The sequence below is a fragment of the Virgibacillus sp. M23 genome (assembly GCF_034190895.1).
GTDB classification, from domain to species: Bacteria; Bacillota; Bacilli; order Bacillales; family Amphibacillaceae; genus Virgibacillus; species Virgibacillus salarius.
This window is the reverse complement of sequence record NZ_JAWDHA010000028.1, coordinates 1-49,866: the sequence shown is the minus strand read 5'-3', so window position 1 is coordinate 49,866 and position 49,866 is coordinate 1. Positions and strand designations below refer to the sequence as shown.

Sequence of the window (49,866 nt, the reverse complement as noted above, 5' to 3'; positions counted from 1 at the left end):
CCATTGATGTGTGTATAATCTTAAATATCATACAATGGGAGAGCTATATATTTTACTGGTATATTTGGGTAAATAAGTGTTTCTTCTAATCTAGCGGAAACTGTCTACTTTAGTTTAGCAGTCACAACGATCCAGGGGCCGTTGCTAATCCTCCATCTCCAAAGATCTTTCCCTATTCAACATACGATTTATTTGAAATAATAATCGTTGCGCCATGATCATATCTTCTTATATGATTTGAAAAAGCGTGTTTGCGCTCAGTTCATCGAAGCTAAATAACCTAGTTCATCAATAATTAGTAGTTCTGGGGGACTATACCTTTTTAATAATCCGTTGGATTCACCCTTGTTTTTCTGCCTTCTGGCACTCAGGTATAAAATTATTGGCATTAATAAAAAGGACTTGGTGACTGTTTGTAATAGCCTCGAAAGCCATATAAATGGCTAAATGTGTCTTTCTTAACCCTAGTGGCCCCAGTAGTAAATGTTATATCCATTATGAATATATCTACCGGATAACATTTCTTTAATTCTTCGTTCATCTATACTATGTTAAAAACTAAAATCGAAGTCATAAATGCTTTTGATGTAGGAAAGCTTTGCTTTTTTAAGACGTATATCTAAAGCTGTCTTTTCTCTCTGTTCGATTTCTTGTGATAATAACGTGATTAAGAAGTCCGAATATGATACATTATTTTTAGATGTATTTTAAGTAAACTATCTATTTGATTTTAATGGTTTAGAAAACCTTTGGCTATGTAGGGTCAGAGAGCTTATAGCAAGGTAACAAGAAACTACTAAGGTTATACTTAAAAAAGCTAAAAGCTTTTCGGGGGAATCCGAATGTCTTCTACGAAAATCACAAACTGCATTGGCATTCGAAATCAAAGAAGAAGGATTCCGATTAAAAGATATTTTTCCTACTGTAGGGATTCCTGAAGCAACCCATCATTATCATATGGAACGCTATGACAGAGAAGATACAGAAACAGAATTAAAAGAGCTCATCACAAAACTATTTAGAACCTTTCATGAACATTATGGTTATAAACGAATTACAAAAGATTTAAAGAAATTTGGGCATTGCACCAAGTGCATAATGAAGGAACTAGGATTAAAATGTGTGAAGTTCATGCGGAAATCCCGTAAATACAACTCTTATAATGGGAGAGTTGGAAAGGTAGCGAAAAATCGGTTGTCCCGCCGTTTTAGCACATCTATTCCACTTCAAAAGTTAGTAACAGACATAACGGAATTCAAATGTCTAGGCGAAGAGAAGTTATACTTAAATCCGATTCTTGACCTTTATAACGGAGAAATTATTACGTATGACATCAAAAAAGGCCCAACATTAAATTTTGTCATGCCCCCTTTAATAGAATTAATAGGGATACTGAAGAGTCGGGTAGCCTACTGTACTGGATCCACTCCGATCAAGGCTGGCATTACCAACACAATCAGTAAGTGAGGACACTAAAAGAAAATAAAATATTCCAAAGCATGTCGCGCAAAGTCACTTGCGCAGATAATGCACCTACGAAGAATTTTTTTGGCATTTTAAAGCAAGAAATGTATTATGGTGAAAAATTAGTAAGCTATGAAGAATTAAAAGTCGGATTGAAGAATATATTTACTCGTTCAACCATGCACGATCCAAAGATTAAATTGGCAGGGTTGAGTTCAGTTGAATCTCCCAATCAATTCAGCCAAGCAACTACATAATATAAACTCTAATTTTATTAAATTTGTATAAAATAATTTATGGTTATTTTTATCATTCTGTTTGAGTTTATATCTTCTTCTACAATTCTTTATTGATATCATTCCGTCGTGTTAGAATATATACAGATTTAATTATTTTGATCTGAATTAGTTCAGATTTTAAATAAATAACTTTTAACAATTATAATAAAATTTTTGTAGTACAAAGAAATTTGTAGAATAATGCATTATAATTTTTGTTAAACTAATTAAAACTACTAGAATGCAGGGGATTTAAATGAATATATTTTCATCATCAAAGAAAAAAAAAATAAATAAATTAAAAAGAAATATAAGCTATATCCAAATGGAAAATAAACTTGTAATTACAGGGGCTTTTAATAAAGATAGTTACTGTGCAAAAGAATTATGGCTGGTGTCTAGAGAAACTGATGAAAGTTTTAAAATTGTAGAGATTAAACCGACACATGAGTTTAAGTTTGAGGTGAACCTTGATGAAATAATAAAAAACAATTATTTAATTTCCGGTGTTTCCTATGATTGGTATTTTAAGGTACGTACACCATTATCTGAAGTTAGTAAAGAAAAGTATACAAACGATAATTGTAAAATAATTAATGAAGATAATGAAATATTATGTGAATATTTAATACGATGTGGCAGATTTGCATTAACTGAAATAGTTAAATTACCATTTTACTATTACAACAGTGATTCAGTTATAAATTATCTGACTACAAAGGGGAATTTATCGTTAATTGTAAATGGAGAACCATACTCTCCTACAAAAATTCAAATTGATAAGTTTAAAAAAAGTCATGGTTGTATAAATATAGAAGGTAAACTTTTCACAAAAAATTCTATTATTACCACTGGAAGTATTTTACTATTAGGTAGAAATACTGGGAGTAAGTTGGAAATCAATGGCCTTAAACTAACTCATAGGAATGAGGAAGTTACTTATAGATTTGGTTTAAATCGTTACTATTATAAAGCTACAATCAATATAGCTGAATTGTTTAAAAAAAAGGATATAACAGAAGATATATACGATCTGTTTCTTAAAGTTTCGATGCATGATATGCATGAAGAAAAGTACATTAGAATTGGGAGACCAACATTTAAAGCTAAATTATTTCTAAAGGATTTATATATTAAGCATAAGCACAAGGCAATAGTGGTTAATCCATACTATACATTTAAAAAAGAAAACTTGTCATTTGAAGTTTACAATTATTCAACAGATGTATTTAATTATATGAGAAAATTAATGCGTTGGTCTTGGCTAATTAGAAAAGTAAAATATAACAAAAAAACATGGATTATAGGTGAAAGGACTTATAAAGCTCAAGACACAGGTTATGCTTTTTTTAAGCATATTAGAGAGAATTATCCAGAGAAAAGAGTATACTATGTAATAGATAAAGATTCACCCGAAAGGAAAAACGTGGAAAAATATGGTAATGTTCTTTTGTACAAGTCTAAGGAACATATTTTAAAGACTATAATGGCGGAAAAAATTGTTTCATCTCACCATCCTGATTATCTATATCCTATAAGAACCTATGCATTTAAGAAAAAGGTAAAAGCTGATAAGGTTTTTCTTCAGCATGGCATTATGGGCACTAAAAATATGGTAGCTAATTATGGGAAAAATGCTCCTAATTTTGATACTGATTTTTTTATGGTTAGTTCTGACTTTGAAAAGCAAATGATTGTTAATGATTTTAATTATGATCCAAGACATGTTTTCGTAACGGGTTTATCCAGATTTGATACTCTTTTTGATGGTAAAGGTACAGTGAAAAGACAATTATTAATTATCCCTACTTGGAGAGATTGGATTATTACTGATGATGATTTTCTGGAAAGCGAGTATTTTTGTAATTATAAAGCTTTAATTAATAATAAGGATTTGCATAAAATTTCGCGGGAACATAATTTTGAAATTATTTTTTGCTTACACCCAAACATGCAAAGATTCAGAAAGCACTTTCAAGATAAAAACGTAAGAATAATAAACCAAGGTGAAGTTGATGTACAACAGTTAATTAAAGAAAGTGCACTTATGATTACCGATTATTCAAGCGTTGCTTTTGATTTTAGTTTTCTAGATAAACCGATAATATATTATCAATTTGATCGAAAAAGATTTATTGGAAATAGGCCGTCTCATTTGGACTTAAACAACGATTTACCAGGTGAAATATGTTTTAATGAAAATAATTTATTAAATTTAATTGAAGAATATGCATTAAATAATTTTGTTGTGAAAGATATTTATAAACAGAAAGCTAATAAATTTATTAAGTACAAAGATAAATTATCTTCTGAAAGAATATATAAAGTAATAAGTAAATATAGTGCTAAAAGAAATATAAGCGACAATCCTAAAATTGCTATGTTTTTAAATGCTCTCTTCAAAAAGTATCGTAAGAGTAAATATTATTTTCCTAGCATGAAGCTTTTTTATAATCTGGGAACGAAAATTATCCCAGTTGATAAGAATTTAATTCTTTTTGAAAGCGGACTGGGTAAGCAATATGGAGATAGCCCTAAAAATATATATGAGGAGATATTAAAACAAGAGCTTAGTTATAAAAAAATCTGGGTTTATAATAATAATTACAGATTCGTTGATCAAAACACTGTAAAAATTAAAAGATTAAGCCCGTTATATTATTATTATTTAATAAGAGCAGGTTATTGGGTTAATAATCAGAATTTCCCTTCGTATATAAAGAAAAGGAAATCTACTACCTATCTACAAACATGGCATGGTACCCCATTAAAGAAAATGTTGTTTGATTTAGAGGAAATACATGGTAGAAGCGATGATTACTTAGAAAGAATAGGAAAAGCAGTTCAAAGTTGGGATTATCTTATTTCTCCTAGTAGATATGCTACAAAAGCTTTTAAGAGTGCGTTTAAATATAATAATGAAATTTTAGAAGTGGGCTACCCTAGAAATGATATTTTTTATAAGGACGGCTTACAAGATACAATTAATAAAGTTAAAAATAGACTTAATGTTGATAATAAGAAAGTAATATTGTATGCTCCAACATTTAGGGATGATCAAACGAATAACAAAAATAAATTCTTATTTAATATAAATATGGATTTGTATAAAATGAAAGAACAGTTAGGTAATGAATATATAGTTTTATTAAGAATGCATGTCGTCATTAACAATAAGCTGCAAATAGATGAAGATTTAAAAGATTTCGTTAAAAATGTGTCTAAGTATCCGGACATTCAAGAATTATTATTAGTGACTGATATTTTAATTACAGATTATTCATCAGTCATGTTTGATTTTGCCAATACAGGTAGGCCTATGTTGTTCTTCACTTATGATCTAGAGAAATATAGAGATAATTTAAGAGGGTTTTATTTAGATTTTGAAAAGGAAGCTCCTGGTCCTTTTGTCTTTAATACTCAGGAAATTATACAAAATGTATTGAACATAGATAAAGTTATTTATAATCATAAGGATAACTATAAATCATTTCAGAAAAAGTTCTGTTCATTAGAGGACGGAAAAGCTGCTCAAAGAGTAGTTGATAGGATTTTTAAATAGTTCTTAGTAAAAAGGTCTGTTAAAACAGGCCTTTTTACTAAGAAATGAATTATAATATGAATAGAAAGAGACTTATAAACAAGTAAAGGCATTAACTTTTGAGGAGTAAAAAAGATGAAAAAGAAGCTGTCCAGAATTATACAAAAGTTTTTAAAGTTAGTATTTATTATAATAGCTAGGATTCCTGTGAAAAAAAATTTAATAGTCTTTGAAAGCTTTTTAGGTAAACAATATAGTGATAATCCAAGAGCGATATACGAGAGATTATTAGATAGTGATTTAGACTATAAAATGTATTGGATTTTTGATAGAAGATATAAGGATGCTTTTCAAATAGAGAATATAAAAACTGTAAGAAGGATGTCGTTGAAATGGGTTTACTTGATGGCAAGAGCTGAGTTTTGGGTTTCGAATAGTAGGTTACCATTGTGGATACCAAAACCAAAGCATACAAAGTATTTACAAACATGGCATGGTACCCCCTTAAAAAGATTAGCAGCTGATATGGAAGAAGTTCATATGCCTGGTACAAATACAACTAAATACAAGGAGAATTTCCTTAAGGAATCGAGTAAATGGGACTTTTTAGTATCGGCTAATGCATATTCTACTGAAATATTTAAACGAGCGTTTCAATTTGATAGGGAAATTATAGAATCGGGTTATCCTCGAAATGACTTCTTGATTAATGCGAATAACCAAGAAAGTATTAATAATATAAAAGAAATAGCGAATTTACCATTAGATAAGAAAATAATTTTATATGCACCTACATGGAGAGATAACCAGTTTTATGCAAAGGGAAGGTATAAGTTTGATTTACAAATGGACTTTGATCAATTAAAAAAACGTTTTAGTAAAGATTATATTATTTTGTTAAGACTTCACTATCTAGTTGCTGAAAAATTGGACTTAAAAGGATATGAAGGATTCATTTATGATTTCTCAAAACATGAGGATATTAGAGAGTTGTATTTAATAGCTGATCTATTAATTACCGACTATTCTTCCGTTTTTTTTGACTATGCAAACTTAAAAAGACCTATGTTGTTTTATGTATATGATATAGAAGAATACCGCGATAATTTACGGGGGTTTTACTTTGATTTTGAACTGAAAGCACCAGGACCTTTGGTAAAAACAACGGAAGAAATTATTAAAGAAATATCTCAACTTGAAGAAAATGGCTTTATACCATCTGCTACAACTGAAGAATTCTATCAAAAATTTTGTTATCTAGAAGATGGCGAAGCTAGTAAACGTGTAATAGAGAAAGTTTTTAAAGGATAACTTTTTAAACAGGTTTTTGATTTTCATTGTGTTTTATAATTTTTACTTGTATAATTTAATAACGTAAAAAAGACGATGGTATATTGATACTTGAAAGGATATACGTATGAAATCTGCACTTAAAGTTATTAAAGAACAAATAGATCATTTTTATTTGCTTAGAAGGCTTTCCATTTATGAACTAAAGAGTAAGAATAAAAATAACTATTTAGGCATTCTTTGGGAAATATTAAATCCAGCTATTCAAATTGTTATTTATTGGTTTGTATTTACAACACTTAGAAGTAGAGAAGATGTCCCCTTAAGCGATGGACAAGAGGTTGACTTTTTTAGCTGGCTATTAGCGGCGTTCTTTCTTTGGATCTTTTTTTATCAGGGAACAATACAGGGATCGAAATCTATCTACTCGCGATTGAAGATGTTATCTAAAATGAACTTTCCTATGAGTATTATTCCTGGGTATGTAATTTTTTCGCAGTTTTATGTTCACCTTGTCATGCTCGGAATATCAATTATCTTATTAAACTTTATTGGATATTACGCTTCAATATATTATCTGCAATTGATTTATTATATCTTTGCAGCAATCGCTTTAATATTTGCTCTATCCTTAATAACGTCGACACTATCAACAATTATTAGAGATGTTCATATGTTGCTTAATTCAGTACTTCGAATGTTTCTTTATATATCGGGTGTCTTGTGGCCACTCAGTATGGTAGGAGATGAGTTTGCAGAGGTATTAACTATTTTAAAATTAAATCCACTTTATTATCTCATCGAGGGATATCGAGCTGCTTTATTTGGTACGGAATGGTATTTTATAACTCAATGGGAGTATACTTTAGTGTTCTGGGGAATTGTTATTGTATTGTTCCTATTCGGATCTATGCTCCATGTAAAATTCCGTCGACATTTTATTGATTACTTATAAAGGCTTGTGATGACAATGAAAAAAGCGATTATCGCCAAAAATATTTCAAAGAAATATAAATTATATAACGGTACAAAAGAACGGCTATTAGATTTAATTACCCCAAAAAGTTATGGTGAAGATTTTTATGCGCTTACTGACGTTAATTTTGAAGCTGAAAAAGGGGATATTGTAGGGTTTGTAGGAATTAATGGTTCTGGTAAATCTACATTATCTAATATTATAGCAGGTATTGTCCCTGAGACAAAAGGAAGTGTAGAAATCAATGGTCAGGCTGCATTAATTGCAGTTGCTGCTGGCTTGAAAAATGATCTTACAGGTAGAGATAATATTGAATTGAAGTTGCTTATGTTAGGGTTTACTAAAGAAGAAATAAGGGGACTAGAACCTGAGATTATTGAATTCGCAGAGTTGGAGAAGTTTATTGATCAACCTGTTAAATCATATTCAAGTGGGATGAAGTCTAGGCTTGGCTTTGCTATTTCTGTTAATATTAACCCAGATATCTTAATTATAGATGAGGCATTATCTGTTGGAGATAAGGCTTTTGCTGAAAAAAGTTTGAATAAGATGAAAGAATTTAAAGAAAAAGGGAAGACAATGATTTTTGTTAGTCATTCCATAGGGCAAATGAAACAGTTCTGTGAGAAAATTCTTTGGTTAGAATACGGAATGGTAAAAGACTTTGGTACAGTTGAAGAAGTAATTCCTAAGTATGAAAAGTTTCTAAAGGAATTTAAAAAAATGTCAAAAAAAGAGCGAAAATCATATCGAGAAGAAGCATTTAAGAGGCAGCAAGAAGCACTTCTGTTAGATAGACAGAATAATTAATAGATAAAAGAGGAAAAATTTCCTCTTTTATTTTTTTAAATAAGTTTGTAAATTTAGTGTAAATTTTTAGAATTTAATTTATAATTTAATTATAAAGTGTTTTTTGTTTATTAATGAGGAGGGGAGCCATGAAGCAATTTAGCTTTATCTTGTTATCAGGTGGAGTTGGTAAGAGGATGCAATTAAATACTCCAAAACAATTCTTATTATTAGCAGGTAAGCCAATATTTATCCATGTATTAGAAAAAATCGATAATATTTCGGAAATTAAAGAGATTATTATTCCATGTCCTACTAATTTTATACATAAAACTCAGCAAATAATAAGTGATTATCGATTTACGAAGCCAATATTTTGTGTTGAAGGTGGAGAAAGTAGGCAAGAGTCTGTTTATAAAGGATTAAAGAAAGCTTCATACGAAAATACCATAATTCATGAATCCGTCCGACCATTTGTAACGCCTGATACATTTAAGAAATTAATTCACGCAAATAATGAAAGCGCTATCTTAGGTCTGGATATACCTTTTACGGTGTTAAATGGAAAATCAATTGTGGAAGGTATTTTAAAACGTGAAGAATTAATTAATGTACAACTGCCACATAAATACAATACAAAAAAAATATTATACGCACATGAGTGTGCAAGAGAAGATGAATTACATTTTACAGAGGATGCAGGTTTATATTTCCATTATTTTAATTCAGAAATTTCGATACTAAAAGGCTCTGAATACAACATTAAGATCACAAAACCGATAGATCGAATTATTGCAGAGGCAATTCATAAGGAAACTATTTTATTGGGGGATTATTAATGTCAAAAACATGTATTATAACTGGAGCAAGTAGAGGTATAGGAAGAGCAATTGCAATCGCTTTGAGTTCTCAAAATGATATAAAGAATTTCATTTTATTATCCAGAACAGAAGAAGGTTTGAAAGAAACGGTAAGTCTAATGAGCAGTGGGAAAAATATTGTCTATTATCCAATTGATCTAACTAATTATTATGAGGTTCATAATTTAATTGATAATTTAGGAGAAAAATATAAAACTGTCGATATGTTGATAAATGTTGCAGGATATGCCAATCCTAAATCATTATTAGAAACTTCTGTAGAAGATTGGGAAAAAACATATCAAATAAATGTTCATTCGGTATTTAATATTACTAAGGAAGTCGTTAAGTTTATGAAGAAAACAGGAGGGAAGATATTAAATGTAGCTTCAACTGCAGGCAGTTCTGCACGCCCAGGTTGGCTATCATATGCTTCTTCTAAAGCTGCATTAATAAATATGTCTGATACGTTATCGGCGGAATTATCTGATTATGGCATTCTGGTTTATTGCATATCTCCTGGTAGATGTGCTACTGAACTGAGAAGAGTGTTAGCACCAGATGAGGATCCTAGTACGATAATGCAACCAGAGCATGTTGGAGAAGTTGTCTTTCAATTGTTAGCAGATAATGAAACTTGTCTTGACGGTCAAAATATTGTAGTTAGAAAACAGATTGCAAAGAAAAATGCAAAAGAGACATCGAGAAAACAGATGATATAACTATAAAAAATAGAGGCGAGCTGCATGGAATATAAAGATATATTAATTATTTCTTTATTGCTACTAATCTTGATTTCTATAAATAGCAAAAAAGTTAAGAAGTTAAGACTAATAGGAAAGAGATCCATTATTATTACTATACATTTTATCTCAAGGTTCTTTCCTAAACAGCAAAATTTGGTTGTTTTTGGAGGAGAAAACGGTCAAGGGTTTAGAGGTAACACTAAATATTTATTTTTGGAGATGTCAAAATATCCTAAATTAAAATGTGTCTGGATAACTAGCAACCAAAAAGTTGTAAAAAAACTAGAGAGTTATGGTTATTTAACATATAAAAAACATTCATTAAAAGGAATATTTTATCAACTTCGTGCTAAATTAGTCATTCACTCTCATTCCATAAATGATGATTTTAGTAAATCTTTTTTAGGTGGAGCAATATCCTATAATACCTGGCATGGGGTTGGATTAAAAAAAGTATGGGGAGCAAATAAAAACACGTTTACTTACAAAGTTTTAAACGATAAAAGCTGGTTAAAACGTTTCTTTGGAAAATTTGTAGTGAAAACGAATCAAGCAAGGAAAAATTACATAGTATCGACTAGTGATCACGTATCTTCCTATTATCCGCATACATTTTTAGTGCCAAAGGGAAATATTTTACAACTCGGTCAGGTAAGAAATGATGTTTTTTTTAACGAATCTGAAGAAGATACACAAATTCCAGATTGGATTAAAACTAATAAAATTATCTTGTATATGCCAACTCATCGTAATTTTGGGAAATTAGAGATGGATATTAATATAGTTTTTGACTTTCAAAAGCTTAATAATTTTTGTGAGCAAACGGGATATACTTTTCTTGTAAAACGACATATGTATAGTCATGGACAGCTACCAACAATTTATGACCATATCATTGATATAAGTGAAGAAGATTATGATCCACAATTATTACTTAAGTATACGGATATTCTGCTAACTGATTATTCAAGTTGCTATACTGATTACTTGTTACTAGATCGTCCAGTACTATTTTTCTCTTATGATTTAAACCAATATTTGCAGAAATCTAATCAGATGTATTTTAACTACTTTGATGTAACTCCTGGACCTAAATCACAGACCTTTGAAGAGCTTTTAATAGAATTAGAGAAGGCTGTTTATGAACCAGAACTATATTCTGAAGAGAGGAAAAGGGTTTTAAACATTTTCTATTCGAAAGATAATCAAGTACCTGTATTGCATAAACAGGTAAACTATATTTATTCCAATATACTAAAATTAAAGTAAGGGGTAGGTATCTAATATGAATTTATTAAGACTAGTACCTACTATTATTATAAAGTATTTTATAAGATCGATACATATGTTCTATTGCCTTCTATTTCCACTAAATAAGAATAAAGTTACATTTGCTTCTTATCGATCGAATAAAATTAAGGATAATTTAGCTTTTGTAAATAGAGAAATAAGAGAGAATTATCCATCAATAAAAAGAAAACTTCTTTTCAAGAAATTTGAAAGCACCTTAAAAGGAAAGATTAAATATATCTTCCATATGATAAGAGCCTGTTATCATTTGGCTACTTCAAAATATTTCATTATAGATGACTATTATTATCCTATATATGTGATTAAACCTAGAAAAGGTATTGAGATTATTCAGTTATGGCATAGTGCTGGTGCATTTAAAAAATTTGGTTATAGTACAATTGGTAAATCGTTTGGTCCTAGTAAAGAGTATTTAAAGCACATTCCGATTCACAGTAACTATTCTAAGGTATACGTTAGTTCGACAGAGGTCATTCCCTATTTTGCAGAGGCTTTTAACATGCCAAAAGAAAAAATATATCCTTTTGGAATTCCTCGTACGGATTATTTTTATTCGGATTACGAGCTTAATGGATTAATTAAAAAACTTTATGAAAGTTATCCAGAATTGAAAGGGAAAATATTGCTACTATATGCACCGACTTTTAGGGGGAAAAGTCATTATCAAGAGAAATTTGAGATACCATTTAATATTTCTTTATTACAAGAGTATCTAGGAGATTCTCATGCGCTTTTAATACATTTACACCCGTACATGGTTTATAAGGAATTAGACACAATTCATCAAGATTTTATTTACATGATGAAAAATGAGTTTCCCATCCAAGAATTATTAGTGCTATCAGATATTTTAATAACAGATTATTCCACAGTAGTTTTTGATTATAGTTTATTAAACAAGCCCATGATTTTCTATGCATATGACTTAGAAATCTATACAAAAGAAAGAGATTTTTACTATGAATACCAATCATTAGTGCCGGGGCCAATCGTAGATGAAACGATGTCATTAATAGATATAATAAAACAACGGAAATATAATTATCATCAAATAGAAGTATTCAAAGACCGTTTTTTTAAATATCAAGATGGTAAATCTACAAAACGAATTGTTGGTCATATCTTTCATTCTTAAAAACAAGCAACTGATCCTTTAGAAAGTCAGTTGCTTGTTTTCTTAGATAGAAAATATTTCTGGATTATTTGAAAATACACCGTCTACACCGTAATTTACTAACTCTCGGTAACGCTCCTTGTGATTAACAGTATAAGGGTAGACCTTATAGCCTCTATTATGACAATTTTCTATAAAACTTTTATCCGTATAAACATTATTTGGATGGATACTGGTAATGGTTAATCCGCTTTGTGATGCATAGTCCCAAGGATTAAGAATTCGATAGTAAAATAGCATACCCAAAGGGATGTTTGGAACCATTTCCTGTATCTTCTTTAAGGCAAGGTGATCAAATGATGAGATAAGCACATTATCAAAGCGGTTATGGTGAGAGAGACAACGAATTAATCTTTCTTCAATTCCATTATAAATAACAGGAATGTTTTTAATTTCAATATTTAAAAAAATATCTCTTGGACAATGATTTAATACTTCATCTAGGGTTGGAATCGTAATCCCTGTGTAATTTCCATTAAATGATGAGCCGATATCAATTTGTTTTAGTTCCTCTAACGTTAAATCGATGATTCGTTGATTTGCTGATGAATTGTATTTCGTTAGTTTATGATCATGGCAGACAACAAGATGATGATCCTTGGTGAGCTGGACATCTAATTCAATTGCCCGTGTCCCATGAGCAATTGCTTTCTTAAATGAGGGCACCGTATTCTCGGGCGCCTCTGTCATCGATCCTCTATGTGCAAAATTTAATGTCATTCACCCATCTCCTTTCGCTCAATAATGAAATTATAACATAACATATGGTCTTACTAGTCTATTTGCTATATTTATAAAGGATCGTTTTTATAATCCATCTAATGATCGTCAAGTTATAAATGAAAAATAAAATGAACGCTAAACCACTAAGAATCCATAAACCGAGTGAATCAATAAAAAATGGGGCAAGGATGGAAACAAATAATAGTGGAAATAAGATAGCCATATCTCTGAGGTTCACATGTATCGTAAAATAAGGCTTGCACGTAAAAACCCGAATGATCCAAGTGATAAAAAAAGCAATTAAGGTTGACCAAGCCGCTGCGTACAAACCGATGGAGCTAATGAATAGAATATGTACAAGGATATTTACAAACGCACCGACGATTGACGTCACAAAGATCACCTTGGTCTTTTTTGCTCCATGAAAACCAGCGCTCCAAAACAGCGAAAAAGCACTAAACATGGTTCCTACTAATAATAGGCCCGTATATTGCCATGATTCAAAGAATTTTTCAGAAATAAATATAGAAAAGATTGGCTTTGTAAGTAGTGTAATACAGATAACGGATGTTACTAGTAATCGAAAAAAATGTTGGAATACGTTGCTATAGTAATTATTCTTATCCGTTTCATTGAAGTGGAGAATGGCACTATCTTTCCACGCTAGGTTAAATACAGTGTTTATCATCATAATCATTGCAGGAATTTGATTAGCTATAGCATATAGACCATTAAATTCTAATCCTAAATAACCTACAATAATAAAGCGATCCGAAGCATTCATAATCCACCAACTTATTGCCCCAGGAATAATAGGTATCGCGTAGGTTAAAAATGATTTAATTAACGTATGTGAATAGGAATTGAATGATATATATTGATGAAAGCGCATAACGGTCCATGCTGTAATGATCGCTATCATATTAGCTAGGATATATGCATAGAAGAATGCTTCAATTCGCATTTGGAACCCAAATATTAACCAAATAATTAATAGAATATATATAGTCGTTTGTAATAATCCAATCGAAGCAAATAACGTATTAAATCCTAAGCCTCTCGCGCATTGCTGCATATAGCTGTTAACGATGACCAAATTGATTAGTGTTAACATTAGCAGACCATATGGAATAGGGATTAAAGCTAGGCATATTAAAGCAATGATTGTGAAAACAATTAGATTACGAGCTAATGCAAGGACGCCACTGGTAATAATGATCATTTGCTTCCCTTGTTCCTTTTCTACAATTAACCAACGATAAACAGCTGAAACTAATTCGAAGCTGATAATTGGAGCTAACAAACTGGAAGTAGTTAGAACTAAATCCCATGTACCATATTCATCTGTCGTGAAATAATGTGTATAAACTGGTAGCATGAAAAACACAAGTGCCTTCGAACCAAAAGTAGCAATGCTATATAGTATTGTATCTTTTGCTAGCTTTTCTCCTTTGGCCATTCTCTACAGTCCTTTAGGTTTTTGTTTTTAAATATATATCTAGTTTAAGAAATTGTTTTTCAGACTCGATGATTTGGTTTGTTATATCAACCATATTGCCATGAATACTTTGAAAAACAGTTTCAGCTTTTAAGGTATTCAGTGTATAAAAGGAAGCGTAGTTACCTTGGAAGTTTATATCTTTCATAATATTTGTCATCTTACTGCTATACACAATAGGGAATACGGGTTTTCTAAATATCCACCCTAAAATCATGGAATGGAACCTTGTGGCAACGATAAAAGCTGCAGAGGCAATCCGTTCCAGTGCCTCATCTAGATTATGCTTATAATAAAAAGTATGAATATGGCTTCGAGCACCTACAGATATAGATTGGGTAATTGCTTCTATAGCCTCGTTATCTTTTTCATAACTACAAAAGGACATTAAGGTTACAGTGTATCCTTGTTCAATAAAATAAAGAGCTATTTCGCGTATTTTCTTGTAATAGATTGCGTCATAGTCGCGTAAGGCTTTTCTAATCGATGGCTTAATCACAGAAATTATAACTGACGAAGGATCTGTTTCTGCTCTAATTGTTTCTAATTGAAATGCCATATCAGTAGCAACTCTGACATTGGGCAGGTCTTTAAATAATGTGTATGAGTATTGGTCACGAAAGCATATATCCGTAAACTGTTGAAATAAATGATGATACGCTTTTAAAAAAGCCTGCTCTGAAAAAGGGCCGAAATTGGCACCTAAAAGAAAGAAAGGCTTGCTATTTATATGCATTTCCTGTACATTTTTTAGTTCCTTTTTCCAGCTATCACCTTGAATAAACAAAGATCCACCTACATAAACAATTGCATCGCAGTTACGGCTCAAATAAGTATAAAAAAGCTTTCTCTGGTCTAGCTTTGTTGTCATTAGATTTGTTCCACGAAAAAGTACAGAATCACGTCTAATAATTTTTAGGTTTTTTTGACTTGAGAAGGTTTGACTGTAATTATGGGGTGCTAATAAATGGAAGATAGTATTTGGATACCTTTCACAGAGAATTTTTATGAATAAGTCATCGCCTAAATTATATTGCGAATAGGCATAAAGCATAACGTTCTTCATTTATAACCTTCTCCTTTAACTGTGTATTTCTAAATGGATCAATCTAAAGCGTGGTGATTATTCATGCTTGAACTTCTTCAATAAAGTAGTGAGAATGCGTTGTTGCTCTTGTAAATACGGCTTCATTCGAAAAAAAGCATACAAGCCATAGCTAGCTTTGCACCGCAGTAATGTTCTTACTAATCGTTTTTGATAGGTACCTCTAAAGTGTTGTATGTCTATGTTTTGTTTTGCAGCATTAAGTATGTCATTCATCTTTTCAAATGTTTTACTACGAGGTAAAGGATTATCAGGATGAAAAAGGTTTGTTAATGCATTTATAATACTATTTGCGTATATTTCTCCGAGTTTCTGTTCATTTGTCAGATTTAGAGCATTTCTTTCCCTTAAAAAGCGAGTTACTTCCTCTAGTAAGCGTTGTTGTTCTTCTAGATAGTTATTACGAAATCCTCTTGATAGAGAGTGTTCATTATCTGTAACATATTTATAAAGAGGATCATTATTAATATAGATATGCTTACAATGACGTAAATAACTTAAGTTGAATAATAGATCCTCCCCTATCGAAAGGCTATTTGTAAACGTAATTTGATAACGATTAATTACATCAGCCAAATATAATTTATTGCATGGAGAAGGGATAATAACACGTTTATATAGGTCTCCAAAGTGGGTTAAATAGGTATCTTCTTTAAACATGCCCTCTATGCTAGAAGTATATTTTTTAATTCCCCTTGTAGAAATTGCTTCATATCCACAAATAACAAGCTCACAATTAATGTTAGTATTCATAATGTTTACAAGTTTTTTCGTCATCATAGAGTCGAGATAATCATCAGCATCTACAAATTGAATGTATATTCCGTTTGCCTTTTTGATACCAGCATTTCTTGCTGCTGATACACCGGAATTTTTTTGATGAATAACGTGAATCGCTGGATAAACCTCAGCTAATTTATTGCATAATTCTTTACTGTTATCTGTAGATCCATCGTTTATTAGAATAATTTCAATGGAGTTGTATGTTTGTCCCAGAATGCTCTGCACACATGTGGTAAGGGATTTTTCTGCATTATAAACAGGAATAATAAAGCTTACCAGCTTAGGTACGTTCATAAAGATCGACTCCTAAAAGCATAAGTGGAATTGATAGGTAGGTCATCACCGAGGGTGCAAATAGTACATGACCAGCTAAAAAAGCTATTCCAAGGCTTAGACCTAGTATGGCTAATAAAAAAATATTCTCGATATGTAAGCGGGTGAATGAAGGTAGCAATTGCTTCATTAAACCTATCATTGGTAAAGCTACCAGCATACTTCCAATAATTCCAAAACTAAAAAATAAATCAAAAAAATCCATCTCCACTAATTTTGGTTCTTTCTGGTAATCTCCTGCATAACCCAGTCCAAATAGTTTTCTTAAAATATCTGCGTGTAAATAATTGGTTTTTACATCAGCGAAGAATACATCTCTTGAGCTAAGAACCTTTTTTAAGATAATGGCATACTTTGAGGAATATTCTTTTCCTTCATCTGTTTCCATTTCTGGATTATTTAGTTGTTGTTCGTTTCCAGTAATTGTATTGGAACCCATTGGAGAGTAAGGAATGAGGCAAACGAACAATAATAGAATAAGAAATAGGATAGTCGTGTGTTTATCCTTCCAAATCTGTAATTTAGCCCTCCACAAGCTATAGATAATATGAATGGCAATTAGGATTAAACCACCTAGATAAGCCGTTTTTGTACCTATCATTGGTAACATACTCAAGATGAGAATATATGCAATCCAATTCAAAAGTCGTTTATGTTGCAATAGGTTGATGATCATAATTGTAAAAAGAATAAGGGTAATAACACTTAATTCATTTGCTGAGAAAAACCAGCCAGAATGTCCAGATGAATCGTAGCGATAACTATCCATACTAGTATTGGTTATAATAGCTATCCAATATGTAATTCCCACAATGTAACTAACAATGGTTGTTGCACGATACAATGTATTTTTAGATAACCAATTGTATTGATTAATATAGATAATTGTAAAAAGAATGATTATGAAATAACTTGCCTTTAAATAGAAATTCAATTCGGCGAACCAAATAAAATTATCCTTTAGCATAGCATTCAACAAAAAACTAGTTACTAACCCTAAATAAGAAGCGATTAAAAGCATGAACAATTGCTTATGCTGACGGTAAAAAATAATGAACATTGAAATGAATAATGATGTCATTAGCAATGTCCTAATAAATGCACCGACTGATATTGGAAAGGTCGATGTTAAGGATGTTAACAGATCGATGACTGGCTGTAGGATAATAAAAATAAATAGTAATGTATTGATTTTTTTGGTATCCAATCTCATAGCATTGCTCCTGATCAGAAGTTTCTTTCCGTACAATTATTGACACGTTTTTTGTTTATATTCACGTGTGATAATAAATTTCTACGTTTTTGGATATATTAAAACTAGTAAGGCTATTCAATAGTTATCAAATATGAAAAACGGTAGCTCCTTCTCTGTTATCTATTTGCTTGCCCCTTTCTCTACCTTTTATAAGTAATTCTTAAAAAAGAAGTAGTTTCTACGTAAGATCTCAGCCCAAACGAATAAAATCCGGGCCCGATCGTATCAAATGGTAACGAGCTCTTTTTTACGAAAGGTAAAAAAGTATAGTTAGGGATCTGCTTTCAATTTTGCAACTGTTGAAACGACTAGTGGTATATGTGAAGGTGAATAACAATGAGAATATTGCATTTAAATGCGGGGAATGAGACTGGTGGAGGAATGCATCATATACTAGGATTAATGAACGAATTAAATAAAGAGGAGTTTATCCTTGGAGTTATGGAAGATGGAGAATTATTAAAGCGTGCAAACAATGCCGGTATAAGAACCATTTATTTCCCTTGTCATTCTAGATTTAGTATTCCATTGATGCAAAGGATAAAATCATATATACAGCAGGAGGATATTGGGTGTATACATACACATGGACCGAGGGCAAATGTATATGTAAACATCCTGAAAAAGATAATACCATTTCAATGGGTAGTAACCATTCATAGTAATCCATTTTTAGACTTCATGGAAAAAGGGATGTATGGTAAAGTACTCTGCAAGTTAAATCTTCATGCAGTTAGGAATGCTGATAAAATAATTGCTATTTCACAGCCTTTTAAAGACTGCTTGATGGATGCCAATATAGATTCAGAAAAAATTGTAACTACATTGAATGGAATTGATTTTAAAAAACGTGTCGAATCTTGTTACTGTAAACAAGATTTTGGTATACCTGAGGGCGATATTGTTTTCTTAATGGTGGCTAGGCTTGAGGAAGTAAAAGGTCATCGTATTGCTTTAGAAGCGTTTTGTGAGCTACTAAAGTCGTCTCAGAATTGTCATCTAATGTTAGCTGGGGATGGCAGTCTTCAACACGAATTAGAAAGAATGGTGGCTAATCTCGATTTAGAAAAGCATGTTCATTTTTTAGGTTATCGAAATGATATCGAGTATTTTTACCAATTAGCAGACGTAACGCTACTCACCTCACTAAGTGAAAGCTTTCCACTTGTTTTATTAGAGTCCGCAAAGGTCAAAACTCCAGTTATATCTACAGATGTTGGTGGTGTCGGAGAATTAGTTGTCGATAAATCTTTGGGCTGGAGAATTAAGCCTGGAAATACAAGGGAATTACTTGCTGCAATGAAAGATGCATTATTTTTTTATAATCAGGGTATGTTACCATTAATGGGAAGCAAGTTATATCATCATGCATCAACCAAATTTACATTGGAGATTCTTGCAGAAAACATTTATAATGTATATCAAAGCATGCAAGACATTAAATAATGCTATGATGCAAACAGTATTTTATAAAATGAGGTGGGCTAGATGCTGGAAATAGCTTTGTTAGCCTGTTTGACCCTGTTATTTTCACTTATTATTACTCCAATTACAATAAAGCTTTCAAAGAAATTTAATACCACTGATAAGCCGAATGCTCGCAAAGTACATAAAGAGCCAATCCCAACTTTAGGTGGTTTAGCAATTTTTATCAGCTTTTTACTAGGATTAACTATCTTACAGCCTGAAAGTAGTTATCATGTTGTAATTATAATAGGAGCATTTCTTATTATTTTATTGGGGTTTTTTGACGATATTACAGATTTATCTCCAAAATTTAAATTTATTGTTCAAGTTGGAATAGCTTGTTTTGTCGTTCTTGGTGGTGGTTTACATATTGAGTTCGTAAACCTTCCATTTGGAGGACAAATTGAGTTTGGATTTATGAGCTCTTTAATAACAGTTTTTTGGATTGTTGGCGTTACCAACGCGATTAATCTGATTGATGGTCTTGATGGGTTGGCAGCTGGTGTATCCGCAATTGCATTATTTACAATTGCAGGAATGGCAATATTGATGGGGGATGTATATGTAGCAACGATGGCGCTTGTACTTTTTTTTAGCACGGTTGGATTTCTTCGTTATAACTTCTATCCAGCTAAGATATTTATGGGGGATACTGGTGCATTATTTCTAGGCTATATGATATCGGTATTAGCGCTATTAGGATTTAAAAATGTAACGATTGTCTCCTTCGTTATACCCATTTTTATTCTGGCTGTTCCAATTTCAGACACTTTAATTGCAATAATACGCAGATATGTAAATAAAAAACCGTTATCTAGCCCCGATAGTTCACACCTACATCATCGATTATTACACATGGGGTTCTCTCATAAACATACGGTATTATTTATCTATAGCTTAAGTACAATGTTTAGTGTTGCAGCAATTTTATTTTCTATGACTACAGTGTGGGGGTCCATTTCTATATTTGTTGTAGCAATGCTAACTCTGCAAGTATTAATTGAAAATCTTGAATTAATAAGTAGTAACTATAAACCACTGACAAACTTCTTTAAAGCCTTAAGACATAAGCCATAAAAAACTTCTGGTTTTCATACCAGAAGTTTTTTATAGTCTAGAAAATTACACTATCGTTGCATTAAACAAAAACAAAAATGTCAAGTATTAATTAATTTCAAATAAATGTAATTAAAGGGAATTTATAGTCTTCAAAGATATAAAAAAATCCTTATAATTAGATGACAGAAGGTTCAAAGTCCTGTCCATACCCTAATTATAAGGAGTTCTCATGGACAAGAATAACACAAAATCAGTTTTTAAGGAATATATTCAACCAACAGAAATGAAAGTCATTTCTAAAATTATTGATCAGTTGAAGATTGATAAGTATGTTAAAAAACTAGATAGCCTCACCTTCACCAAATTATTTATTTATGCTCAATTGAAACAGTTATCAAGTCTTAAAGAGATTAGTTTCAAGGTACGGCACAAGAAAAAATTACAAAAAGAACTTGGGCTAAAAAGTATTAGTAAATCTCAACTTTCTCGAAAACTTTCTGATCTTCCTCCGGAGATCTTCCAGGCGATTCTGCGTCATTTAATCCAACAGATCCATCAGGAAATTGGGGAAGAAAAGGGAAGTGAATTACTTGAGAAAATCCATCTCATTGATTCAACGACCATTTCTTTTTGCCTTAGCCAGTATCGGTGGGCTGATTTTCGAAACACGAAAGCTGGAGTAAAAATTCATACTCGTGTAGTTTTTTGTGATGGGGAGGTTACCCCAGATAAAATCATTGTTACTCCTGCTAGACCAGCTGATCGAACCCAATTGGACGCATTGATGGTCACAGAGAAGGATGCCCTTCATGTGTTTGATAGAGGGTACTTTGATTTTCAAAAATTTGATGATTATTGTCAGAACAATATTCGCTTCTGTACTCGTATCAAGGAGAATACCATTATCCAAGTCATCGAAGAACTCCCTGTAGATCCGGAATCTACGATTCTTCGTGAGGCTGTGGTTAAACTGGGGAAAATGAAATTTCCAGTTCGCTTGATCGAAACACAAGATAGTCAAGGAAATCTTATTAGGATCATCATTAATGATGCGAAAATGAGTGCACAGGAAATCAGTGATCTTTACCGAAATCGCTGGCAAATAGAATTATTCTTTAAATGGATGAAACAACACTTAGTTTTCAAAAAGTGTTATGGAAAGAGCTCAAACGCCGTTTACAACCAAATTTACATAGCTATGATCACTTTCTGCTTAACTTTATTGATGAAGAAAAAAGTGTGTTATCAAGGATCACTTCTCGAAATGCTTGAATTTATTGGTGTATATTGGTCAAGCTGCTTCTCTACCTTTATAAAAGAACTGTTTAAAAAGCCAAATCGAACGTCGGATGGACGGAGGCGACTTGAACATGAGCGCATCTTTAATAACATACTAGAACAAATTAAACGAGAGGAGACCTGGTACTTAAATAATGATGTAACCTATGATCTTATCTTCTGATATGTAAAAATCTGGATAAGGGCTACCTTCAATTAGAACCCCCTTATCCTTTTGGCTCTATAAACCCTATATTCAAAAAACTGAATTTTTGAACAGTTATTAATTGGTATATTTTTGATAAATATTCCAGTTTTGCGCACTTGACTATTTTTAAAATTTTTTGTGCAACGCTAATGAGAAAATTACAAAATTTGCCCATGTGGATAAATATGGGGTGTGCTAGGTCGTATCCAGCTATAACGCCGAGAGACTAGGCGACTTCACGAATCGCTCTAATCTAAGTCAGCATCGGCTCCCAAGCTCGCCGTGTTTGTTGATTCGCTCCAGTCGCTACGTTTCTAATCGGGCGCTTAGCTTTTATTCTAAATAGTATTAGTAAGAGGTTTCCTCTGGTGATGTAGCCTCATTGGAATCTGTTACAGTATTCTGCGCAGGTAAATCTAGATGTTTTCTCAAGATTTCTTGTGTTTCCTGTAAAGCAACTTCATCTAACTGCCAATAATAGGTTTTACTTGGCTGATAGTCCTGTCCTTCTAGTGTGAGTGTCTCAAAATCAAGGTTTTTACCTTTTGTACCATAGGAGATAAAGCTTTTCATTTCACTAAAGGTCATGTTAGTTGTCATGTTACTTCCTACTGCCTCTATAACATTGTCAATTTTTAAAATAGAGTTAACGGATACGGCCTTTTTAATAACAGCTTTTATTATTTCTTGCTGTCTTTTCCCTCGTTCTATATCGTTATCCATTTTTCTTGTCCGTGCCAATGCTAATGCTTCTTCTCCGTCTAATTGCTGCTCACCTGGCAGTAAGTGAATAGCTCCAGCTTTGTCTTTTGAGTTTTGTTCCTTAAGTTCATAAGGAACATCCACAGTAATACCATCTACTGCATCAACAACTTCTATGAATGCTTCAAAGTTAACTTTGACATAATAGTCTATAGGAATACCTAATAAATTCTCAACTGTATCTCTTGTTGCTTGTGTACCCCCGTATGCATGAGCATGGTTGATTTTAGTTTTATAGCCTACTTCAGGAATATAAACATAAGAATCACGAGGAATGCTTACCAACTTAACACTTTTGTCATCTTTGTTTAAAGTAGCAACCATTAGTGTGTCGGTACGAGCATTGTCAGCATTGTTTCTAAGGTCGCTGGCATCCACACCCATAATTAATACTGAAACATTGTCCACATTGGGATCCACTTTACTTTCTCTAAGTTCTGATTTCTCTCTGCCATCATCTTCATAAGAATCATTTAAAACACTGTCTGCTTTTATATATAGATAAGAAGCATAACTCACTATTGTTAAAAAGGCTATTATTAGTGGTAACAATATGAAATATGCCCTTTTCTTTAACCTACGTTTTTTCTTTTTTCGAACAACTCTAGTACGCGTTGTTTTATTTGACATTCAGTATTCACCCTTAATTATTTAATAGAAAATTGTTCTATATAATGTTAATATAAAACAACATCATTAAAGATATGATAATTTTCTTGCTTTTTTTCAAAACTAAGTTTTATTTTACTACGAATATGTGTATTCGTAAATAATATTCATATTACAATTCTGTAAGGTCTATATTAATAGACGTTACTAGAGTGCGAAAGGTTGCATAAAATAATGAGTTTTAATAATACTGTTACCATAATGGGAATTCCCTTCTTAAATACAACAAGGAATGATTTCTTAAGAGATTATTTGGTTCCTCGATTAGATGAAGAGCAAAAGTGTTTTGTAGTAACAGCTAATCCAGAAATTGTCATGAAAGCAAGAGAGAATGATACATATCGACAAATTATTCGAACAGCAGACTATATCGTTCCTGATGGAGTTGGTATTTTAAAGGCAGCAAAGTTTCAGAAGCAACCATTGCAAGAACGTGTTACTGGTTATGATTTGACATTAGATCTTCTAAGTTATGCTAATGATCATGGTTTAAACTGCTATTTTTTAGGAGCAAAAGATGAAATAAATGCTAAAGCTGTATCGGAAGTGCAAAGAAGTTATCCCCATATTCAGATTGCAGGACATCATCATGGCTATATAGATATGGAAGATGAGACGTTCGCAGAATCTATACAAAATAGTGAACCAGATATTATATTTGTTGCCCTAGGCTCTCCTAAACAGGAACAATGGATTATGAAACATAAAGAGAAATTTTCAAAAGGGATATTCATTGGAATTGGTGGAGTATTTGATGTTTTGGCGGGAAAGGTTCCACGAGCCCCAAAGGCATGGATTAATTTAAATTTAGAATGGTTATACCGCTTACTAAAACAGCCATCTCGCTGGAAAAGAATTTTAAAAGCGGTGGAGTTTATGTTTCGAGTATATGTGAAAAAAGATTAACAAAATGCGTGAGCCTGGATCACGCATTTTATTAGTTAATCGTAGACTCATTCACTTCGTTAGATTCAGAGCTGAATTCAGAACTATTTACATCCGATATGGAGAGGTCGAGATGCGCTCTTAATTCTTTTTCGAGCTCGCTTCTGCTTTGTTCGTTTATTTGATAATACCATAATCCGTCATTCATTTTCCCCCCAGTACCTTCCAGACTCACAGAACTTAGAGAGAGATTTGTATTTATTCCATAACTTATAAAGCTTTTCATTTCACTAAAGGATAGGTTTGTCTTCATATTGTTGCCTACAGCGGTTATTAAATCATCAAGCTTTAGTATAGATGATGCTGAAGCAGCTTGCTTCACAATTGACTTTATAATTTCCTGTTGTCGCTTACCTCGTTCTATATCGTTATCATATTTCCTTGTCCTTGCCATCGCTAGTGCTTCTTCGCCATTTAACTCTTGAAGTCCCGGGAATAGATGAATGGCATTTTTGTTATCTTGTGAATCCATTTCAACAATTTCAAATGGGACATCATAATGAATGCCTCCTAATGAATTGACAACTTCTATAAAAGCTTCAAAATTTAGACGAACGTAGTAATCGACTGGTACATTCATTAAGCGTTCCACTGTATTAATTGCTTTTTTTGGTCCACCAAAAAAATGTGCATTATTGATTTTTGTATACCCATGGTCTGGAACATTTACATAGGAATCTCTCGGGATACTTAAAAGCTTTATACTTCCGCTTTCTTTGTTAAAGGTAGCCAAAATTAATGTATCCGATCTACTCTTTTCATTAAAACCCCGGTTTTCACTATCATCAACACCGATAATTAGTACGGATACATTATCCTCAATAGGATCTACAGACTCAGATCGTAAATCCGATTTTTCATTTTCTCTTCCAACTTTTTCAAAGGACTCATTTGCTGCATCTTTAGCGGTTGTATACAGATGGAGGCCGTAGGAAAGGACTGTGATTACAACTACGGAAAGGGGGATTCCTATGTATAATAATAGCTTCTTTCTATTTGTTTTCATTTTTTGCTTACGGATTGAAATCCGTGAGAAATTTTTATTTTTGTTAGACATACTATTTTCTCCTCGACAAACGTACTACATACTATTTTACTATTAAGTAATTAATCCGTAAATTAAAAAATATTCTAAAAAATTATTTAGCGAATAATGGCTATGCAGAAGGTGTTTATTAGAAGTGTTGCTTATGGTCTGATTCCATTTGTTAAAGTGCTTCAGGATAATAGTGTTATGCAATTAGTGGATAGGTTTGTATGGGGTATATGAATTATCAGCAAAGCTAGGAAATCAAAGCTAAACAAGACTTTTGATAGAATAGATTCAATCCGACATGTATGCACCAAACGGATTAGTATTCCCTAAGCTTTTCGATGCAAGACATGTCGTATTTACAATAATTCCATCATGAATGTTTACACGTTAATTATCTAACTTGAGTGAAGCAGTTTTAGTTTGTAATTGATCTGTAACGATTCTCTGTTTTCCTGATTCTAAACCCACAATTAAAATGATAGTTGAAATAATAAATAGCATAATAAGTGGAACTTGCCATCCATTTGTTAAATCATGTAATGCACCAATTAAAACTGGCCCTAAAGCTGCTAATAGATAACCAAACGATTGGGCCATCCCTGACATTTCCGCTGCCTGTTGGCCGTTTGATGTTCGAAGACTGAAGAACATCATCGAAAGACTAAAGGCACTTCCGCCAGCAATTCCTATAAAAATAACGGATATAACTAGTACAGGAATAATTCCAGAAAATAATCCTCCAATTCCTATCATAAATAGAATGGCAGTTATACTAGCTAATAGCTTTTGGTCATTCATTTGTTCTGCAATAACAGGAATAATAAACGTTACCGGGATAATAGCAAATTGCATAAGGAACAGCATCCAACCAGCGCTATCCGAACTAAAACCATGAGATTGTAATATTTCAGGAAGCCATGTAATTAGCGTATAAAATATTAACGATTGTAATCCCATGAATAATGTAATACACCATGCTAGTGTGGATTTCCAAATAGACCCCTCTGCTTGTGGTGTTGCACTTGTTGTAGGATCTGACTTGTTTTGTTTTTGTAACTGAGGAATCCAAAAAAGCAGGGCAATAAAGGAAAGTATCCCCCATACAGCCAGTGAGCCATGCCAGCCAATGTCTCCGATAGAAGAAATAGGAACACCTAAGCCAGATCCTAAAGCTCCAAATACGTTCATGAAGACAGCATATATCCCTGTCATTAATCCTATCTTAAGTGGAAAGTTCATTTTTATTAAGCCTGGTAGCAATACGTTTCCAATTGCGATAGCTAACCCAATAAGAATGGTTCCAGAAAATAAAAATATGGAACCAAATAGGGAGCGAATAATAATACCAATTGTTAATAGTGTGATAGAAATAAATATTGTCCATTCTATGCCGATTCTATTTGCTATTTTAGGAGCAAACGGTGATACAAGTGCAAAAGCAAGTAAAGGTAAAGTTGTAATTGTTCCAGCTAACGCATTACTAATTCCTAAATCGTCACGTATATAGGAAATTAGGGATCCAACAGAAGTTAATGGAGCTCTTAAGTTTGACCCAATCAAAATAATTCCAATTAAAAAAATCCAAGTATTGCGGTTTTCTTGTGTCTTTTCTAAAGTTAGTCTATTATTATTCAAAATTTTTCCTCCGAATCTATCATAACAACGGAACTAATCCGAAGTTTATTTCTAAAAAAGTGGTATACTGGAGCAACCTTGTCCTCTATTGCTCTTGAAATTCTGTGCATGCTTTATAATCTTTTTTTAAATTCATTAATATAAGCATCAACATACTTTGTAGCACCATCTATATCTTGATGTCGAATCGCGTCTAAAAGCTCGCTATGAATTTCCTTGTTATAATCGAATTGATTATCCATTAGCATAATATCGCGGATAGAGGAATATAACGGATCTGTCATATGTTCATATAAATCTTGTAGCAGCTTATTATTTGCAGCTCTTACCATATTTTTATGAAAAGTGATATCTGCTTTAATAAAATCCTCCATAGCACCTCGTTCAGCCGCATCCTGACACTGTTTAATACTTGCGTGCAGCTTGTTTATATCCTCTTCACTTCGGCGTTTTGCTGCCAACTGAGCTGCCTCTTTTTCTAAGGCTAATCTAACCTCTAACGTTTCTAGTAGATCAGATTTTTCGATGTAGCGATGCATTGCAGCTTCTAGGGAACTTGATGAACGGACAATCGTTCCGCTTCCTTGTTTTGTTTCTAATAAACCTGCGTGTACTAAAGCATGAATAGCTTCCCTTAATGTATTACGACTAACACCGAATTCTTCCATTAATTCCATTTCAGGTGGAACTTTATCACCAATAGACCAATGACCATTTTCAATTAAATTCTCCATTTGCGAAACAACTTGGTCGACTAACGATATGCGATTCGTTTTCTTAAGCATTCTTTACACTCCAAATTTGTAGGATGATTGGTACATAGGATATATTATCAGATCGTCATAAGTATGTAAATAAAAGCATCCTTTTATGTGCAGATAATAAAAAAATCAATTATCCTTTTTACCTGTTGATATTATTCAATTCACATTCTCCCAGCTGGTTAAGTGACCCTCTCTTTTCTCTATGTCTAATAAATAACGTCACATATTTTTCTTTTCCTTTCATGCCTCCTTCTTACTATTCCATACGAATGTAAGGATAGAAGGAGGTGAAGAAATATGGCAACGACACAAATAATGGACTCTTCATTATGGTTGGTATTTGACGGAGGCTTGGATGAGGTAACTGGAAAATCAATCGTTAAGACAAAGAGCTTTAATAACGTCAAACCTACAGCAAACGCAGAACAGCTATATACAATAGCACAAGCGATTGCTGGATTGCAGCAGCTTCCGCTTCATTCCGTTGAACGTAAGGATACCTCAGCCATTGAGCCAGTCTAAGGAAGAAGAAGGTAACTAAGTAAGAAGGGAGGGAATACGTTGAAAAAACTAGAATTGAAATTTGCGAATAAAGAAGGAAAGACAGTAACTTATTCGATTGATCACCCCATAGTACCTGCAGACCCAACTGCTGTTAACGCAGCTATGGATGAAATTCTCAAACAAAATGCATTTTCGTCAAGTGGCGGGGAGCTACTTTCTAAAAAGAGTGCTCGAATAGTAGAACGGATTGTTGAGGAGATAGATATTAATTAACGGCACCAATCCGTAAAGAGGAAGAGAGCTGTACCAAAAGACAGCTCTCTCTTTCTAAACAATGGGAATACACGCTCTTTTTCATGATCAGCCTCAGCCTATTGTGAATACAAAGGTGTCTTTAGTCGGTTGTTCTTCAAGCTGGAATCTAGGTGATGCCAGTTATTCTACACGAAGCTGTTTATAACAGCCATTTTTTAAACGTAGTCTAGGCTATATTTTAATTTTCATTTAACTAAAAAGGAGGCTATGGCTATGGATCCATGGATAGCTTTTATTACAGATGTTGGCTTTCCGATAGCTGTAACATTTTATCTATTGCATCGGATTGAAGGGAAATTAAATGTTTTAATCGATTCCATTCATGCATTGCCAGAGCGATTAAATTATAAATAACTGAAAAACTTCGGAGTCACCAGATTCCGGAGTTTTTCATTATCCCATTAAATAACTATGATAGTCCAATTTTCCTACTTACTAGTCACAGTATGTCGATTAATAAGCGAATCTAGTACTTTTTTAACTTAGAAAATAAAAGGTAATCACTTATAATTTTAAGGGGGTTTATCCTACATATAACTGCCAGTAAGCCCCCGACCTCAAGCAATAAAGAGAAGCTAACATTGGTAAGTGAGATCGACTACCAGTAAATGTTCGATTGCTTCAAAGGTCTTTAGGTTATACCCTAGTGGTACTAACAATTAGTGTGGGATAAACAAAACCCCCCAACTGCTTGAGGTTTTCATTTTATAATACCGAGTACCTGCTGCATTACGTTAAGCAGTTAATTGTCTTCAACATATGAAGACAGTATTATTTTTGTGAACCAAAGAAGAGAGGATTATGTAATTCATGAATGAAGAAGTAAAAATCGAACGTGCACCTATTGATAAGGCATTATCAGAGCTTCAAGCTACCATTCAAAACTTTGAAAAGTCCTATACAAGCATGAACAAAGAAGATAATACAGGTGTTATTCTGCATAAGCTTGAAGAAATTAAAAACACATTTGAGCAAATCAATTCTTCCTACCACGCTTTAAAACATAATAACTCAAAAGCTACGAATCAAGCTGTGGAAAAAATGCAAGGAATGGACCATACCCAATCGACTTCTATGTATTGAGATAATGCTTTTGCGTAATATCTATTAAGCTTTTAAGGATGATGTACTATGTATAAGGTAATGCTTCTATTAATTGGAACACTACTAGTCATAATGGGCTGTAGTAATGATGATGCAAGCAAGATAAGTAAAAATGCTTCTCAAGTTAAACAAGTCTTAGAAGATAATTTAACCTATTCTGAAGATGAAAATATGGATAAGTATCTGGAGACAATTGTAGAAGCGAGTAGGGAAGATACAAAAAAACAATTAGAAGTATTTTTTAAGGATTATGATATTACGTATGAACTATTGGATTTTAAGGTAATAGAAGAATCGAATGATCGCATTGTAATTGAGGCAGAACAGCGGGCAACGGCATCATTTATTGCAGCTGGCGAATCGTATCGTGATCATATTGCACATATGGAGTATGTATTTGTCAATGAAAGCGATGGATGGAAAATTGCTAGCTCAACTGTGACGAAAACAAATATCATTAAATAGTAACGATATGACGTTAATTCACATTCTAGCTATCTAATTCGGTGCATGTAGAAGCAACATGCAATAAAAACATAGTTTACGATAATCACATATTTACAGTGCCTTACATCACATGTACGCTAATCATGTAAGTTCAATTCTGAATATTACAACGTTATGTGGATGGGAGCACGCTATATGGCAAAAACAATTATTTTTTATGATTATGATTTTCCTATAGATGGTAATAGACCAAATAGATCTATTTTGGAAGACTTAAATGGAACAATTGTAACTGCTAATTCATTGGAAGAAGCTCTTGATGATGATCAGGTAACTTGTTTTATTAATCTACATGGTTCATTTTTTCCTAAAAATGCTTGGAAGGCGATCTATTCTTATTTAACAACCGGAAAAGGTATGGTTCACTTTGGTGGCATCCCTTTTCGAGTTCCATGCTTTCAAGAAGACGGCAAATGGAAAAAAGAACGTGAACAGACTGCGTACCACCAACAATTAAATATTCACGAGGCTTTGCCAGTAAAAACGAAGCAGGTCACGCAATTACAATCCAATTATGATATTCCCATTTTTAAAGGAAAGGAAAAGCTATTTGCCATCCAAGATACATATAACTTTATCCTGCATGTTACCAAATCCAGTTCTTTAAAGGGAGAAATGGGTGCAGCAGGACCAATGGATGCTAGGATATTCCCTTTGCTACAAGGATTTACGGATTCCGGAAGAAAAGTAGCTGCTCCGAGTGTTCTGATTGAAAATAGAAACGGAGCGTTTACAGGCGGTCGATGGATATTTATTAATCAAAGGATGGATAAACGGTTTTGGAGCAAATTAGGAATTGAATTTTTGGGAGAATTAGCGCTATTTACCAGTCATGGTGTGACGGAGATGTCCTTGCAGGTGAACTATGCTACATATGAAAAAGGGGAACAACCGATGGCTAGCTTACAGATGGAGTCCTTTACCGATGCACCTGTCCAATGGGAGGTTAGATTAACAGTAAGTAGCAATTCAGAACCACTTTATACAGAGACTATATCAATAAAAGCTAGTAAACAACGCTATAATCATTCATTTATTATTCCGATTACGATTGAACCTGGATTATATCATGTAAGTTGTTATATTGAGTCAGAGAACGGTGAGGTACGCTCACTCTATCAGGGATTCTGGGGGATGGATAAACAGCTCTTGGCTAGAGGGGAGCCCTTATACTGCGATCGTGATTACTTCCATAAAAACGGACAACCTATGCCAATTGTTGGAATGACCTATATGACCTCAGATGTTGCTCGTTATTTTTTGTTTCTCCCTAATGCCCATTTATGGGATAACGATATGGCACAAATGAAACGTGCTGGGATTAATTATATTCGTACTGGAATTTGGACAGGCTGGCGCAATATGATGTTTATTGATGGATACATGGATGAAGCCGTCCTCCGAGCCATTGATGCCTTTATACTATGTGCTAAAAAACATGATATCGAGGTCACCTTTACGTTCTTTTCCTTTACTCCTGAGGCTTGGGACGGTGAGAATCCTTATCTTGATTCTCGTAGCTTGAAGGCGCAAACACGTTTTATTACGTCGATTGTTTCTAGACATGTAGAAACAACAAATATTAACTGGGACTTAATTAATGAGCCGTCTGTATTTGATCCCAACCGTCCATTTGCTGGTCCTAAAACTAGTCATGATAGCTATGATCGCAGAAACTATCAGAAGTGGCTTAAAGCACGGCACGGAACTGTACGTGAATTAAGAGAAAGGTGGAATGTAACGGAAGAAGAATTACCTTCTTTTGCAGCAGTTGAACCACCAGAGGCCTCTGAAATCAATTTTGGAATAAGGGATATGATGTCTGGGAAGAAAGGATTATGCTGGCTTGATTACACCTTATACACGATGGACATGCATAATAAATGGGTAAAGGAGCTAGCAAGTTCGATTAAGAACTTAGCTGGTGATCAGCTAGTTACTGTGGGACAGGATGAAGCACTTGGTGGATTGCGACCATCCCCATTGTTTTATAGTGAAGCCGTTGATTATACCAGTAACCATACATGGTGGTTTTTAGATGACTTAATTTGGGACGGAATATTCACTAAAACGCCTGCAAAACCTAATTTAATTCAAGAAACAGGAATCATGTATGTTGAAAATGCAAATAATCACGCCAAAAGAAGTGAGGAAGAATTACGAAATATATTAGAGAGGAAGTATGCTTATGCTTTCTCAACTGGTGGAGCGGGTGCAGTTCAATGGCTGTGGAATACAAACTACTTTATGAATAATATTAATGAATCAAATATTGGAGCAATACGTGCAGATGGGACTGAAAAACCAGAGGCAAATGTATCCTATGATTATGGAGAATTCATGTATAAAATAAAAGATTTATTTAGAGGTAGGAAGTTAGAGGATATTGCTGTAGTTTACCCATTTTCTAATGATTTCTCCAATCGTAGATATTCCATAAGGGCGACTACGAAATTAACACGTGTATTAGCTTATGAAATGAATATGCCATTTCGAGCTGTTAGTGAATATCATGTAGAAGAAATATTGAGCGATTTGCCCAAATTACTTATTATTCCAAGTCCACATAATTTTAGTTCAAGTACATTCGATACGATATTAACAATGGTAAAGGATAAAGGCGTTAATCTGTTATTCACTGGTGCAATTAGTATCGATGCATATTGGGGCCATACCTCTAGAACAGAATCGATTCTAGGTAAAACCAAAACACAAAATCTTGTTCGTGAAGAAATACTTGAAATGAATGGGCAGGATTACTTTGTATCGTTTGGGAATGAAAAGATTGGTGAATTGTTGAAAGAAGTAGATGTAGGTGGAAAGACTATGAAAGAAGTTCCATATGGAAAGGGTATGATTTACTGGTGTGGGTTACCTGTGGAGTTAAACGAACGTAATGAACCAATAATAGCTTTATATTCCTATGTTATGAGACGATCAGGAATACCTGAAGAGTTTCAATGGAATAAAGGAAACCTCCCCGGGATGTATGGAAGAAAATTAACCTTCAAACATGGTTGTTTATATATATTTGTATCAGAATGTTCGAAAGATATCGAAATAAAGATTACTGATCAAAAGACGAATACTAGTTATCTATTTTTACTCGAGTCAGAGCGTACTGTAATGTATGCAACGGATATGAAAGGTACTATAACAGCGGTATATCGACCTGAAGAGGTAGAAATTATAACGAAAAATTAGAATAGGAAATGTGTACGAGAAGGAAACGAATAAGGCTTAATTTCTAATAATTAAGTCTTATTTTTCTAAATATTATAATAAAAAGAAAGATTTCTATGCTATACTTGCTGAAAGGTGTTTTTTCTTGTCGATAGTTGTAAAGTAGAGCTATTATTCTACTTTAATTATTAATACATCCAATTATTTCCATTACGCCACTTGATTTGGTATTTACAAAAGAAGTTCAGTTGGGGATTAGGAGGGGTAGTTAGAAACAACAAGGTAAGCGTTTGCATAGGAGTGATATAAATTGTCTTTATTTAATGGTTTTTTACGATGGATATATGATTTTGGTAATTGGCTTTATAAAGTTATGTATTTACATATTTTATGGGTAGCTTTTACCTTATTAGGATTAATAGTATTTGGTGTTTCCCCTGCAACTACAGCCTTATATACAGTCATGCACAAATGGTATGAGAAGGACTACGATATACCGATATTTAAAAATTTTTATGCTGTTTATAAACAGCATTTTAAGACTAGTAATGCATTTGGTATTTTATTTATGAGCATTGGGGCATTTATGTATATAGATATTGCCATATCGAAAAATTACATTCAATCCTTTTATTTTCATGCATTACTTTTATTTATTGGTTCATTATATGTTATTATGCTGCTCTATTTTTATCCTGTATTTGTTCGTTATAACTTAAAATTCCATCAATATATTAAACAATCCTTTCTTATTGCATTGGCCAGACCATTAGAAACAATAGCAATGATTATTAGTATTATTCTACTTTTATATGTATTCTATTTCCTGCCAATATTATTGGTTTTTGCTGGATCATCAATAATTGCTACACCTATCATGTGGTTTGCCCACCAAGCTTGTTTACAGATAGAGAATAAACAAATGAGTTAGTTTATAAGGGGGGAGATTATGTGGAGATATTGGAAAAAGCCTAGACTGTTATATAAATATATTATTTCTTATTTATTTATATTTCTTGTACCTTTTCTTCTTATGAGCATGATAATTTATTATAACTCGGTTTCCAGCCTACGAAAGGAAATAGAACAATCCAATATTAATAAATTGGAGCAGGTTGAAAACATAACCAATGAGCGAATGAAGGAGTTAGAAACATTAGCAGCGAGAATTTCATATGATCCAAGATTGACGCCATATATGTTTAGCCATAATTATTATGGTGGAGAGGCTATTGATGAATTAAACAAATATAAAGCGAATAGTTCCATCATTGAGGAATTGTTTATTTATTACCATAATGCAGAAACAATATATTCAACGCATGGCTCCTATTCCATCGATGCTTTACTGAATAATAAGTACCGTTTTAATGAATGGAAAAAGCAAGATTTACTAAATGATTTACATTCTACAATTCCGTTTATTAAGCCAATCGATCATGTTGTAATTAACGAGGATGAACATGAGAATATGATTGCTTATTTATTTCCTATTTCTCCTGGGAATCCAAGTCCCTATGGTACAGTCATGTATTTTATAAAAGAAAGAAAAATGACAGATCTTATTCAAAATATCCTTGGTGATTTTGAGGGGAATGCATATATTATTAATGAAGACAATCAAATTATTGCCTCCAGTATTAATGATGATTCTATAAATATAAAGAAAGTTGATTATGCTTCTTCAAGTAGAAGCGGAATTAACAATGTAACGATAGATGGTAAAGACTATTCGATGGTGTCTGTTAAATCCGATATGAGTAATTGGAAATTCATTACCGTAATGGATAGCAATCAATTTTTTAAGCGGTTGGGAAATACTAGTTTAATCGTTTTTATATTATTAGTTATTATATTTATTATAGGTTTTATATTGGCAATTTTACTTGGTAACAATCAATACAAACCGATTCGAAATATCGTTGAAATTACGAGAAAAGGAAAAAATAATACGCAAGAAATGGAAGGAGGTAATGAACTAGAAACGATAAGACAAACCATTACAAATGTATTTGAGGATCATCAAACCTTAAATGAGGCAATGTATATGCAAAAGCCATTTGCAAGGGATCAGTTTTTTGTAAAGCTGTTAAAAGGCGATATTCCGACTAAAGAAGAAATAGAGACTCTTTCCAAGGCATTACAAATAGACCTGAAGGGTGGTACCTATTTTGTTGGAATTATTTATTTCGATAAAGGAATGTTTCATGAAGCTAATATGTTAGAACGTGAGAATTTATTTAATAAATTGTCTGATATGTCATTTGAAAATGCTAATGCTCATGGAATAGATCTTTTATATAATGATGCAATGGCGGTGATTATCAGTATAGAAGAAAGCGCAAAGCAGCCTAGCGAATTACGAAAGCAATTAGTACTAGAAATTCGACAGTTTATCAAGGAATTCTCGTTGATAGAGCCTACGATTGGAGTAGGAGGTCTTTATACGGAGAAAATACAAATAAATCGATCCTACATTGAGGCGCTTGCAACGATTGAATATAAATTCATAAATCCTCCAGGCAGTATTATTTATTTTGAGGATATTAGTCTAGAGCCAGAGCAGTCTCTTGGTTATCCAAAGGAAGAGCAGATAAAGCTTATTCAAAGTATAAAACAGGGTGATAAGGTTGTAGCAATTGAAACATTGCGTCACATTTTTTCCAAGTTAGATCATAATGATTATTCCATTCAAGTTTTAAAATGTATTTGCTTTGACATAATCAATACAATCGTTAAAACGATCTCGGAAACGGGTTTGAGTAATAATATTCAAGATTTTAATCGGATAGTAGACTTTTATTCCATTGAGCAGTTACATACAAGATTGGAAACATTGGTCTTAGACATTTGCCAAGAAGTAAAAGGCAAAAAGGAAAGTCATAATGACCAGCTTCGCAATGATATTTTAGCGTATATTCAGGAAAACTATCAACACTATGAGCTGTCCTTGGAAAGTATTGCCCTAAAATTTAAACTCTCTGTTTCTTATCTTAGTAGGTTTATAAAAGAGCAGACAGGGGTTACCTTTACGCAATACGTACAGGAACTGCGAATGGAGAATGTTAAAAAACAGCTAAAAGAGACGCAACAGCCAATTAAAGATATCGTTGTGCAGGTTGGCTATAAGGATGTTGCCAATTTCACTCGTAAATTTAAAAAAATTATAGGTGTTACTCCAGGGCAATATCGTAAATTGAATAGATGAGTTTGAGTGTCTCCATCTATGAGAGGCAAACAGACATGCAAATAAGGAAGCTCCGAATTATAATCCGAGTAAAGTTTTATCCGGATCGTAGTTCGGAGTAGTTTTATCCTACATATAGCTTGCAGTAAGCCCCCCACTGATGGAAGTTTCACTTAATGCCTGTAATTAGCTATTGTTAAGCATATCAAAAATCACATACTGTAAAAAAACTGTACATAGTGGATGGCTAACGATGCTTTATATACGTCTGGATAGCAGAATGATTACAATTATAAGATAAGAACATATTGATTCTATTTATTAAGCTAAGCAAACTGAAGATAATTAACAATCTAGCATGTTGAAGGGGGGAAAAAGCGATGACTCAAGAATCTACTGATCAGATGATGGCAGAAGGAGTTCATAGATATAGTGCAGAAAAAAACTGGGTGGAGCCAAGTGAATCACAACTAATAGAGCGACTAGAATGGTTTAAGGATCAGAAGCTGGCATTAATGATGCATTGGGGTCCTTATTCACAACTAGGCGTTGTAGAATCGTGGGCATTAAGCGATGAGGATGCAGAATGGTCTAGAGAAGGAATAGATTGGGAGGCGAATAGTCAGGAATTAAAGCGCCAATACATGGACCTAAACAGGACCTTTAATCCAATTCGTTTTCAGCCACATGTATGGGCAGATATAGCAAAGAAAGCAGGATTTAAATATGTAATTTTTACAACGAAACATCATGATGGCTTTAGTATGTGGGACACAAGAGAAACGGATTATCGTATTACGGCAGACGATTGCCCTTTTCATACTCATAAATATGCGGATATTTGTAAGCATGTATTCCAAGCATTTCGTAAAAATGGATTAGGGATTGCGGCTTATTATTCAAAAGCAGATTGGCATACTCCCTATTATTGGGCTCCGGGAATGGAGCAAGGGAGTAAAAGCTGGCGTGGACCAACATATAACCCAAAAGAATATCCTTGGCTATGGGATAAATATGTTCAATTTAACCACAATCAAATTATGGAATTAATGACGAAATATGGGGACATCGATATCCTCTGGCTAGATGCTGGATGGGTTGGTCATGAAAATCAGGATATTCGGCTCGATGAAGTCATAGAAAAGGCAAGAAAAATTCAGCCTTGGCTGTTAACGGCCGATCGAATGATGGGAGGAAAGTTTGAGAATTATATCACTCCAGAACAGACCATTCCAGATAATCCCATACATGTACCTTGGGAAAGCTGTATTACGATGGGTACTTCTTTCTCTTTTAAATATGAGGATACGTATAAATCCACGAAGGAGATTATTTATACACTGATTGAAGTAGTTGCCAAGGGAGGTAACTTAGCGTTAAATGTTGCTCCACAGCCAGATGGACGGCTTCCTAAGGGAGCCATTAAACGAATGGAGGAACTTGGAGAATGGTTAGATATCCATGGAGAAGCAATCTATGGTACTAGAATGTGTGACCCTTATTATACACGCGAATTCGCTTTTACAAAAAAAGGAGAAACCACTTATTGCTTTTGGTTAGATAAGCATGAAGATAACGGACATGAAAAAGAGATTATCCTGCCCTATAACAAGCATGTACAACGTATAGAACACTTAGGCCGTGCATCCCAGCTTGATTTCGTGCAGAATGACAAAGGAATTGTTATCAAACTACCTATCAAGAAGGATAGTATAGTAGATGTGTTTCGATTAACGTAAGATCCCGTAGCATAAGGTATGATTTCATACGTTATGCTACGGGATCTGTTTTTTTACAGTTAAATCTATTTCTACTTGATCCTTATTTCTCATTAGAACAAGTAATGCCTTGAGATAAATTCGTAGAATCCATTGAAGAAGATAGAGTGTTAACTGTCGATAAGAAAGAAATTATGATTAAAGAAAACCCATCTGTAGCTGTCTTTGAATGGAACGAAGATGAAGAAGCAAAAGAAGTCGCTTTAAAAGATAATAAAATTAATGTTCCAGAAGAAGGAGGGATATATATTTATGAAGTGAAAGCAAAATGGGAAAACGGAGAGGCTTCCTTTATATTTGATGTAGAAGTTAAATAAACGTGCAATAAAGTAAAAGCAACTACCTTAAAGGTTCAGAGACACTTATATGGTGTCTTTTTTAATTTTTTGTTAGTTTAAGTTCTGGAAGATGCTGTGTAGAGTTATAATATCTTCTTCGGCATTACTTTGTAAATTCCTAAATGTCAGTGGTGATGTTATATAACGATAATGTTGTCTAATTTACAATAAAGTCGTTTGAAAAACGCCAGGCATGCTATTCGAAAATCTCATCACATTGTTGAAGTTTGTAAAGACTGCTGTTTTAAAAAGGTGTATGGATTTGTAATCCAGATTCCGTTATACTTAGAATGGAATTTATTCTAATTAATCATTCGTTCAATTCGGCATTATTTGATAATATAAATTTCATACAATCTTTAGATCATTAAAATACATTTTGATAAATCTAAATCCCCCAAGGTTTATCTGTTAAATATAAAGGAGTTACATCATGGACAGTCCAATTTGAGAATCCCCGTTTTAGATACGAAATTTATTCTAAATTGGGGGATATAAAATTGAATAAAAATTTTCCTTTATTATTAACGGGGCAGTCACTTGCGAATATTGGTGATGTTCTCTATATGGTAAGTATTATTAGTGCGATCTTTGCTTTAACTGGGTCCGCAACTGCGGCATCTTTTGTCCCGTTTACAATTACGTCATCTATGTTTGTATCCAGTCTTTTAACACCTCTATTGATTGGGAAAGTGAACTTGAAGTGGTTACTGGCTGGTTCACAATTGGGAAAAACATTCTTAATAGTTGTATTAGGACTTTTGTTAATTGGAATATCTGAATCGAACTATTATCTGGTGTTTATCAATATCGCTGTCATCGCATTTCTTGACGGATGTGCCAATCCGATTAGACAAACATTGATACCACATTATGTGGAGCCGGATGAGTTAGTACGAGCGAATGGAATAGCTGAAACGGTAACGCAATTCATTCAGGCTACTATGTGGTTTGTGGGTAGTTTATTCTTAGTAATGATGAATTCACAACAGATCGTTTGGGTCGTTGGTTTCTTATTTGCAATATCAAGTATCATGTTGTGTTTCTTGGCAAATGTTGAACAACAAACAGTGGAACAGGAAAGCAAATTAGACCAAATTAAAAAGGGTTGGAACACTTTATTTCATACTCCTGTGTTACGAAAAATAGCATTAATGGAAGTATTGGAAACCATCGCAGGAACTGTTTGGATTGCTGCCATCTTGTATGTGTTTGTTAGTGAAGCATTACTTGTAGGTGAAAAATGGTGGGGTTTTATTAATGGTTCTTTCTTTTTAGGGTTAATAGTTGGAAGTATCTATTGTATAAAAAATTCTTCCGTTCTGGAAAGGAAGATGGGCAAGGTAATCTTTATTGGTTCCTTGTTTAGCTTTTTGATAACCATATTGTTCAGTATAACCAGTAATCCAACCATCGCTTTATTACTGTCATTTGGAATTGGATTATTTGGACAAATAAAGGGTATTCCACAGCAAACAGTAATCCAAACCAGTATTCCAAAGATAAAGCTCTCCACTGTTTACACATCCTTGGGAGCCGTTGCAACAGGTGTATTCGGAGTGGCATCCCTTGTTATGGGGATATTAGCTGACTTGCTCGGAGTCAGGATTGTTTTCCTTATTTCGGGATTATTGCTTGCTATTGTTGCTTTGATCGTGTATAGGAATAATCATTTGTTTGTTCAAAATATAGTCGAATAAAATTCTTTAAAATGTGGGTTCGGTACTTTTGGCGAACCCACATTTTCACTAAATGGTGGAAGGACATACGGTTAAAAATATTATGACTTTCATCCTCGATGAAAATATTAAAACATTATTTACCTTTCCACAAATGGGTGCGCTAATCGAATAGTGCGTCCTTTTGAATCGAGCCAGATATTGAAGAACCACTACCTGAAAAATCAGTCGTATTTTATAGGAGCGGGTTAATGAAAAAGAGATATGGTAATGTTAAATAACATAGGAGGAGAAATGGAAAGTCATAAATTTCATGAGTTTTTAAGAATAACAAGAAAATTAAATGAGATTCAAATTATACCATTGTTAATGGGGTCAGTTGGTTTAGAAGTTGTTACAGAAAAGAGCTGGGATGCTCAGGATTTAGATATTCATGTACCTGGTGATAAAAGAGGTTGGGAAGTACCTGCTGAAAAAGCTATTTTTGATTGGGATCGTATTGTACGGCTTATGGATTCTCTTGGATATTGTTTAGTAGATTTACATGAACATGAATTTTTAAAAAGTGGGTTATCAGTCGAGTTTGGCATCATTGATACTTTACCATCTTTCGCAGGAGTATTATTAGAGGGTATAGAAACACATCAAAAGGCAGGCGCAAAATTTTACTTATTAACACTGAAACAATATTTACGTGTACATGAAGCTTCATCTAAAGACAGTTATCGAGCAGATAAAAATAATTATAAAGATATTCATAAAATAGAGTATCTAAAAACAAAAGCATAACTGCTATTTCATTAGGCGCAGTTGTTTAATAAGTAGTGTTCAAGAATTGGGCCAGATTGTTGAGTTAGGAAGAATAATTCTCATATATTGAAAAAAGCACCAATTTTGGTGCCTTTAATTATTTCCTTGGAGTTGTAGGTTTTTGGTGTTCCAAGTTTAATTGTTCAACTTGCATCGTGATTAGATTATTATCTTTTAACATATTCTTATAGACAGGTGTCACACCAAAAGTTATCGCATCAGTTCCCAAGTGCTTACCGTCTTCAGAGTACGTTTTTACAGTAAATTTTATTAAATATGGATGACTTAACTCTCGTCCTTTTTCGCTTTGTTGCATTTCAACTACATCATAGTTTTTCGCCCACCAATCAAATTGGAAATGTATAGAATCCCGTTTGTAATAATTTCCCAAAGCATTGTGAATCTTGTTGTTGAATTGTTCTAACATAAAATGGTCAAAAACCTGTTCCATTCCTTTTGAATCGTGCTTGTGTGAATTTTCAGCTTGAACGGAATTGTAACCCATTAATAAAAAAGCAGATAATACAATTATGAATAGGCATTTCTTCATATTGGTAGCCTCCTTGAGGTTATTATTTTCAAAATGAAGTAATACTATTCTCTAAAAGATGGTAAAAACGGTGTTTCAAAGAAAAGTTTAACCAATTTTTCATAAATAGGAGCAAGTTTTTCTAGAATATATGTGCAGCATAATTGTTTTAAAGCTATCTTCCATAAAAGGGCGCATTTCCGGAGCAAGGATATGTGCCTTTTTGCATGAAAAGGCACATATTCAGGAAAAACTTATTGTGTAAATTATGGAATTTTGAGATATTAATATTAAGTTAAAGGGTAGAATTGTCAAAGAAGGAGTTAGAAAAGTTAAATGAACAGCAGTATAGGAAGTTAGGTTATTATGACTAAGGATTTTTATTGTGATGAAGTATTAAGTGGTAAAACCCAAGTAAATAAGGTGTTTTAGATAGAAAATGTATTAACCTATTATCATACAAAATCTTTTTACCCAATACATATTGTTGCAATTGCTAAAAAACACATACCTTTTCTAATTACATTAGAAGAAAGTGATAATGGATTATTACTTGAACTACTGGGGGTAATTAAAAAGGTTGCGACTATGGTTACAGAAGAAGGCGGAGCCTGCAGAGTTATTACTAACATAGGAGATTTAAAGACATAGAAGAGCAAGAAAAAAGAAATTTGTTGAACGGGGTGGCTTTAAGGAAAAGGTTTACCTAATTGAAGTCGATGATAACTAATTTAACATTAATTTATTAAGCAAACGGGCGCCATTCTTGAATAAGAGCCTGCTCTTAACTTTACATTTTAAATGCCATTTTGTGGAGGATTACTAATCAAGAGGTGGAATTCATGTCCCAAAAAAAGATAAAGCAAATTTTCTGGTTACATATGCATGTCTGTTCGTTATATTTTATTTCGCTGTCATGCTGTTTAAATACCTAACTAATGATAGTTTAGATTGGTTAAATACTTTTACATTCATGTTTTGTATTTCTCTTATTTACCTTTTATTAAGGCAAACAAAAAATCGATAAGCGTTCTAGTACTTATCTTCTTTTGTCTTTATTATTTAGTTCTCAATTGATAGTTAAAACTATTCCATAAATACAATCTTTATCAAACGGGCGCAATTCCAGAACAAGAACCAGCGCCCTTATTACGGATTAGAGCCATTTAATTGAATAATCGTAAATGCTGAATAGAAAAGGGATTAGGAGGGGGATTATGTTAGCGCCGGATAGCATATTATCTTGTTGGAGAAAATTCGATGGGTTTCCAATGGATACATTAACGAAAGCATGGTTTTATGATAAAGCAAGTAATGGGAGACAAAGAGATGTCTCCCTAATGAAAGAGCATAAAAGCCAATATGGTATTACAGGAAATTGTTATGACCTTGCAATCTGGTTACTTGATGAATTTGAAAAAAATGGTGTGAAAGCATTCCCAATTGGTCATGATTTAAATACAATTGATGCACATGTTGCAATAGTGGCATTAGATGAAAATGGTAACCGTTTTCTCTGTGATTTAGGCGATCAATGGTTAAATCCAATTTTGATAGATTCTATGAGTGAAGACTTTACATATGAAAAATTGGATGGATTTTTTCCTGCTGCGCAAATTCAAGTGAAATCTGTAGGAAACATGATTGAAGTAACATATCATAGACCAAATGGAAAAGTATCACGACAATTTTATGATCCGGAACCAATTAATAAGGACGACTTTTTTAAGGCCGCCGAATACTCGCAGAATTTAATTAAACCAAAACCCCTTTTGGAGTGTAGAACACCCTACAAAAATGATATTGCTCACTGGGAATTTTATGATTGGAAGAGTTTTCTAAGTACCAGTGAAGGGTTAATTAATGAACAATCGCTAAATACAGTAGATGAATGGTCAGAAAAAATAAAACTTAAAACAGGATATAATAAGCAATTCCTTATTGAGGCATTGGAAATTTACAAGGCTATGGCTAAATTGAAATATTAGTTATGCCATTAAATGGCGATTATACCGCATAAGGATAAGCGCCTTATCTTTATACTAATACATTTCGATTGTTAAATAAAGGTTGAGTAATAAGACCATACTGAAATCAAATTAATTGATTCATAGTATGGGAGTGTGAAAACATGTTGTTGTCGGAAGCGTAGGAAAAGTACCAATCAGATAAAATAATTGAAGGTTATTCTCTTCTTACTATAATAGAAGAAGAGATTGAGTATTACAAAAAGGATTTTGAAGAGTATGTAGAGACTTGGGAAAAGTTTTTGGATGTGGCTGTCTTTGGTGACTCCAGAAGAACACCACTATTAATGACTGCGGCGAAGGATTTAGCCCTTGTTAAGGATGGAAGGTATTATTGGCACGCAAGGGGAAAAACGGCTGGTAACATTATTAGAGGTATGCACAAAGATGAAACGGAGGATATTTATGAAAACCTCCCTAATAACTTAAATATCTTATTACTCCATGCAACCCTTCCTAAGTCACAAGATGCGTACAGGGATTTAACTTCAGGCATATTAGAACAAAAAACAGGAGCAACTGTAAAGTTAGTTCCTAATGTTTCTCATATGTTACATTGGGATAATCCAGAAGTTGTAATAAAAGAAATAAAAGAAAGATGGTAGTTGGGTTATTCAACTATCGGGCGCAATTGTGGAATAAAATGAATGAGCCCTAATTATTAACTTTGTTCAATTAAGTGGTGTAGCCGGTACGTTATCGTGCCGGTATTTTTATGCTTGCAGGATTTTCTTTTGACGTAACCAAGAAAAAGATGGATGGCGACTTGGAAAAAATTTGATACAATTTATGTGTGGAGCATTGAATACTTTGAATTTAACAAGCGGGAAAATAGGTTATTGGTGTCTAGTTAATTTATAGAAAGATAAAAAGGAGGGAAGAAATGATTTTGAAGAGAGTGGACTAGAGGGAGTCTTTGCAGTAACTGAAGAAAAAAATTTTATAAATAGTGAATCCATTATTCCATATATTCTTCGTGAGAAGGTAGTTCATAAAATTTAAATCATCTTCAACTATTGGGCGCAGTTGTTTAATAAGTAGTGTTCAAGAATTAGGCCAGATAATTGAAGAAGACCTACTGAGATGCGATAGTTAAAAAATTAATTGTGTTAAATTATGGGTAACGAGTTTTAGGACTGTGAGTATTAAGAATGAATAAAGTTAAAGTAGAATTATAATACTTTAGGGAAAATGATTGTATTGAAGGTAAATAAACACAATGCGTAACATTACATAGTAGAAGGTGGGGGAATAAATCAATGACAACTATCGTCCAATCAATCTATTATAATCAAGCACCTGATACATTACAAAGTGAGATTGCCGTAATGCTACATCAGGTTTGGCCAGATGCTTGTCCGATGCCGGGAGCAACGATTCCGAAAGCTCACGATAAAGAACTTAATGCACGCTCAGTTTATTCCTACATAGATGGGAAGTTGGTCAGCTATGCAGGTGTAGTGCATAAGACTATCAAGCACGATGGACAAACATTCAATATTGCTGGACTTAGTTGTGTGGCTACTCATCCCAAGTATCATGGTCAAGGGTTAGGTTTACGTACAGTCGCTGCCGCTACTCAATGGATTGAAAAACAAAGAGACATAGATTTTGGCATATTCACGTGTAAACCATCTTTAGCTTCTTTCTATAATCGTGCCGGTGCTTGGCTTGTTGTACCAGATGTGGTGCTCATTGGTAGCCGAGGTGAGGGGGCTTTATCTAGCGAAACCTTAGACGTTGTTGTTCTGATGCGTCTGTTTTCTGAAAAAGCCAAGGCTTATGAATCGATCTTGCGTCATACTACTATTAATCTTGATTTTCCAGATGGTCAGTTTCTATAATAATCTGAGACCGATCTTTAGCAATCGGGCGCAATAACGGAACAAAGTTGTGCTAGAATTCGGCCAGATAATTAAACAACACATCTTGTGAAAATAACAGAGACTTGAAATAATTGTAATTAGGTTAACGTAGCATTAATGTAAAAATAATTTGTTAAAAAACGGAGGGAGATTTTATGAAAAGGAAATCGGGTTTGATTTTTGGTTTTATAGGAGTTCTTGTACTATCAACTGGATTTACAGATGTATTAGCAAAAGGGCAAGTTGATGTTAGTGATGGAGATAAAATTAAAGTTGTAACAGTAGAGGAACAAGAAGCACGTGAAGGTAAGGACATTAAAACAGTCATAACCGCAGAAGAACAAAATAGTGTAGAGAATTCATCAGCTTTATCAGGATTTGTACCGCAAAAAAATGGAGAAGGGTTTTATTTTATAAAAGAAAAATAAACTTGAATATAATTATTCAAGTAACGGGTGCTTTAACGAAATTGTATGCTGGAATCTTAATTGAGAAATGGGTGTAATTGAATGGAAAGAGTGTTAAAATCTAAAACTTTTATAATTACAATGGGAGTAATAAGTATTTTAGCTATATTTTTAACCTTAAAAAAGGATGTAATTTTCCAAGAAGGAAACCCAGTTCCGATGGCATTAGCTATGTCAAAAATGATTTTTCAAGATAGAGAAATTGCCGAAATAAAAGGAGCAGAAGAGATAGGCGGGATTTACGGATATTTGGTAAAACGAGGAGAAATGGAGCCATACATTAAAATGATGGAAAAGGAGGGGTGGCGTTTTGTAGGAAGAGATGAGATTGGTAATGCTCTGAAATTTGAAAAAGGGAATACAACTCAAAGCATTGCTTATCAATATTACACGAGATGGTACACAATAATTTACTCTTAGACAAACGGGCACACTTCCATAATAGGAAATCACTCACGTTTGCTTTCTGGTCCGCTTTTCCGAAAAATTTAATAAGCCAAAATATTTTTTTATTTAAACCAAAATTTTGGCTTATACACTTGTAAAAAACAAAAATTAATTAAATTGATGCAACCACTACACTAGGCTTATCCGTCTGCTTTTCTTATAATAGGAAATCTTACAAATAATATCACAACACTAACCAGTAATGGTAGGGAACTCCATGCCATTATTATGTTAATCTTGATGCCTATACCTAGTAAAAATGAGGTAATTGCATAGGAAAGGGGAATAAGCCCTAAAGACCCTGTACGAATTAAGCCCATTACTCTTCCTATCTTATTTCTATCTGTATATGTTTGAACCATAGAAATTAACGGAATATTATTGCGGGGTTAAGCATACCAATTAAAATGATGACTGGAATGGCAATCTCAATGATTTGTACCTGACTGAATAGAAGCATTCCCAGCCCTTGAAGAGCAATTAAATATAAAGCATATGCTCCTCTGTTTCTATTTATATTAATGATACTAATAATAATCGAGTCAGCAATCATCCCGAAGGTAAATCCCCCTTGAACGAAGCTATAGTCTAAGGAATTTCCCTTCAACACACCTTCAACAAAAATGGGCAGCCCCATCATTAGTGGACCTGATATAAATAGATTTGTAATAACTGTAATAGTAAATAATGCTCGCAACAATGGTTTTTCCCAAGTATACACAAATCCTTCTTTCAGTTGTTTGATAAAAGAAATATCTTTCTGCTCTTTTACCATAGAAGTCCCATGAGTTACCCTAATAAAAAGAACGCATAGGCCTGCAATACCCAGTGCTGGGCAAGAGTTCGATATTGTATGAGGGCATTGAAAAGCTTGTGTTTTTTATAAATAAACTCATTACAGAGAAAAATAAGGCGCTTTTTGTTTAATTTGAACAGAAAACGCCTTATTTTTGTTTCTTTATTATTCTTTTTCATTCAGAAGCTTTAAGATTCTTTTTAGATTGACAGCGAATATCGTCGTTGTGCCCTGAATTTGCATACCAAATGAACCTGCAGCCGATACTTGATCGTACCCGTGTTTATTTTTTACTCACTATTTTTTGCTTCGATTTTATAGCGTTCTCGAGCTGAGCGTTTAAATTCTTCTGTTTCTTGAAAAGCTTGTTGGTCAAAATGTTCCTTTAATTTAATAGCAAAAGAACAGGTTTTAGTTTTTGAGCCTTCTTTAAAACATCCTTCTCGGAATGGACAGACCTTACATTTTTCAACGTCTATTAAATAAACTATTCTTGGGGTCCTACCCCATGCCCATCAAGTTAATTCAAATGACTACCCCCCAAACGGAAAAAGCGCTATCCTTTCAGTAATATATGGGAAAGGATGGTGTTTTTTTATGAGTCGTGAAATTTCAGATGAACTGACTCTCTTTTCACAGGAACTACAACGATCCTTGTCTCCAAAAGTTCTCCAACAGCTGGCCAAAGAAGTCGGTTTTGTTCAAAGGACGAGTAAGTACCAGGCCAAAGATTTAATAGCGCTATGCGTGTGGTTAAGCCAAAAAGTAGCGAGCACTTCCCTAGCACAGCTATGTAGTTGTTTAGAATCTTCAACGGGAGTTTTAATGAGTCCTGAAGGACTTAATCAACGATTTAATCCTACGGCTGTCGAGCTCTTACGACATGTTTTCGCTACCTTGCTTACTAAGAAGTTGTCTACTTCTAGTTTTTTTTCTCATCGTTACGTTTCACAGTTTCGAAGTATACGAATCTTGGATTCTACGACCTTTCAATTGCCAGATGTTTTTGCTAAAACCTATCAAGGATCTGGAGGAAGTAGCCATACGGCTGGCGTGAAAATTCAACTGGAATATGATCTTCTCAGTGGCCAATTCCTCCATGTTCATTCGGGTCCAGGTAAAGAAAATGATCGAACCTACGGTTCCACATGCTTACAGACGGTACAAACAGGTGACTTATGTATACGTGATTTAGGATATTTTGACCTCAATGACCTCCATCAGATGGACGAGAAGGGCGCTTCTTATATCTCTCGTTTAAAATTAAACACTCGGGTTTATCTAAAGAACCCTAATCCTGAATACTTCAAAAATGGAACACTCAAAAAACAAACCGAATATATTCAATTAGATATGGAAGAGATCATGCATCAATTAAAGCAAGGACAAACCCATGAAATCTCAGATGTTTATATTGGGAAAAATCAAAAGCTGCCGACTAGAGTCATTATCCACCGACTTACGGAAGAGCAAACCCGAACACGATTGGAAAATCATGCGGTAAAGGAGAAAAAGAAAGGGATTGTTATGAAGGAACGGAGTAAACGATTGAGTGCGATAAATGTATACATAACCAATGCATCACCCGAAGTTGTTCCAACGGAACACATTCACGATCTTTACTCTTTACGTTGGCAAATTGAAATACTGTTTAAGTCATGGAAATCCTTCTTTGAAATCGATCATTGTAAAGAAATCAAAAAAGAGCGTTTAGAATGTCATCTCTATGGTCAACTCATCGCTATCCTCCTTTGTTCTTCCACCATGTTTCAAATGCGGCAGCTACTTCTCACCAAGAAAAAACAAGAACTTAGCGAATATAAAGCCATTTATATCATTAAAGATTATTTTGTATTACTGTTTCAATCGATACAAAAAGGCACCCAAGAGCTATCAAAGGTCCTGTTTCGCCTATTTGCCATCCTACAGAAAAACGGGCGAAAGTCTCACCGATACGAGAAAAAAACAGTCTTTGATATATTGGGTGTTGTCTATCAGTATACCACGTGCCAAAAGAAAGCAGCGTAATTTTTAAAAAATAGCTTGTATCAGGCTTATTTGGTATGCTTTTTTTTCAGTAGCATAGACATTACTTTGCAAAACGGCTCTATTTTACCCATTCATGAATGCTAGCTTGATGGGCATGGGGTCCTACCAACAAAAAGCGCAAAACATACGCTAAGCAATTTTCGACATGAAAAAGGCCGAATTTTCCTACGCTAAGGAAATATCGGCTTTTATTTAAAGATAAGAAAGTATAAAAATTTGGCTATACCAGAGTGTTTCTTACTGTGGTATTTTAAGTATATGGAAAAAAACATCTTGAAACGAATCTTTTTTGATAAACATCAACATTGGGAAGCATTTAAGAAGAAACATGG

Annotated in this window: 43 protein-coding genes and 4 pseudogenes; 33 read left to right on the top strand and 14 right to left on the bottom strand. The window is 33.4% G+C overall.

Translation table 11 applies throughout. The annotated features are described in order from the left end of the window. Positions 1-339 precede the first annotated feature (339 nt). Positions 340-477 (bottom strand): ATP-binding protein, encoded by a 138-nt coding sequence (locus RVS70_RS23400; RefSeq protein ID WP_121603905.1) that lies wholly within the window; start codon positions 475-477, stop codon positions 340-342. A gap of 74 nt (positions 478-551) precedes the next feature. Then, positions 552-692: pseudogene (locus RVS70_RS23395) on the bottom strand (ATP-binding protein); the annotation flags it as partial. A 178-nt stretch (positions 693-870) separates the two neighbouring features. Here RVS70_RS23395 and RVS70_RS12310 point away from each other — a divergent pair. From RVS70_RS12310 to RVS70_RS12265, 10 genes and pseudogenes are all read left to right on the top strand, one after another. Further along, the gene (locus RVS70_RS12310; protein ID WP_121603904.1) at positions 871-1,467 is read left to right on the top strand and encodes an IS3 family transposase; all 597 of its coding nucleotides are present in this window, start codon (positions 871-873) and stop codon (positions 1,465-1,467) included. A 32-nt stretch (positions 1,468-1,499) separates the two neighbouring features. Continuing rightward, on the top strand, positions 1,500-1,721 hold the full coding sequence (locus RVS70_RS12305) for an IS3 family transposase (RefSeq protein WP_121603903.1): 222 nt from the start codon (positions 1,500-1,502) through the stop codon (positions 1,719-1,721). Positions 1,722-1,998: 277 nt separating this feature from the next. After that, entirely contained in the window at positions 1,999-5,304 is a 3,306-nt protein-coding gene (locus RVS70_RS12300; RefSeq protein ID WP_121603902.1) for a CDP-glycerol glycerophosphotransferase family protein, read from the top strand. Positions 5,305-5,409: 105 nt separating this feature from the next. Beyond that, positions 5,410-6,594 (top strand): annotated as a pseudogene (locus RVS70_RS12295) (CDP-glycerol glycerophosphotransferase family protein); the annotation flags it as partial. A gap of 106 nt (positions 6,595-6,700) precedes the next feature. Beyond that, positions 6,701-7,528, top strand: coding sequence for an ABC transporter permease (locus RVS70_RS12290; protein ID WP_121603900.1), 828 nt, complete (start codon positions 6,701-6,703; stop codon positions 7,526-7,528). Between the two features lie 15 nt (positions 7,529-7,543). Then, a complete protein-coding gene (gene tagH / locus RVS70_RS12285) occupies positions 7,544-8,359 on the top strand; it encodes a teichoic acids export ABC transporter ATP-binding subunit TagH (protein ID WP_121605790.1) in 816 nt (271 codons plus the stop codon). A 128-nt stretch (positions 8,360-8,487) separates the two neighbouring features. After that, positions 8,488-9,177: an IspD/TarI family cytidylyltransferase gene (locus tag RVS70_RS12280; RefSeq protein WP_226983559.1), complete on the top strand. Its 690-nt coding sequence runs from the start codon at positions 8,488-8,490 to the stop codon at positions 9,175-9,177. Further along, a complete protein-coding gene (locus RVS70_RS12275) occupies positions 9,177-9,920 on the top strand; it encodes an SDR family oxidoreductase (protein WP_121603898.1) in 744 nt (247 codons plus the stop codon). Before RVS70_RS12280 ends, RVS70_RS12275 begins: the two co-directional genes overlap by 1 nt. A gap of 24 nt (positions 9,921-9,944) precedes the next feature. Beyond that, positions 9,945-11,213 carry a CDP-glycerol glycerophosphotransferase family protein gene (locus RVS70_RS12270; protein WP_121603897.1) on the top strand — a complete coding sequence of 423 codons (1,269 nt, stop codon included), beginning with the start codon at positions 9,945-9,947 and terminating at the stop codon, positions 11,211-11,213. 16 nt (positions 11,214-11,229) lie between these two features. After that, a complete protein-coding gene (locus RVS70_RS12265; protein ID WP_121603896.1) occupies positions 11,230-12,390 on the top strand; it encodes a CDP-glycerol glycerophosphotransferase family protein in 1,161 nt (386 codons plus the stop codon). Between the two features lie 42 nt (positions 12,391-12,432). Here the strand turns inward: RVS70_RS12265 and RVS70_RS12260 are convergent, their stop codons facing one another. Genes RVS70_RS12260 through RVS70_RS12240 form a run of 5 tightly spaced genes read right to left on the bottom strand, consistent with a single transcriptional unit; the run spans position 12,433 to position 18,084 of the window. Beyond that, entirely contained in the window at positions 12,433-13,149 is a 717-nt protein-coding gene (locus RVS70_RS12260; RefSeq protein ID WP_121603895.1) for a glycerophosphodiester phosphodiesterase, read from the bottom strand. Positions 13,150-13,207: 58 nt separating this feature from the next. Continuing rightward, positions 13,208-14,611 (bottom strand): lipopolysaccharide biosynthesis protein, encoded by a 1,404-nt coding sequence (locus tag RVS70_RS12255; RefSeq protein ID WP_205389077.1) that lies wholly within the window; start codon positions 14,609-14,611, stop codon positions 13,208-13,210. A 13-nt stretch (positions 14,612-14,624) separates the two neighbouring features. Beyond that, entirely contained in the window at positions 14,625-15,716 is a 1,092-nt protein-coding gene (locus RVS70_RS12250; RefSeq protein WP_121603893.1) for a polysaccharide pyruvyl transferase family protein, read from the bottom strand. Positions 15,717-15,773: 57 nt separating this feature from the next. Next, the gene (locus RVS70_RS12245; RefSeq protein WP_121603892.1) at positions 15,774-16,832 is read right to left on the bottom strand and encodes a glycosyltransferase; all 1,059 of its coding nucleotides are present in this window, start codon (positions 16,830-16,832) and stop codon (positions 15,774-15,776) included. Beyond that, complete coding sequence (locus tag RVS70_RS12240) at positions 16,819-18,084, bottom strand: O-antigen ligase family protein (protein ID WP_321133482.1); 1,266 nt, start codon at positions 18,082-18,084, stop codon at positions 16,819-16,821. The genes RVS70_RS12245 and RVS70_RS12240 overlap by 14 nt, the downstream gene beginning before the upstream one ends. 378 nt (positions 18,085-18,462) lie before the next feature. On the opposite strand from RVS70_RS12240, the gene RVS70_RS12235 reads away from it, so the two are divergent. From RVS70_RS12235 to RVS70_RS12225, 3 genes are all read left to right on the top strand, one after another. After that, the gene (locus RVS70_RS12235) at positions 18,463-19,572 is read left to right on the top strand and encodes a glycosyltransferase family 4 protein (RefSeq protein ID WP_321133480.1); all 1,110 of its coding nucleotides are present in this window, start codon (positions 18,463-18,465) and stop codon (positions 19,570-19,572) included. 42 nt (positions 19,573-19,614) lie between these two features. Next, positions 19,615-20,670: a glycosyltransferase family 4 protein gene (locus tag RVS70_RS12230; RefSeq protein WP_205389074.1), complete on the top strand. Its 1,056-nt coding sequence runs from the start codon at positions 19,615-19,617 to the stop codon at positions 20,668-20,670. A gap of 211 nt (positions 20,671-20,881) precedes the next feature. Next, positions 20,882-22,114 (top strand): IS4 family transposase, encoded by a 1,233-nt coding sequence (locus tag RVS70_RS12225; protein WP_321133477.1) that lies wholly within the window; start codon positions 20,882-20,884, stop codon positions 22,112-22,114. A 372-nt stretch (positions 22,115-22,486) separates the two neighbouring features. On the opposite strand, the gene RVS70_RS12220 is transcribed toward RVS70_RS12225, so the two are convergent. Further along, positions 22,487-23,530, bottom strand: a complete 1,044-nt coding sequence (locus tag RVS70_RS12220) for an LCP family protein (protein ID WP_121603886.1) — start codon at positions 23,528-23,530, stop codon at positions 22,487-22,489. Positions 23,531-23,743: 213 nt separating this feature from the next. On the opposite strand from RVS70_RS12220, the gene RVS70_RS12215 reads away from it, so the two are divergent. Next, complete coding sequence (locus RVS70_RS12215; RefSeq protein ID WP_321133475.1) at positions 23,744-24,475, top strand: WecB/TagA/CpsF family glycosyltransferase; 732 nt, start codon at positions 23,744-23,746, stop codon at positions 24,473-24,475. Between the two features lie 31 nt (positions 24,476-24,506). Here the strand turns inward: RVS70_RS12215 and RVS70_RS12210 are convergent, their stop codons facing one another. The 3 genes from RVS70_RS12210 to RVS70_RS12200 all read right to left on the bottom strand — a co-directional run bounded on the left by RVS70_RS12210 (position 24,507) and on the right by RVS70_RS12200 (position 27,970). Continuing rightward, a complete protein-coding gene (locus RVS70_RS12210) occupies positions 24,507-25,571 on the bottom strand; it encodes an LCP family protein (RefSeq protein WP_121603884.1) in 1,065 nt (354 codons plus the stop codon). 366 nt (positions 25,572-25,937) lie between these two features. Next, positions 25,938-27,185, bottom strand: a complete 1,248-nt coding sequence (locus tag RVS70_RS12205) for an MFS transporter (protein ID WP_321133473.1) — start codon at positions 27,183-27,185, stop codon at positions 25,938-25,940. Between the two features lie 113 nt (positions 27,186-27,298). Next, positions 27,299-27,970, bottom strand: coding sequence for a FadR/GntR family transcriptional regulator (locus tag RVS70_RS12200; protein ID WP_121603883.1), 672 nt, complete (start codon positions 27,968-27,970; stop codon positions 27,299-27,301). Positions 27,971-28,246: 276 nt separating this feature from the next. On the opposite strand from RVS70_RS12200, the gene RVS70_RS12195 reads away from it, so the two are divergent. From RVS70_RS12195 to RVS70_RS12140, 12 genes are all read left to right on the top strand, one after another. Beyond that, the gene (locus tag RVS70_RS12195) at positions 28,247-28,471 is read left to right on the top strand and encodes a DUF1659 domain-containing protein (RefSeq protein WP_026680030.1); all 225 of its coding nucleotides are present in this window, start codon (positions 28,247-28,249) and stop codon (positions 28,469-28,471) included. A gap of 39 nt (positions 28,472-28,510) precedes the next feature. Further along, positions 28,511-28,726 carry a DUF2922 domain-containing protein gene (locus tag RVS70_RS12190; RefSeq protein WP_026680031.1) on the top strand — a complete coding sequence of 72 codons (216 nt, stop codon included), beginning with the start codon at positions 28,511-28,513 and terminating at the stop codon, positions 28,724-28,726. 255 nt (positions 28,727-28,981) lie between these two features. Further along, positions 28,982-29,122 carry a YvrJ family protein gene (locus tag RVS70_RS12185; RefSeq protein ID WP_080668622.1) on the top strand — a complete coding sequence of 47 codons (141 nt, stop codon included), beginning with the start codon at positions 28,982-28,984 and terminating at the stop codon, positions 29,120-29,122. 456 nt (positions 29,123-29,578) lie between these two features. Then, positions 29,579-29,851, top strand: coding sequence for a DUF5344 family protein (locus RVS70_RS12180; RefSeq protein ID WP_026680032.1), 273 nt, complete (start codon positions 29,579-29,581; stop codon positions 29,849-29,851). 48 nt (positions 29,852-29,899) lie between these two features. Beyond that, complete coding sequence (locus RVS70_RS12175; RefSeq protein WP_026680033.1) at positions 29,900-30,337, top strand: hypothetical protein; 438 nt, start codon at positions 29,900-29,902, stop codon at positions 30,335-30,337. Between the two features lie 177 nt (positions 30,338-30,514). Further along, positions 30,515-33,583, top strand: coding sequence for a beta-galactosidase (locus RVS70_RS12170; RefSeq protein ID WP_321133468.1), 3,069 nt, complete (start codon positions 30,515-30,517; stop codon positions 33,581-33,583). A 289-nt stretch (positions 33,584-33,872) separates the two neighbouring features. After that, on the top strand, positions 33,873-34,493 hold the full coding sequence (locus RVS70_RS12165; RefSeq protein WP_321133466.1) for a YesL family protein: 621 nt from the start codon (positions 33,873-33,875) through the stop codon (positions 34,491-34,493). Between the two features lie 18 nt (positions 34,494-34,511). Beyond that, a complete protein-coding gene (locus RVS70_RS12160; RefSeq protein WP_321133464.1) occupies positions 34,512-36,770 on the top strand; it encodes a helix-turn-helix domain-containing protein in 2,259 nt (752 codons plus the stop codon). Between the two features lie 359 nt (positions 36,771-37,129). Continuing rightward, on the top strand, positions 37,130-38,488 hold the full coding sequence (locus tag RVS70_RS12155) for an alpha-L-fucosidase (RefSeq protein WP_321133462.1): 1,359 nt from the start codon (positions 37,130-37,132) through the stop codon (positions 38,486-38,488). Between the two features lie 146 nt (positions 38,489-38,634). After that, the gene (locus tag RVS70_RS12150) at positions 38,635-38,844 is read left to right on the top strand and encodes a hypothetical protein (protein WP_026680037.1); all 210 of its coding nucleotides are present in this window, start codon (positions 38,635-38,637) and stop codon (positions 38,842-38,844) included. A gap of 515 nt (positions 38,845-39,359) precedes the next feature. Continuing rightward, entirely contained in the window at positions 39,360-40,565 is a 1,206-nt protein-coding gene (locus tag RVS70_RS12145; protein ID WP_321133494.1) for an MFS transporter, read from the top strand. 249 nt (positions 40,566-40,814) lie between these two features. After that, a complete protein-coding gene (locus RVS70_RS12140) occupies positions 40,815-41,333 on the top strand; it encodes a phosphoribosylanthranilate isomerase (protein WP_414617178.1) in 519 nt (172 codons plus the stop codon). A gap of 118 nt (positions 41,334-41,451) precedes the next feature. Here the strand turns inward: RVS70_RS12140 and RVS70_RS12135 are convergent, their stop codons facing one another. After that, positions 41,452-41,904 carry a DUF3888 domain-containing protein gene (locus tag RVS70_RS12135; RefSeq protein ID WP_026680039.1) on the bottom strand — a complete coding sequence of 151 codons (453 nt, stop codon included), beginning with the start codon at positions 41,902-41,904 and terminating at the stop codon, positions 41,452-41,454. A gap of 345 nt (positions 41,905-42,249) precedes the next feature. Between RVS70_RS12135 and RVS70_RS12130 the strand changes: the two are divergent. The 6 genes and pseudogenes from RVS70_RS12130 (at position 42,250) to RVS70_RS12105 (ending at position 46,662) form a co-directional block, all read left to right on the top strand. Continuing rightward, positions 42,250-42,534, top strand: a pseudogene (locus tag RVS70_RS12130) (HIT family hydrolase). Positions 42,535-43,100: 566 nt separating this feature from the next. Further along, positions 43,101-43,871: a hypothetical protein gene (locus RVS70_RS12125; protein WP_200862536.1), complete on the top strand. Its 771-nt coding sequence runs from the start codon at positions 43,101-43,103 to the stop codon at positions 43,869-43,871. Positions 43,872-44,152: 281 nt separating this feature from the next. Beyond that, on the top strand, positions 44,153-44,515 hold the full coding sequence (locus RVS70_RS12120; protein ID WP_321133458.1) for a hypothetical protein: 363 nt from the start codon (positions 44,153-44,155) through the stop codon (positions 44,513-44,515). A 654-nt stretch (positions 44,516-45,169) separates the two neighbouring features. Continuing rightward, positions 45,170-45,754: a GNAT family N-acetyltransferase gene (locus RVS70_RS12115; protein ID WP_121603872.1), complete on the top strand. Its 585-nt coding sequence runs from the start codon at positions 45,170-45,172 to the stop codon at positions 45,752-45,754. Between the two features lie 176 nt (positions 45,755-45,930). Beyond that, positions 45,931-46,203, top strand: coding sequence for a hypothetical protein (locus RVS70_RS12110; protein WP_026679666.1), 273 nt, complete (start codon positions 45,931-45,933; stop codon positions 46,201-46,203). A 90-nt stretch (positions 46,204-46,293) separates the two neighbouring features. Then, the gene (locus RVS70_RS12105; protein WP_026679665.1) at positions 46,294-46,662 is read left to right on the top strand and encodes a hypothetical protein; all 369 of its coding nucleotides are present in this window, start codon (positions 46,294-46,296) and stop codon (positions 46,660-46,662) included. Positions 46,663-47,056: 394 nt separating this feature from the next. Here RVS70_RS12105 and RVS70_RS12100 read toward each other — a convergent pair whose 3' ends face one another. Further along, a complete protein-coding gene (locus RVS70_RS12100) occupies positions 47,057-47,464 on the bottom strand; it encodes a hypothetical protein (protein ID WP_026679663.1) in 408 nt (135 codons plus the stop codon). 186 nt (positions 47,465-47,650) lie between these two features. Next, positions 47,651-47,970: pseudogene (locus RVS70_RS12095) on the bottom strand (transposase); the annotation flags it as partial. Between the two features lie 112 nt (positions 47,971-48,082). Between RVS70_RS12095 and RVS70_RS12090 the strand changes: the two are divergent. Next, positions 48,083-49,513 carry an IS4 family transposase gene (locus RVS70_RS12090; RefSeq protein WP_321133453.1) on the top strand — a complete coding sequence of 477 codons (1,431 nt, stop codon included), beginning with the start codon at positions 48,083-48,085 and terminating at the stop codon, positions 49,511-49,513. The last annotated feature ends 353 nt before the right edge of the window (positions 49,514-49,866 follow it).

Coding starts and splice junctions, on each gene's coding strand:
- RVS70_RS12185 (WP_080668622.1), top strand. CDS start 28,982: ATGGATCCATGGATAGCTTTTATTACAGATGTTGGCTTTCCGATAGCT.
- RVS70_RS12200 (WP_121603883.1), bottom strand. CDS start 27,970: ATGCTTAAGAAAACGAATCGCATATCGTTAGTCGACCAAGTTGTTTCG.
- RVS70_RS12240 (WP_321133482.1), bottom strand. CDS start 18,084: ATGAGATTGGATACCAAAAAAATCAATACATTACTATTTATTTTTATT.
- RVS70_RS12220 (WP_121603886.1), bottom strand. CDS start 23,530: ATGTCAAATAAAACAACGCGTACTAGAGTTGTTCGAAAAAAGAAAAAA.
- RVS70_RS12155 (WP_321133462.1), top strand. CDS start 37,130: ATGACTCAAGAATCTACTGATCAGATGATGGCAGAAGGAGTTCATAGA.
- RVS70_RS12100 (WP_026679663.1), bottom strand. CDS start 47,464: ATGGTAAAAGAGCAGAAAGATATTTCTTTTATCAAACAACTGAAAGAA.
- RVS70_RS12110 (WP_026679666.1), top strand. CDS start 45,931: ATGAAAAGGAAATCGGGTTTGATTTTTGGTTTTATAGGAGTTCTTGTA.
- RVS70_RS12280 (WP_226983559.1), top strand. CDS start 8,488: ATGAAGCAATTTAGCTTTATCTTGTTATCAGGTGGAGTTGGTAAGAGG.
- RVS70_RS12270 (WP_121603897.1), top strand. CDS start 9,945: ATGGAATATAAAGATATATTAATTATTTCTTTATTGCTACTAATCTTG.
- RVS70_RS12135 (WP_026680039.1), bottom strand. CDS start 41,904: ATGAAGAAATGCCTATTCATAATTGTATTATCTGCTTTTTTATTAATG.
- RVS70_RS12260 (WP_121603895.1), bottom strand. CDS start 13,149: ATGACATTAAATTTTGCACATAGAGGATCGATGACAGAGGCGCCCGAG.
- RVS70_RS12290 (WP_121603900.1), top strand. CDS start 6,701: ATGAAATCTGCACTTAAAGTTATTAAAGAACAAATAGATCATTTTTAT.
- RVS70_RS12090 (WP_321133453.1), top strand. CDS start 48,083: ATGAGTCGTGAAATTTCAGATGAACTGACTCTCTTTTCACAGGAACTA.
- RVS70_RS12215 (WP_321133475.1), top strand. CDS start 23,744: ATGAGTTTTAATAATACTGTTACCATAATGGGAATTCCCTTCTTAAAT.
- RVS70_RS12300 (WP_121603902.1), top strand. CDS start 1,999: ATGAATATATTTTCATCATCAAAGAAAAAAAAAATAAATAAATTAAAA.
- RVS70_RS12170 (WP_321133468.1), top strand. CDS start 30,515: ATGGCAAAAACAATTATTTTTTATGATTATGATTTTCCTATAGATGGT.
- RVS70_RS12175 (WP_026680033.1), top strand. CDS start 29,900: ATGTATAAGGTAATGCTTCTATTAATTGGAACACTACTAGTCATAATG.
- tagH (WP_121605790.1), top strand. CDS start 7,544: ATGAAAAAAGCGATTATCGCCAAAAATATTTCAAAGAAATATAAATTA.
- RVS70_RS12195 (WP_026680030.1), top strand. CDS start 28,247: ATGGCAACGACACAAATAATGGACTCTTCATTATGGTTGGTATTTGAC.
- RVS70_RS12225 (WP_321133477.1), top strand. CDS start 20,882: ATGGACAAGAATAACACAAAATCAGTTTTTAAGGAATATATTCAACCA.
- RVS70_RS12305 (WP_121603903.1), top strand. CDS start 1,500: ATGTCGCGCAAAGTCACTTGCGCAGATAATGCACCTACGAAGAATTTT.
- RVS70_RS12235 (WP_321133480.1), top strand. CDS start 18,463: ATGAGAATATTGCATTTAAATGCGGGGAATGAGACTGGTGGAGGAATG.
- RVS70_RS12230 (WP_205389074.1), top strand. CDS start 19,615: ATGCTGGAAATAGCTTTGTTAGCCTGTTTGACCCTGTTATTTTCACTT.
- RVS70_RS12180 (WP_026680032.1), top strand. CDS start 29,579: ATGAATGAAGAAGTAAAAATCGAACGTGCACCTATTGATAAGGCATTA.
- RVS70_RS12265 (WP_121603896.1), top strand. CDS start 11,230: ATGAATTTATTAAGACTAGTACCTACTATTATTATAAAGTATTTTATA.
- RVS70_RS12255 (WP_205389077.1), bottom strand. CDS start 14,611: ATGGCCAAAGGAGAAAAGCTAGCAAAAGATACAATACTATATAGCATT.
- RVS70_RS12115 (WP_121603872.1), top strand. CDS start 45,170: ATGACAACTATCGTCCAATCAATCTATTATAATCAAGCACCTGATACA.
- RVS70_RS12275 (WP_121603898.1), top strand. CDS start 9,177: ATGTCAAAAACATGTATTATAACTGGAGCAAGTAGAGGTATAGGAAGA.
- RVS70_RS12245 (WP_121603892.1), bottom strand. CDS start 16,832: ATGAACGTACCTAAGCTGGTAAGCTTTATTATTCCTGTTTATAATGCA.
- RVS70_RS12140 (WP_414617178.1), top strand. CDS start 40,815: ATGTTAAATAACATAGGAGGAGAAATGGAAAGTCATAAATTTCATGAG.
- RVS70_RS12250 (WP_121603893.1), bottom strand. CDS start 15,716: ATGAAGAACGTTATGCTTTATGCCTATTCGCAATATAATTTAGGCGAT.
- RVS70_RS12160 (WP_321133464.1), top strand. CDS start 34,512: ATGTGGAGATATTGGAAAAAGCCTAGACTGTTATATAAATATATTATT.
- RVS70_RS12125 (WP_200862536.1), top strand. CDS start 43,101: ATGTTAGCGCCGGATAGCATATTATCTTGTTGGAGAAAATTCGATGGG.
- RVS70_RS12210 (WP_121603884.1), bottom strand. CDS start 25,571: ATGTCTAACAAAAATAAAAATTTCTCACGGATTTCAATCCGTAAGCAA.